The 57671-nt window shown below is 69.0% G+C and carries 50 protein-coding genes and 2 pseudogenes (1 of these 52 running past the window's edge); 33 read left to right on the forward strand and 19 right to left on the reverse strand.

The window, feature by feature from the left end; genetic code table 11:
* The 6 genes from EW117_RS27100 to EW117_RS27125 form a co-directional block, all read left to right on the forward strand.
* The coding region (locus tag EW117_RS27100) for a GNAT family N-acetyltransferase (protein WP_242504599.1) at positions 1-541 on the forward strand (541 nt) is incomplete at its 5' end.
* Positions 542-703: 162 nt separating this feature from the next.
* The gene (locus tag EW117_RS27105) at positions 704-3223 is read left to right on the forward strand and encodes a beta-glucosidase family protein (protein WP_129789845.1); all 2520 of its coding nucleotides are present in this window, start codon (positions 704-706) and stop codon (positions 3221-3223) included.
* 13 nt (positions 3224-3236) lie between these two features.
* Positions 3237-4706 carry a glycoside hydrolase family 43 protein gene (locus EW117_RS27110; RefSeq protein WP_129789846.1) on the forward strand — a complete coding sequence of 490 codons (1470 nt, stop codon included), beginning with the start codon at positions 3237-3239 and terminating at the stop codon, positions 4704-4706.
* A 62-nt stretch (positions 4707-4768) separates the two neighbouring features.
* On the forward strand, positions 4769-6805 hold the full coding sequence (locus EW117_RS27115; protein WP_207212093.1) for a beta-galactosidase: 2037 nt from the start codon (positions 4769-4771) through the stop codon (positions 6803-6805).
* 190 nt (positions 6806-6995) lie between these two features.
* A complete protein-coding gene (locus EW117_RS27120) occupies positions 6996-7178 on the forward strand; it encodes a hypothetical protein (RefSeq protein ID WP_129789847.1) in 183 nt (60 codons plus the stop codon).
* A 52-nt stretch (positions 7179-7230) separates the two neighbouring features.
* The gene (locus EW117_RS27125) at positions 7231-7878 is read left to right on the forward strand and encodes a DUF624 domain-containing protein (protein WP_129789848.1); all 648 of its coding nucleotides are present in this window, start codon (positions 7231-7233) and stop codon (positions 7876-7878) included.
* A 503-nt stretch (positions 7879-8381) separates the two neighbouring features.
* Here the strand turns inward: EW117_RS27125 and EW117_RS27130 are convergent.
* The 6 genes from EW117_RS27130 to EW117_RS27150 form a co-directional block, all read right to left on the reverse strand.
* Positions 8382-10730, reverse strand: a complete 2349-nt coding sequence (locus tag EW117_RS27130; RefSeq protein ID WP_129789849.1) for a xyloglucanase — start codon at positions 10728-10730, stop codon at positions 8382-8384.
* 303 nt (positions 10731-11033) lie between these two features.
* Positions 11034-11150, reverse strand: coding sequence for a hypothetical protein (locus EW117_RS30575; RefSeq protein ID WP_165362888.1), 117 nt, complete (start codon positions 11148-11150; stop codon positions 11034-11036).
* A 333-nt stretch (positions 11151-11483) separates the two neighbouring features.
* Positions 11484-13235 (reverse strand): type 2 periplasmic-binding domain-containing protein, encoded by a 1752-nt coding sequence (locus EW117_RS27135; protein WP_129789850.1) that lies wholly within the window; start codon positions 13233-13235, stop codon positions 11484-11486.
* An 81-nt stretch (positions 13236-13316) separates the two neighbouring features.
* Positions 13317-15068 carry a type 2 periplasmic-binding domain-containing protein gene (locus EW117_RS27140; RefSeq protein ID WP_129789851.1) on the reverse strand — a complete coding sequence of 584 codons (1752 nt, stop codon included), beginning with the start codon at positions 15066-15068 and terminating at the stop codon, positions 13317-13319.
* Positions 15069-15122: 54 nt separating this feature from the next.
* Positions 15123-16046, reverse strand: coding sequence for a carbohydrate ABC transporter permease (locus tag EW117_RS27145; protein WP_129789852.1), 924 nt, complete (start codon positions 16044-16046; stop codon positions 15123-15125).
* A gap of 15 nt (positions 16047-16061) precedes the next feature.
* Positions 16062-17078, reverse strand: coding sequence for an ABC transporter permease subunit (locus EW117_RS27150; RefSeq protein WP_242504600.1), 1017 nt, complete (start codon positions 17076-17078; stop codon positions 16062-16064).
* Between the two features lie 399 nt (positions 17079-17477).
* Here EW117_RS27150 and EW117_RS27155 point away from each other — a divergent pair, with 399 nt between their 5' ends.
* From EW117_RS27155 to EW117_RS27165, 3 genes are all read left to right on the forward strand, one after another.
* The gene (locus tag EW117_RS27155; protein WP_129789853.1) at positions 17478-19130 is read left to right on the forward strand and encodes a type 2 periplasmic-binding domain-containing protein; all 1653 of its coding nucleotides are present in this window, start codon (positions 17478-17480) and stop codon (positions 19128-19130) included.
* Between the two features lie 83 nt (positions 19131-19213).
* On the forward strand, positions 19214-20122 hold the full coding sequence (locus EW117_RS27160; RefSeq protein WP_422891559.1) for an ABC transporter permease: 909 nt from the start codon (positions 19214-19216) through the stop codon (positions 20120-20122).
* The gene (locus EW117_RS27165; RefSeq protein WP_242504602.1) at positions 20119-21102 is read left to right on the forward strand and encodes a carbohydrate ABC transporter permease; all 984 of its coding nucleotides are present in this window, start codon (positions 20119-20121) and stop codon (positions 21100-21102) included. The genes EW117_RS27160 and EW117_RS27165 overlap by 4 nt, the downstream gene beginning before the upstream one ends.
* A gap of 46 nt (positions 21103-21148) precedes the next feature.
* Here EW117_RS27165 and EW117_RS27170 read toward each other — a convergent pair whose 3' ends face one another.
* Complete coding sequence (locus EW117_RS27170; protein ID WP_129789855.1) at positions 21149-22165, reverse strand: LacI family DNA-binding transcriptional regulator; 1017 nt, start codon at positions 22163-22165, stop codon at positions 21149-21151.
* A gap of 300 nt (positions 22166-22465) precedes the next feature.
* Between EW117_RS27170 and EW117_RS27175 the strand changes: the two genes are divergently transcribed.
* The 12 genes from EW117_RS27175 to EW117_RS30390 all read left to right on the forward strand — a co-directional run bounded on the left by EW117_RS27175 (position 22466) and on the right by EW117_RS30390 (position 36865).
* On the forward strand, positions 22466-23770 hold the full coding sequence (locus EW117_RS27175; protein WP_129789856.1) for an ABC transporter substrate-binding protein: 1305 nt from the start codon (positions 22466-22468) through the stop codon (positions 23768-23770).
* A complete protein-coding gene (locus tag EW117_RS27180) occupies positions 23763-24740 on the forward strand; it encodes a carbohydrate ABC transporter permease (protein ID WP_242504603.1) in 978 nt (325 codons plus the stop codon). The genes EW117_RS27175 and EW117_RS27180 overlap by 8 nt, the downstream gene beginning before the upstream one ends.
* 1 nt (position 24741) lies before the next feature.
* Positions 24742-25638 carry a carbohydrate ABC transporter permease gene (locus EW117_RS27185; RefSeq protein WP_129789857.1) on the forward strand — a complete coding sequence of 299 codons (897 nt, stop codon included), beginning with the start codon at positions 24742-24744 and terminating at the stop codon, positions 25636-25638.
* 45 nt (positions 25639-25683) lie between these two features.
* Positions 25684-27960 carry an alpha-xylosidase gene (gene yicI / locus EW117_RS27190; RefSeq protein WP_129789858.1) on the forward strand — a complete coding sequence of 759 codons (2277 nt, stop codon included), beginning with the start codon at positions 25684-25686 and terminating at the stop codon, positions 27958-27960.
* On the forward strand, positions 27957-29393 hold the full coding sequence (locus EW117_RS27195) for a GH1 family beta-glucosidase (RefSeq protein ID WP_129789859.1): 1437 nt from the start codon (positions 27957-27959) through the stop codon (positions 29391-29393). The genes yicI and EW117_RS27195 overlap by 4 nt, the downstream gene beginning before the upstream one ends.
* 179 nt (positions 29394-29572) lie before the next feature.
* The gene (locus EW117_RS27200) at positions 29573-30988 is read left to right on the forward strand and encodes a serine hydrolase domain-containing protein (RefSeq protein WP_129789860.1); all 1416 of its coding nucleotides are present in this window, start codon (positions 29573-29575) and stop codon (positions 30986-30988) included.
* A 385-nt stretch (positions 30989-31373) separates the two neighbouring features.
* Positions 31374-31616, forward strand: a complete 243-nt coding sequence (gene nrdH, locus EW117_RS27205; RefSeq protein ID WP_020017613.1) for a glutaredoxin-like protein NrdH — start codon at positions 31374-31376, stop codon at positions 31614-31616.
* A gap of 35 nt (positions 31617-31651) precedes the next feature.
* Entirely contained in the window at positions 31652-32086 is a 435-nt protein-coding gene (gene nrdI / locus EW117_RS27210; RefSeq protein WP_129789861.1) for a class Ib ribonucleoside-diphosphate reductase assembly flavoprotein NrdI, read from the forward strand.
* A 38-nt stretch (positions 32087-32124) separates the two neighbouring features.
* Positions 32125-34230 (forward strand): class 1b ribonucleoside-diphosphate reductase subunit alpha, encoded by a 2106-nt coding sequence (nrdE, locus tag EW117_RS27215; RefSeq protein ID WP_207212096.1) that lies wholly within the window; start codon positions 32125-32127, stop codon positions 34228-34230.
* 90 nt (positions 34231-34320) lie between these two features.
* Positions 34321-35301, forward strand: coding sequence for a class 1b ribonucleoside-diphosphate reductase subunit beta (nrdF, locus tag EW117_RS27220; RefSeq protein WP_129789863.1), 981 nt, complete (start codon positions 34321-34323; stop codon positions 35299-35301).
* A gap of 365 nt (positions 35302-35666) precedes the next feature.
* The gene (locus EW117_RS27225; RefSeq protein ID WP_129789864.1) at positions 35667-36542 is read left to right on the forward strand and encodes a site-specific integrase; all 876 of its coding nucleotides are present in this window, start codon (positions 35667-35669) and stop codon (positions 36540-36542) included.
* On the forward strand, positions 36539-36865 hold the full coding sequence (locus tag EW117_RS30390) for a hypothetical protein (RefSeq protein WP_242504604.1): 327 nt from the start codon (positions 36539-36541) through the stop codon (positions 36863-36865). Before EW117_RS27225 ends, EW117_RS30390 begins: the two co-directional genes overlap by 4 nt.
* Before the next feature lie 9 nt (positions 36866-36874).
* Here the strand turns inward: EW117_RS30390 and EW117_RS27235 are convergent, their stop codons facing one another.
* Both EW117_RS27235 and EW117_RS27240 read right to left on the reverse strand, forming a co-directional pair.
* The gene (locus EW117_RS27235; RefSeq protein WP_129789866.1) at positions 36875-37903 is read right to left on the reverse strand and encodes an alpha/beta fold hydrolase; all 1029 of its coding nucleotides are present in this window, start codon (positions 37901-37903) and stop codon (positions 36875-36877) included.
* Positions 37903-38313 (reverse strand): MarR family winged helix-turn-helix transcriptional regulator, encoded by a 411-nt coding sequence (locus EW117_RS27240; RefSeq protein ID WP_129789867.1) that lies wholly within the window; start codon positions 38311-38313, stop codon positions 37903-37905. The genes EW117_RS27235 and EW117_RS27240 overlap by 1 nt, the downstream gene beginning before the upstream one ends.
* Before the next feature lie 157 nt (positions 38314-38470).
* Here EW117_RS27240 and EW117_RS27245 point away from each other — a divergent pair, with 157 nt between their 5' ends.
* Positions 38471-38686, forward strand: coding sequence for a hypothetical protein (locus EW117_RS27245; RefSeq protein WP_207212094.1), 216 nt, complete (start codon positions 38471-38473; stop codon positions 38684-38686).
* Positions 38687-38734: 48 nt separating this feature from the next.
* Here the strand turns inward: EW117_RS27245 and EW117_RS27250 are convergent, their stop codons facing one another.
* Together EW117_RS27250 and EW117_RS27255 are read right to left on the reverse strand one after the other, a co-directional pair.
* Complete coding sequence (locus EW117_RS27250; protein WP_129789868.1) at positions 38735-39664, reverse strand: zinc-binding dehydrogenase; 930 nt, start codon at positions 39662-39664, stop codon at positions 38735-38737.
* A 4-nt stretch (positions 39665-39668) separates the two neighbouring features.
* A complete protein-coding gene (locus tag EW117_RS27255; protein ID WP_129789869.1) occupies positions 39669-41120 on the reverse strand; it encodes an MFS transporter in 1452 nt (483 codons plus the stop codon).
* An 86-nt stretch (positions 41121-41206) separates the two neighbouring features.
* Here EW117_RS27255 and EW117_RS27260 point away from each other — a divergent pair, with 86 nt between their 5' ends.
* On the forward strand, positions 41207-41539 hold the full coding sequence (locus tag EW117_RS27260; protein WP_129789870.1) for an ArsR/SmtB family transcription factor: 333 nt from the start codon (positions 41207-41209) through the stop codon (positions 41537-41539).
* Here EW117_RS27260 and EW117_RS27265 read toward each other — a convergent pair whose 3' ends face one another.
* On the reverse strand, positions 41540-42202 hold the full coding sequence (locus EW117_RS27265; protein ID WP_129789871.1) for a TetR/AcrR family transcriptional regulator: 663 nt from the start codon (positions 42200-42202) through the stop codon (positions 41540-41542).
* A 59-nt stretch (positions 42203-42261) separates the two neighbouring features.
* On the opposite strand from EW117_RS27265, the gene EW117_RS27270 reads away from it, so the two are divergent.
* From EW117_RS27270 to EW117_RS27285, 4 genes are all read left to right on the forward strand, one after another.
* Entirely contained in the window at positions 42262-43668 is a 1407-nt protein-coding gene (locus EW117_RS27270) for a DHA2 family efflux MFS transporter permease subunit (RefSeq protein ID WP_129789872.1), read from the forward strand.
* Entirely contained in the window at positions 43665-44444 is a 780-nt protein-coding gene (locus EW117_RS27275) for an SDR family NAD(P)-dependent oxidoreductase (RefSeq protein WP_129789873.1), read from the forward strand. The genes EW117_RS27270 and EW117_RS27275 overlap by 4 nt, the downstream gene beginning before the upstream one ends.
* Positions 44441-45601: an SGNH/GDSL hydrolase family protein gene (locus EW117_RS27280; protein WP_129789874.1), complete on the forward strand. Its 1161-nt coding sequence runs from the start codon at positions 44441-44443 to the stop codon at positions 45599-45601. The genes EW117_RS27275 and EW117_RS27280 overlap by 4 nt, the downstream gene beginning before the upstream one ends.
* Positions 45602-46010: 409 nt before the next feature.
* Positions 46011-46601, forward strand: a complete 591-nt coding sequence (locus EW117_RS27285) for an orotate phosphoribosyltransferase (RefSeq protein ID WP_129789875.1) — start codon at positions 46011-46013, stop codon at positions 46599-46601.
* A 59-nt stretch (positions 46602-46660) separates the two neighbouring features.
* Here EW117_RS27285 and EW117_RS27290 read toward each other — a convergent pair.
* A pseudogene (locus EW117_RS27290) lies at positions 46661-47095 on the reverse strand (ATP-binding protein); the annotation flags it as partial.
* Positions 47096-47212: 117 nt separating this feature from the next.
* Here EW117_RS27290 and EW117_RS29565 point away from each other — a divergent pair.
* Positions 47213-47368: a hypothetical protein gene (locus EW117_RS29565; RefSeq protein WP_165362889.1), complete on the forward strand. Its 156-nt coding sequence runs from the start codon at positions 47213-47215 to the stop codon at positions 47366-47368.
* A 19-nt stretch (positions 47369-47387) separates the two neighbouring features.
* Here the strand turns inward: EW117_RS29565 and EW117_RS27295 are convergent, their stop codons facing one another.
* From EW117_RS27295 to EW117_RS27305, 3 genes are all read right to left on the reverse strand, one after another.
* Positions 47388-48104, reverse strand: a complete 717-nt coding sequence (locus tag EW117_RS27295; protein ID WP_129789876.1) for a DUF4386 domain-containing protein — start codon at positions 48102-48104, stop codon at positions 47388-47390.
* A 105-nt stretch (positions 48105-48209) separates the two neighbouring features.
* Positions 48210-48884, reverse strand: a complete 675-nt coding sequence (locus tag EW117_RS27300; RefSeq protein ID WP_129789877.1) for a response regulator — start codon at positions 48882-48884, stop codon at positions 48210-48212.
* Entirely contained in the window at positions 48881-50449 is a 1569-nt protein-coding gene (locus EW117_RS27305; RefSeq protein WP_165362890.1) for a sensor histidine kinase, read from the reverse strand. The genes EW117_RS27300 and EW117_RS27305 overlap by 4 nt, the downstream gene beginning before the upstream one ends.
* Before the next feature lie 142 nt (positions 50450-50591).
* Here EW117_RS27305 and EW117_RS27310 point away from each other — a divergent pair, with 142 nt between their 5' ends.
* Complete coding sequence (locus EW117_RS27310; RefSeq protein ID WP_129789879.1) at positions 50592-51305, forward strand: phosphatase PAP2 family protein; 714 nt, start codon at positions 50592-50594, stop codon at positions 51303-51305.
* Here EW117_RS27310 and EW117_RS27315 read toward each other — a convergent pair.
* The gene (locus EW117_RS27315; protein WP_129789880.1) at positions 51247-51771 is read right to left on the reverse strand and encodes a phosphoribosyltransferase; all 525 of its coding nucleotides are present in this window, start codon (positions 51769-51771) and stop codon (positions 51247-51249) included. The genes EW117_RS27310 and EW117_RS27315 overlap by 59 nt on opposite strands.
* A gap of 131 nt (positions 51772-51902) precedes the next feature.
* A complete protein-coding gene (locus EW117_RS27320) occupies positions 51903-52877 on the reverse strand; it encodes an FKBP-type peptidyl-prolyl cis-trans isomerase (RefSeq protein ID WP_129789881.1) in 975 nt (324 codons plus the stop codon).
* A 153-nt stretch (positions 52878-53030) separates the two neighbouring features.
* Here EW117_RS27320 and EW117_RS27325 point away from each other — a divergent pair, with 153 nt between their 5' ends.
* The 3 genes from EW117_RS27325 to EW117_RS27335 are packed head-to-tail and all read left to right on the forward strand — an operon-like array spanning position 53031 to position 54996.
* Positions 53031-53330: a hypothetical protein gene (locus tag EW117_RS27325; RefSeq protein WP_129789882.1), complete on the forward strand. Its 300-nt coding sequence runs from the start codon at positions 53031-53033 to the stop codon at positions 53328-53330.
* 35 nt (positions 53331-53365) lie between these two features.
* Positions 53366-54124 carry an alpha/beta hydrolase gene (locus EW117_RS27330; RefSeq protein ID WP_422891558.1) on the forward strand — a complete coding sequence of 253 codons (759 nt, stop codon included), beginning with the start codon at positions 53366-53368 and terminating at the stop codon, positions 54122-54124.
* 41 nt (positions 54125-54165) lie between these two features.
* Positions 54166-54996, forward strand: a complete 831-nt coding sequence (locus EW117_RS27335; protein WP_129789884.1) for an alpha/beta fold hydrolase — start codon at positions 54166-54168, stop codon at positions 54994-54996.
* A gap of 138 nt (positions 54997-55134) precedes the next feature.
* On the opposite strand, the gene EW117_RS27340 is transcribed toward EW117_RS27335, so the two are convergent.
* Positions 55135-56685, reverse strand: coding sequence for a DivIVA domain-containing protein (locus tag EW117_RS27340; protein WP_129789885.1), 1551 nt, complete (start codon positions 56683-56685; stop codon positions 55135-55137).
* Between the two features lie 345 nt (positions 56686-57030).
* Here EW117_RS27340 and EW117_RS27345 point away from each other — a divergent pair.
* Positions 57031-57671, forward strand: a pseudogene (locus tag EW117_RS27345) (hypothetical protein); its annotated part runs 554 nt beyond the window's last position; the annotation flags it as partial.

Consider the following 57671-nt stretch of genomic DNA (forward strand, 5'->3'; position numbering starts at 1 on the left):
CCGCGCCGACCTCGAGTGGCCACTGACCACCGACCGCCTCACGCTCCGCCCGGTCGCCCCGGACGACGCCGAGTCGTTCCTCGGCTGGCGCTCGCGCACCGACGTGGTGCGGTACATGTACCAGCCGCCGTGGGACCGGGCGACGGCGGAGGCGAAGCTCCGCACCTGGTCGAGCGCGCCGTTCGAGGACGTCGGCGACGTCCTCGTGCTGGCGGTCGAGCTGGACGGCGACGTCGTCGGTGAGGCCATGCTCAAGTGGGCCGCCGGCCCGCGGCAGGCCGAGATCGGCTACGCCCTGCACCCCGACGTCGCCGGGCGCGGCCTGGCTACCGAGGCCGCCCGCGCGACCCTCCGGCTCGCCTTCGGCACGTACGGCTTCCACCGCGTGTACGCACGCATCGACGAGGAGAACCTCGCCTCGGTCCGGGTGGCGGAGCGGCTCGGCATGCGCCGGGAGGCACGCCTCGTCGAGAGCGACCTGCGCGACGGAGTGTGGTCCACCGAGGTGGTCTACGCGCTCCTCGACCGGGAGCTCGCCTAACACCTCCGATCAGCGCGCGCGGACCGAGATGGGGGTAGCGCTCGCCACCCTTGGCCAGGTACCGTCCATCGAAGCGCTTCGACAGTCTTGTCGCAAGCGCACCGCCCTGCCGTACCTCAGAGCACCCCCGCCGCACCGCCGCGGCGCCCGAAGGAGGAACCCATGGACGTGCCACTCTTCCGCGATACCACGCAGCCCGTGCTCGCACGCGCCCGCGACCTGCTCAGTCGCCTGACCCCTCAGGAGCGGGTGGCGATGCTGCACCAGCACCAGCCGCCCGTGGACCGGCTCGGTCTGGCGCCCTTCCACACCGGGGGCGAGGCGCTGCACGGCGTCGCCTGGCTGGGCCTCGCCACGGTGTTCCCGCAGCCGGTCGGCCTGGCCGCGACCTGGGATCCCGAGCTGCTGCGCCGCATCGGCGACGTCGTCTCCACCGAGGTTCGTGCCAAGCGCGCGGTGGACCCCTCGGTGAGCCTGAACGTCTGGGCGCCGGTCGTGAACACGCTCCGCCACCCGGCCTGGGGCCGCAACGAGGAGGGCTACTCCGAGGACCCGCACGTCACCGCGCACCTCGCCACCGCCTACTGCCAAGGCCTGCGCGGGGACCACGAGCGGGTCTGGAAGACCACGCCCACCCTCAAGCACTTCCTCGCCTACAACAACGAGACCGACCGCTCGTCCACGAGCTCGAACCTCACCCCGGTCACGCTGCACGAGGAGGAGCTCGCCGCTTTCCGCGAGCCGATCGAGGCCGGCGTGGCCGCTGGCGTCATGCCAGCGTACAACCAGGTCAACGGCACGCCGGCGCACCTGCAGGCCGAGCTCTTCGCCGAGCTGCGGTCCTGGACCGAGGGGTCGGTAGCCCTCGTATCGGACGCCGCCGCCCCGATGTTCGTGATCACGGTGCAGCGCGCCGAGCCGGACCGCGCGTCCGGCAACGCGGCCCTCGTGCGTGCGGGCGTCGACTCGTTCACCGACGACAACGACGACTCCGCGCCCACCGTCCAGCGCCTCCAGGAGGCCCTAAACCGTGGCCTGCTCACCATGGACGACGTCGACCGCTCCGTGCTGCGCCTCCTCGAGCTGCGCCTGCGCAGCGGCGAGCTCGACGGCGACGCCGACCCGTACGCCGGCATCACTGCGGACCACCTCGACCGGCCCGAGCACCGCGAGCTCGCGCGGGAGGCGGCGGCCCGCTCCGTGGTTGTGCTGCGCAACGAGGCCGGACTGCTGCCGCTGCCGGCCGCCGGATCGGTCGCCGTCGTCGGACCCATGGCGGAGGCGGTGCTCACCGACTGGTACTCCGGCACCCCGCCGTACTCGGTCACCCCGGCGGACGGCCTGCGTGCCGCATTCGGCGCGGACCGGGTGGTGGTTACGGACGGCGCCGACGTCGTCGCCCTGCGCGCGTCGAACGGGCGGTACGTCTCGGTCGCGGCGGACGGCGCGGCGGTCGTCGCGGACGCCCCCGACGCCGGCAAGGCCACCCGCCTGGCCGTCACGGACTGGGGCGGAGGTGTGCTCACGCTGCGCTCGGGTGCGTCGGGACGGCTGCTCACCGGTGGCGCCTGGCCGCTGCGGGCCGACGCCGACCGGGTCGGCGGCTGGGAGGTCCAGGAGAGCTTCCGCAAGCACGTGCACGAGGACGGCTCGTGGTCCCTGCTGCACCTCGGGTCCGGGCGGTGGGTGCGCGTCCAGCGCGACACCGGCCTGGTGGGCGCCGACGGGCACACGCTCGCGGACGCCGAGCGGTTCGTGGCACGCGTTCTGGAGTCGGGCGCAGCTCGGGTGGCCCAGGCCGCGGCCGAGTGCGACGCCGTCGTCGTCGCCGTCGGGAACGACCCGCACCTGAACGGCCGCGAGACGCAGGACCGGCCCGACCTGTGGCTGCCCGAGTCCGCCGTCGAGACCTGGCGTGCGGCCGTGGAGGCCAACCCTCGTGCCGTCCTGACCATCGTGTCGAGCTACCCTTACGTGCTCGGTCCCGGCGTCGCCGACGCCCCGACCGTGGTGTGGTCCAGCCACGGTGGCCAGGAGCTCGGGCACGGCCTGGCCGACGTGCTGACCGGTGCCGTCGAGCCGTCCGGGCGGCTCGCCCAGACGTGGCCGGCACGTCCGGAGCAGGCAGGTGACCTCTTCGACTACGACACCCGGCGCCAGCAGGTGACCTACCGGCACCTGCCGGCGGGCGAGGTCGGCGCCCCCACCTTCGCCTTCGGGCACGGCTTGACGTACTCGGCCGTGTCGTACGAAGGGCTGTCGCTCTCGGTGGCTGAGGTACCGGCTCCCGCGCCGACACGTGACCATCCGCCACTGACGCCGCGCGATCCGGCCGGCCCGGGCGTCGTGACGGCTACGGTGGCGGTACACAACACCGGTGCACGGCCCGCCGAGGAGCTGGTGCAGGTGTACTCGCTCGGGGCCCCAGGGACAGACTCGCCCGTGCGGCTGCTGCTCGGCTACCGCCGGGTGCGGCTCGCGCCGGGCGAGACGGCGTCGGTGGAGGTCCCGTTCGACGTTGCGCGCCTGGCGCTGTGGCACGCGGCGCCGTCGGGCGACGGGGCGGGCCTGCTCGACGGCGACCTGCGGGTACCGGCGGCGACCTATGCCGTGGCCGCCGGGGCGTCGAGCGTGGACCTGCCGGTGCGCGGCCAGCTGACCGTGACCGGCGCGACCGGATGATGGCGGATCACCGATGAGAGCCCGAGGTCAGGCGTCCGCTGCCGAGCATCCGATCGTCTCCGGGTTCTATCCCGACCCGACGATCTGCCGGGTTGACGAGGACTACTACCTGGCCCATTCGAGCTTCGAATACTTCCCGGGCGCGCCGATCTTCCACAGCCGGGACCTGCTTTCCTGGAAGCAGATCGGGAACATCTTGGACCGGCGCGAGCAGCTCGCCCGCGGCGACGGGCGCCCCTCCGGCGGGGTCTACGGGTCGACACTGCGCCACCACGACGGCCGCTTCTACTTCGTGACCACCAACGTCGGCGACCACATGGATCAGATCATCGTCACCGCCGAGGATCCGACCGGGCCTTGGAGCGACCCGGTGTTCGTCCCGCGCGCGGTCGGCATCGACCCCGACCTCGCCTGGGACGAGGACGGTACCTGCTACCTGACCTGGAAGGGCCCGTTCTCCGGAGCTTGGGGCGTGTGGCAGGGCCGCCTGGACGTGACGACCGGCGAGTTCGACGGCGAGCCCTACCGAGTCTGGCAGGGGAGCGGGATGGCTCACCCCGAAGCGCCGCACCTGTACCGCATCGGCGACTACTGGTACCTGACCCTCGCCGAGGGCGGGACCGAACGCGGCCACAGTGTCACCGTCGCCCGCGCGGACCGGCCCGATGGCCCGTACGAGCCGTGCCCGCACAACCCGCTGCTCAGCCACCGCTCGACGGCGGACCCGGTACAGAACACCGGCCACGCCGACCTCGTGCGGACCGGCACCGGCGAATGGGCCGCGGTCTACCTCGCAGTACGCCCGCGCGGGTCGACCCCGTTCTTCCACGTCCTCGGCCGCGAGACCTTCCTCGCCGGCGTCGACTGGGTCGACGGCTGGCCCGTGCTCAATGAGCGACGCTACGAGTTCACTCCCGACACCACGGCCTTCGCGGACGACTTCACCGACCCGGAACTCGACCACCGATGGGTCGCGCCGTTCAGCGAACCCGCGAACATCGCTGCTGTCCGCTCGGGCGGCGGACTCGACCTGCGCGACCCGCGCGACGGCTCACCCGGACTACTGTGCACCCGGGTCAAGGACTTTCGCTGGGAAGCCGAAGCGGTCTTCGAAGGGTCCGGCCGATTCGAGATCCGCGTCGATGACCGGCACCGCTACGGCCTCGTGCTCGAGAACGGAACGGTGCGCGCCGAAGCACAGGTCGGCGATGTCCGGGCCGAGTTCGACTCGGTGGCAGTTCCCTCCGGCGCGGCGGTGGTGCTGCGCATCGCAGCGGTCGAGTTCGAGGCGAGGACCGGCACCGGCCTCGGCCCCGACGATCTCGTCCTCTCCGCGGGCGGCACGGTACTGGCGCGCCTCGACGGCCGCTACCTCTCGACCGAGGTCGCGACTGGATACACGGGCCGGGTCCTGGGTGTCGGTGCAGCGGGCCAATCCTCACGCGTGATCCGCTTCGCCTACACGCCCGAACCACGCCACTGACCGCATTCCCGATACCAGGCTCCAGCCTCGGCATACTCCATCCAGCACTCCAGGGATTACCCGTGAACGATCAACCGCGCGACGACATCGCATCGCCGGCACCAGGCACGCAGGCCACCGGGCTGCTCGTCGGCGCCAACTACCACCCCCACGACTCCGAGCCCGCGACCTGGCGCCGCGACGCGGCCATGATGCGCGAGGCCGGGATCACGGTCGTGCGCCTGGGACACCTCGCCTGGGACACCTTCGAACCGGCCGAGGGCGAGTTCACCTTCGAATGGTTCGACGAGTGCATGGACCTGATGCACGACAACGGCATCGGCGTCGTCCTCGACATCGCCGTGCGCCCCGCACCGCTGTGGCTGCACCGCAAGCACCCCTCGATCGACGTTGTCGACCCGACCGGCAACCGCCTGTACGCCAACCACCGGTACATGGACGACGTCGGCGACCCGCACTTCCGCGCCCACGCCAAGCGCTTCGCCGAGCACCTGGTGCGCCGCTACGCCGCCCACCCCGCGCTGGCCGCGTTCGGCATCGACAACGAGCCCGGTGACGGACCGATCTCCTACTCCGAGACCGTCAGGTCCCGCTTCGTCGCCTGGCTCGGAGCCAGGTACGCCACCACCGACGCCCTAAACGCCGCCTGGGCCGGGCAGCGGTGGTCCCGCCGCATCGGCGACTTCGCCGAAGTCGGCCTGCCGACCCCGGCTCACAAAGGCGCCGCGCCCGAGCGCGTGCTCGACTTCCGGCGGTTCGTCTCCGACGAGGTGAACGGCTACCTGACCGAGATCCTCGACGTGGTCGAGAGGCATGCGCCGGGCGTCTTGACGACCTCGAACATGTGGTACTACAGCCACGGCAGGCACTTCGACTACGCCCCGCTCGCGTACACCGGGCGGCTCGCTCGTGCGGGGAACGGCTTCTACCCGGGCGAGTCGATCATCGACACCGCGGGCCTGCGTGCCAGCCTGTTCGGGGTTGCCCGCATCCAGTACGAGAACACGACTCCGTTCTGGTGCACCGAGTTCACCACGATGACCGCGACACCCGGATCGATCCGCAAGTCCGCGTACGCATCCTTGATGCTCGGCAACCAGCTCGTGTGCGGGTGGACCTGGCAGACCATGCACGCCGGGGAAGAGCAGTTCCTTCAAGGCATGGTCGATTGGGACGGCCGCCCGAACCGCAAGCTCGACGAGTACCGGCAGATCGCCACCGAGTTCGCCAGGATCGGTCCACACTTCCCGTACCAGCCTGAGGCCGAGATCGCGATCGCGCTTGACTTCCCCAGCCAGATCGCCAGCGCGGCCATGCCCGAACGCCACGACGACCAGGCGCTGACCGCGTTCTCGGCCGTCCTCGACCGTAACCTCGACACCCGCGTGGTCGACCTCGCCCGCAGCGAACTCGACTACAAGCTGCTGCTCGTCCCCGGCGTGCTGGTTCTCGACGAGACCGCCGCCGCGAAGGTCCGCGACTTCGTCGAACGCGGCGGCACCGTGATCATGAGCTCGTACTCCGCCACGCTCGACGCGAACGGGCAGGTGTTCGCGACCACCCGGCCGGGCCGCCTCGCCGATGTGTTCGGCATCCGCGTCGGCTCCTACGAGGAGACCGACAAGCTCAACGAGCTCGCCCACGGCCGCACCGGAATCCAACGGCTCGACCTCGAGTTCGCCGGGCGCGACATCACCGTGTCCACGCCGCGGTTCGACGTCGTCGAGCCGGATGGAGCCGACGTCCTCGCCCGCGCCGGCGGCATCGGCTGCGACCACCCGCTCATCACCGTCAACCGGTACGGTGCCGGCCGCGCGGTCTACGTGGCACTCCCCGCTCGCGGCGAAGTCCTCGGCGCGGTGCTCGACGCCGAGATCGACCGGCTCGGCCTCCAAAGAGGCCCGGCCGTCCCCGCCGGCGTGATGGCGCGCCGGATCGACGATGACCATGTCCTGTACGTCAACCTCGACGCCGAACCGAAACCAATCGAGCTGCCCGGCAAGGCCACGAGTCTGCTCAACGACATCAGCTACGACGGCGGCTTCACCCTCGAGGCGTTCGACGCCGAGTTCATCGAAACTGCTCCCCGAACCGTCTGAACGCGGCCGACGGGCGGCTGGTTCGGGGCGTGCGCTCAACCGCTCAGGACATCAACGTGGTTTTGTTCGTTGACAACGTCGCGGCGAGGTCCTTCTGGTGGGCCGCGCCGCGATTCGCCTCGATCAGCTCTGACGATCCCTCGGGGCAAGCAGTCGGTCTCGGCGTCGCCGACCTGGCGAGACGGCGTCGGTGGCGGTGCCGTTCGACGTCGCGCGTCTGGCACTGTGGCACCTCGCGCCGTCGGACGGCGTACCAGGCCTGCTCGACGGCGACCTACGCGTGCCGGCCGCGACAGACGTCGTGGCCGCCGGGATGTCGAGCGTGGACCTGCCGGTGTGCGGCGAGCTGACCGTGACCGGCCCGACCGGGTGAGAACGACAGCATGAGGACCAAGGCATGAGGACCAAGGCATGAGGACCAAGGCATGAGGATCGACCCCTCCAGCCGGAGCGTGCAGGGGCTGACGACGTTCCTGCAGTTCGTCGTGCTCAACCTGCTGTACATCGTCGCCTGCCTGCCGGTGGTGACAGCCGGGGCCGCGACCGCCGCGCTCTACGAGGTGACGCTGCGGTACGCCGATGAGGAACGGGGTTACCTGATCACGGGGTTCTTCGTCGCCCTGCGGCGCAATCTGTGGCGGGGCACGGCCGTCGGGCTGCTGCTCGGCGTGCCGGCCGCGATGGCGGGCTTCGCCGCGGCCTTCTGGCTGGCGACGGGCGGCGCCGTCGGGACCGCCGTCGGCACGGTGGCGGTGCTGCTCGTCGCCTACCTGGCCGCCGCGCTGCTGTGCGGCCTGGCGCTGGTCGCGCGGTACGCCGACCCCATGGGTCGGATAGTGCGTAACGCCCTGCTGCTGCCGCTCGGCGAGCCGCTGCGCATGCTCGTCCTGCTGCTGCGGCCGGTCGCGACGGTGAGCCTGCTCTACGTGTACCCGCCGGCCGTGGTGCTCGTGGTGACGATCGGGTTCTCGGTGGGGGCCTACGTGGACGCGCTCGTGCTGCACAGCGTCTTCCGGCGGCGCGGTGGAGATCCCACAGCGCTCGACCCGGTCAGCCCGCACTCCGGCGAGTGAGTGAGCTCTCGACGAAGGTGCCCCCGATCTTGGACTGATACGACCTTTGGCAGGCCGTGTTGTCCTAGGTCAGGGGCACCTTTCGTGGTCACGAACCAGCCCGCGGACACCTCACCGAGAAAGCCCGAGGTCAGGTGAGCGTCCACTGCTGGTCTTGGGTGCCGCTGCAAGCCCAGAGGATGATCTGGGGCCGTTGGCGCTGGCGGCGCCCTTGGCGTCCAGGCAGAGCCGGTCAGGCCGAAGAAGCGCAGGGTCTCGGCGGCTGAGTGCGGCAGCCCGTGGTCGACGCCCTTCATGCTGATCGCCTCGACCAGGGCCCTGAGTAGCCGGGGTTGGCGCCTGGGACTGCGTCGCCCCACTGCTGCGGAGTGCGGTTGCTCATGCCGGTCGCGCAGTCGGAGTTCCACTCGGAGCCGTTGTTCGTGGTCGCAAAGCCATGAGAGCGGGCTCCGGGGTGCCTGGACGCGTCCAGGCACCCCGGATCGGCTTCTTGGCTAGCGGCCTCAGTCGGCGATGTCGCCGTAGACGATGCCGCGGGCTGAGAGGTACACGCGGCCGTAGACCTGCGGGTCGCCTGTGATCGCGGAACCGGCGAAGGCCCACTGGTGGTTGTCGTCGTTGATGCGGACCCAGCTCATGCCGGCGTCGGTCGAGCGGAAGATTCCGTCCTGGCCGCCGACCGTGGCCGAGATGAAGATCGTCGGGTAGCCGTTCTGTTTGGCAGACTTGCCGAAGCCGACACCGATGGCCAGGTCGACGGAGCCGATGCGGGTCCAGCTCACGCCGCCGTTCTTGGAGAACCACAGGCCGGTTGCGACCCCCGTCTTGTCGCTGCGTCCGGCGAGCCAGACGTGGCCCGTGTTGCCGGGGGCGACCCTGAAGTCGTCAACGCCTTCGGTGGGCAGGCCGGTCGCTCCGGTGTCGGCAAAGGTCCTGCCGCCGTCAGCGCTGCGGAAGAACTTGCCGCCCGTGAAGGCGTAGACGACGGACGCGTTGACGCGGTCGGAGCGCACCCTCGCGCCGGCCGAGAGGCCCTGGACCGGGCTCCAGGTCGCACCCCGGTCGGTGCTGCGGACCGGGGTCCTGTCGGTGTTGCTGGGCGACCACAGGATCGCGGCGGCGTCGGCGGTGATCGCGACGGTGCCGGAGCCGCCGCCGGGGACGCCGTCGAGCTTCGCCGCCTTCTTCCAGGTCTTCCCCCGGTCGGTCGAGACGATGACGTGACTGTCCGTGTCTGAGACCTCCCCGCTGCCGACGATGACGTCCGGGTTCTTCGCGGCGAAGTCGAGGCTGTTGCCGCCCCAGCCTGCCATGAGCATCGGCTGGGCCTGGTCGAGGTCGGTGTGGACGAAGCCGCTGACGTCGCCCATGGCCGAGACGAGCGTGCCGCCGAGGGCGGCGATGTCGCGGACCCACGTCTCCTCGACACCTTCGGCCCGCACGTGGACCGTGAACTGCTCGATCGGCAGCCCGATCCGCTCGCCGGCCGCGTTCTCGCCGATCAGCTCGCCCTGGGTGTCCCACTGCGTCAGGTTCTCGGTGCCCCAGATCATGGCGCCGGTGCCCCACATGATGCGGTCGGAGTTGTGCGGGTCGATCGCCAGGGCCTCGATCATCCACCCGTGCTTGACCGCGTACGAGGCCCCGTTGTCGGTGGCGTTCCAGTTCAGCCAGGGCGCGTTGGTGCTGTCCATGACGAAGCGGTCGTGCCGGTCCTCGCCCTGGGCGAAGTCCCAGCTGATCGACCAGGTCGCACCGGAGTCGGTGGAGCGGAACAGGATCTCGTCGGGCCCCCAGTTGTTGCACGTGGACGCCATCAGCGTGCCGGGGTTCTGGCGGTCCACGGTGATGCCGCCGAAGCCGGGGATCGGGCGACCGGGGTTGTACGGCGGGGTGACGTCGGTCCACTCACCGGTCTGGGTCGCCAGGCGGCTGATCTTGCCGCCCCGGCCGGACGCGGGCCCGCCGTTGTAGGGGCCGGGGTCGTGGCTGGTGATGACGTACAGGTACCCATTGACGTTGTCGACGGCGCACCGCTTGGGGATGGTGCGGTTCCCGTCGGCCTCGCCGAGCGCCGCGGCCGCACCGGGGACGGGCTGCCAGGTCGCACCGCCGTCGGAGGAGACGTACAGCGGGTCGGCCGGGTCGGCGACCCCGACGTAGATCTTGCCGCCGATCTGGTCGAAGTCGATCCAGAGCACGCCCTGATTGTCGGCGAGGTACTCGTTGTTCGGGTCGACGACGAAGTTGCCAGGGTTGGGGAACGACTCGACCTTGCCCCAGGTGCGGCCGTAGTCGCGCGAGCGCCACAGCCCGTTCCCGCTCGGCGCGCCGAGGTAGATCTCGGCGTTGTCGGCCGGGTTGACGACGAGGCGTTCGCCCATGCCGCGGCCGGGCATGTTGCCGCCCTGCTTGAACGGCAGCTCCGCGACGCCCCAGGTCTCGCCCTTGTCATCGGAGTAGAGGATCGCGCCGGGGTTGGGGTCCCAGCTCATCGTGTAGGCGCCGACGGCGGCGTAGACGCGGTTGGTCTCGACCGGGTCGGTGGCCATGGATACCACGTAGTAGTAGCCCCAGTTGTCGCGCCCGACCCAGTCGAGCAGCTGCTTCCAGGTCCCGGTGGACTCCTCCCACCGGTAGCAGCCGCCGACATCGGTGCGAGCGTAGATGAGGTTCGGCTCGGTCTCGTTGAAGATGATGCCGGGCACGAAGCCGCCGCCGTTGACGACGGCGTTCTTCCAGGTGTAGGCGTCCGCACCGTACGGGTGGGCCTTGGCCTGTGCCGGCGTGGACGGGAGGCCGATCGCGACCGCGGCCGCGCCGATCGACGCGAGGAAGGTGCGTCGTTCCATGATGCTCTCCTTGGGTCTGGTGACAAGGGACTGGTCTGGAGCAGGCGGCGGCGTACGGTACGCCGCGGCACGCGAGCGGAGAGACGCTCGAAGGGCGCCCCGGTCGGAGGGATGGGCCAATGCCAATGCCGATGCCCTTGCGACGGTGAAAGGTTGAGGAGCGGCTTCGATCGGGAGTGGTGAGGTGTCTCTTGGGAAGCAAAGTGCGACGCTTTGAAAAGCCGTCTTATCCCAGGTCGGGGCAACTCTCGCAGTCACGAACCAGCCCGCGCACACCTCACCGTCGAGAGCCCGAGGCTAGCGTCAGCCGGCGGTGCCGGTGATCGTGTTGCCGTTGCGGACGACGGCGTAGGTGACCGTGTCACCGCTCCAGAAGTGGAACGCGAGCGTCACGGGTCGCTGGTCGATCGGTCTTCTCATCGAGGGTGCCCTTCGTCGCGCACTATGATCGAAGCGCTTGCAAACTATGTTGAAGCGCTTCGATAATCCAAGCGGCGATAGGGGTCCGTGTCAAGGGTTAGACCGAGGCTAGATGGCCATTTGGCGAGGCGAAGCGTTTCGATTAGCGATAAGTTGTGGGATTGAATCGGTCAAATGAATGACGTGGCTGAGTGGAACACGAGATATGCACGTCTCGGCATTGACAGAGGCACGCGTAAGGCCCAGGCGATCGATCGCCTAAGCCTTACGCGGGCCGTTACCGCACCGGATCAGGCTCTGCTCAGATCGGCTGAGCCTGCTTCCGGTTCAGGCTCAGCCGAACTCCTTGGCGACCGCGGCGCGGGCCTCGTTCTGGGCCTTGGCGTTGGCGATGTCGACCTCGAGCACCTTCTCGTAGCCCAGGCCGTTCGCCGTCTCCTGCATCTCGGCGAGCAGCGAGTCGAACTCCGCCTCGTCCTTGGCGAAGGCCATCTTCCAGGAGTGCTCAACGATCGTGGCCTTGACCTGGTTGCGCAGGGTCTCGGTCTCGGAGTCGTCCGCCGGAGTGGTGAAGCTCGCGCCCGGCGCGACCAGCAGCATGTCGTTGGACTGCAGGTACTCCATGGTCGTCGTGGCGCCGCCCACGTGCTCGGACCAGTCCTCGGTGAGCGGGTTGCCCGATGTCTTCAGGTAGCTCGGCCAGAACTTGTAGTTGTACGGGTAGCCCGTTCGCGGGTCCTCGTCGTTCGGCAGGACGGCGCTGGCGTTCAGGGACGAGCCGCCGTCCGCGTACGCGCCGCCGCCCCACTCGGCCGGCACCTTCGCACTGCCGCCCTCCAGGATGGCCTCCCGGCCGAAGTCGGTGAGCACCGGCCCGTCCGGCCCGTCCTCCCAGGTCAGCCCGAGAGGACCGGCACCCGTGTTATCGCCGGAGTTGACCTCGATGCCTTCGGGCGAGTAGAGCCAGTCGATGAACGCCGCGATGCGAGCCGGGTCCTCGGCCTTCGAGCCGATCCCGTAGACCAGTGTGCCGCCGTAGACGTCGGCGCCGCGGGAGAGGACCGTCTGGTCCTGCATCGGGGCGATCTCGAAGCCCTTGCCCTTGGCCATGTTCGATTCGGTGTTGTACGCCTTCTGGCCCAGCCACGGCCACCAGGACAGCAGTACCTGTCCGGTCTGGTACTTGGCGAACATCGTGTCGTAGTTCTGCGTGGTCGACTCAGGGTCGACGAGGCCCATCTGGTTCGCCTCGTAGTAGAACTTCAGCGCGCGCACGTACTCGGATTCGGGGTCGAGGATGCCGTGGTAGTCGGACCCGTCGCCCTTGGCCTCGGCGAAGCCGACGTGCTCGTACCCGTAGAGGGCGGGCGGCTGCCCCGCCATGGTCATCAGGTTGCCGTCCCAGTCCTTGAACAGCGAGAGGGCGTAGGTCGGCTTGCCGTTGTCGGCCTTGGGGTGCGCGTCCTGCATCTCCTTGAGTACCGGCAGCAGGTCCTCGAGGGTACCGATCTCCGGGTAGCCGGCCTCGGCGTAGTAGTCCCAACGCAGGTACGGGCCGAACGTCGGGTCGACGCCCTCGGACGGCTCGGTCGGCTTGAGCGTGGAGACCAGGGTCGGGAAGGCATAGACGCCGTCCTTGCCCTCGTTGAGGTACTGGACCGCCGTGTCGTATGCCGACACGTTCTTCATGGACTCGTAGTACGGCGATGCGTCGAGCAGCAGCCCGCCTTCGACAAGCTCGTCGGCCTGCTGACCCTTGCCGATGATGACGAGGTCGCCGAGCTCGCCGGCCGCGACACGGGTGTTGTAGAGCGTGTCGCCGCCACCCGCGACGTTCGGGGCGAGGATGTTCAGCTCCATGTTGAACTTGTCCTTGACGAGCTTGCCGAACCAGCCGTCCTGGATGCCCTGGAAGTTGGCTACGCCGTCGAAGACGTCGATCGTGAGGGGCTCGGCCTTCGACCAGTCCTGGTCGATCGACGCCGCCTCGACGTCGTCCGGCGTCCCCGACCCCGTGCAGGCGGCGAGGGACAGCGCCCCCAGCAGTGGAACGACCAGCATCGCAATTGCCTTGCGTGATCTCATGACACTCCTTCGTGTTGCACGGAACTGTTCGCACGGATTTGTGCGGTACGGAAACCTGTTGTCGGGGAGCGCGTTCTGCGCTCAGCCGAGCTCGTCGGCGACGGCGACGCGGGCGTCGTTCTGCGCCTTGGCGTTGGTCATGTCGACCTCGAGGACCTGCTCGTAGCCCAGGCCGTTCACGGTCTCCTGCATCTGCGCGAGCAGGGCGTCGAACTCGGCGTCGTCCTTGGCGAAGGCCATCTTCCAGGAGTGCTCGACGATGCTGGCCTTGACCTGGTTGCGGGTCGCCTCGATCTCGGCGGGGTCAGTCGGGGCGGCGAAGCCGGACCCCGGCGCCACGATGAGCTGGTCGTTCTCCTCCAGGTACTCCATGGTGGTCGTCGCGCCGTCCATGTGCTCGGACCAGTCCTCGGTCAGCGGGTTGGCTGTGGTCTCCAGGTAGCTGGGCCAGGACTTGTAGTTGTACGGGTGGCCCGTGTTCGGGTCCACCTCGGCGGGCAGCACCGCCGACACGTTGAGCGCCGAGCCGCCGTCCTTGTACTTGCCGCCGCCCCAGTCGGCCGGCACGTCCGCGTCGCCCTCCAGGATGGCCTTCCGGCCGAAGTCCGTGAGCACCGGCCCGTCAGGCCCGTCCTCCCAGGTCAGGTCCTCAGGACCGGCGGCCCCCATGGTGTCGGAGGAGGTGACGCTGACGCCTTCCGGCGTATAGAGCCAGTCGATGAACGCCGCGATGCGAGCCGGGTCCTCGGCCTTCGAGCCGATGCCGTAGACCAGCCCGCCGCCGTAGGCCTCGGCGCCGTACGTGAAGATCTTCTGATCCTCCATCGGCACGATCTGGAAGCCCTTGCCCTCGGCCATGTTCTGCTCGGTGTTGTACGCCGACTGGCCCAGCCACGGCCACCAGGACAGCAGGACCTGGCCGCTCTGGTACTTGGCGAACATCGTGTCGTAGTTCTGCGTGGTCGACTCGGGGTCGACCAGGCCCATCTGGTTCGCCTCGTTGTAGAACTTCAGCGTGCGCACGTACTCCGAGTCGGAGTCGATGATGCTCTGGTAGTCCGAGCCGTCAGCCTTCGCGAGCACGAAGCCGATCTCGTCGTACCCGTAGAGGGTGGTCGGCTGCTTCGCCATCACCATCATGTTGCCGTCCCAGTCCTTGAACAGGGAGATGGCGTACGTCGGCTTGCCGTTGTCGGCCTTCGGGTGCGCGTCCTGCATCTCCTTGAGCACCGGCAGCAGGTCCTCAAGGGTGCCGATCTCCGGGTAGCCGGCCTCGGCGTAGTAGTCCCACCGCAGGAACGGGCCGAACGTCGGGTCGATGTTCTGGCCAGGCTCGGTCGGCTTGAGCGTGGAGGCCGACGTCGGGAACCCGTAGATGCCGTCCTTGCCCTCGTTCAGCTTCTGGACCGCCGTGTCGTACTCGGACGCGTTCTTCATGGACTCGTAGTACGGGGAAGCGTCGAGCAGGAGACCGCCCTCGACCAGCTCGTCGGCCTGCTTGCCCTTGCCGACGATGACGAGGTCGCCGAGCTCGCCGGCCGCGACACGCGTGTTGTAGAGCGTGTCGCCACCGCCGGCCACGTTCGGAGCGATGATGTTCAGCTCCATGTTGAACTTGTCCTTGACGATCTTGCCGAACCAGCCGCTCTGGATGCCCTGGTAGTTCGCCGGCACGTCGAAGACGTCGATCGTGAGGGGCTCGGCCTTCGACCAGTCCTGATCGATCGACACCACCTCGACGTCGTCCGGCGTCCCCGATCCCGTGCACGCGGCGAGGGACAGTATTCCCAGCAGTGGAGCCACCACTACCGCTATTGCCTTGTGTGATCTCATGACACTCCCTTGTGCGATCACTTCTTGTGCAATCACTGTTGTCGCGGAACGCGATCAGCCCTTGACCGCGCCGAGCATGATCCCCTTGACGAAGTACCGCTGGAACAGCGGGTAGACGAAGATGATCGGCAGCACCACGATCACGGCGACCGTCATGCGGATCGACGTCGGTGTCTGCGACGTGGCGGCTGAGGCGATCGAGCCGAGGTCGCCCTGCGCGTTCTGTGCCGCCTGCGCCAGGCTGTTGGCCTGGTTGAGATAGGTGTAGAGCGTGTACTGCAGCGGGTAGAGCTTCTGGTCCGTGACGTACAGCAGCGTGTCCTGGAACGAGTTCCACTGGGCCACCGCGGAGAAGATCGCCACCGTCGCGAGGATCGGCGTCATGTTCGGGAGGATGATCCGGAAGAAGATCGTCACGATCCCGGCGCCGTCGATCTCGGCGGCCTCCTGCAGCGACTGCGGCAGCGACTCCACGTACGTCTTGACCAGGATGATGTTGAAGGGCTGCACGATCGCCGGGAGGATGTAGACCCAGAAGTTGTTGGTCAGTCCCAGCGTGTGGATCGTGATGTACACCGGGATGAGGCCGGCGTTGAAGTACATCGTGAAGATGATGAACCGGTACCAGAGGGAGCGGTTCTTCAGGCGTTCCTGCGTGAACATGAAGCCAAGGAACGCTGACGCGAGGACCGTGGTCCCGGTGCCGATCACGGTGCGCGCGATCGAGACCAGCATCGAGCCCGTCAGTCCCGGCAGTCCGAGGATCTGCTCGTAGTTCGACAGGTGGAGTCCGACCGGCCACAGGCGCACGTCGCCGAGCGCGCTGATGTCGTTGGCGCTGACCGAGTTGATGATCAGGTAGTAGAACGGGTAGCCGCACACCAGCGCGAAGAGCAGGAATCCGGCGTAGTTGATGAGGGCGAACGGGATGTCGCCGCGGGCGTGGCGCAGGCGGGGCCCGGTGTCCGTAGCGGTCACGACGTCGGTCCTTTCCTAGATGATCGACGACCCGCGGGCGCGCTTGGCGATCGCGTTGGCGGCGAGCAGAAGTGCGAGCGAGACGAGACTCTTGAGCATGCTGAGGACCGTCGCCAGCGACAGGCTGTTCCCCGTCAGGCCGACGTTGTAGACGTACAGGTCGAGCACCTGGATGTGCTCCCTGTTGAACGCGTTTTGGAAGACGTAGTACTGCTCCATGCCGTTGTTCAGGATGTTGGCGATGGAGAGGACCAGCAGCACCACGTAGGTCGGCATGAGCATCGGGAACGTGATGTAGCGCATGAGCTGGAACCGGTTGGCGCCGTCGATCCGTGCCGACTCGTACAGCGACTGGTCGATTCCCGCGATGGCCGCGAGGTACATGATCGCGCCCCAGCCCAGGCCCTTCCACAGGCTCCAGGCGAGCATGGTCAGCCAGACGTGCTGGTCGGTGTCCAGGAACTTCATCGGGACCGTGATCAGGCCCCAGTCGTGCAGCGTGGTGTTGACCAGGCCCGACGTCGAGAACAGCGAGAACGCGATCATGTACACGAGCACCCACGAGATGAAGTTCGGGAGCGTCGTGAGCGTCTGCACGGCGTTCCGGAACCACTTGGCACGGACCTCGTTGAGCAGCATCGCGAAGAAGACCGGCAGCAGCGACGTCGCGATGCCGAGGAAGCTCATGGCGAGGGTGTTCGCCATGACCTGACCGATCTGCTTGAGCTGCGTCTCGGACGAGACCAGGATCTCGAACCACATCCACCCGACGAACTCGCTCCCGCCCAGCCCGAGGGCCGGCTTGTAGTCGTAGAACGCCGTCACCCAGCCGAGCAGTGGCAGGTAGGAGAATACGAAGACGAGCAAGAGGAACGGCAGGACGATGAAGAACATCGAGCGCGAGGTCCTGCCGTGGGACGGTGGCTGACGGCGTCGGCCGCGACCACTGTCGGTGCGGGATTCGGTCGGTCCGGTGCCGGGCGGCGCGCCCGTGCCGAGCACCTCCTGCGGCGCTCCCTGGGTAAGGCTCACCTGTCACTCCCTTGTGATCGGCAACACGTCGATGTGTCGGCGCACGACGCCCGGAGGAGCCAGCATGTCGAAGCGCTTCGACATTGATACCAGACGTCCACCTTGCCGTGCAATGACCAATAGTTCACGATTTGGCAACGGGTGTTCCGTGGCCGCTCCCTGGCGTGCTGGTGCGGCCGCGGCTGACGATGCATCAGTTGTCGAGCGCAGGCGCTGGGAAGCCACGGCTTCTCGGATCGAGTCGGGCCAAAAAGCTTGACGGGCATTGCCTCACCTCCGGGCCTTGCTCTAGTGTTCTTCTGTCGATGGAGATCGAAGCGCTTCGACGTCGTACGCGCTAGGTCCTCCGTTATGCCCGGCACGCGGATGTGCCGCGCTGTCCACGAAGGAGTGAAGGCCATGACAGCATCGCAGCTGACCGGCGGGATCAACCGGCGGTCGTTCCTCAGCTTCCTGGCGGTCGGTGCCGCCGTCGCCGGCGTACCGTCCCTGCTCACCGCGTGTACCGCCGGGAGCGGCGGTCCCGCGGCGGCGCCAGGAGCCGTGACGGCCGCCAACCTGCCCGCCTACGTCCCGGTGGAGTACGCGAAGCCCGACTTCCCCAGCGTCAACGGCTCCACCCCGGGCTACGTCACCATGCCCGAAAGGCTGGTCGCCGCGTTCGACACCCCGCCAGGCTCGGGCGGCACCTACACGGCGATGACGCCGCTGTGGACCACCATTCCGTCCACGGAGGGCAACGCGTACTTCGACGCCGTGAACGAGGCGATCGGGACCACCGTCAAGTTCCAGATCTCGGACGGGAACACATACGGCGACAAGCTCGCCGCCGTGCTCGCGTCGGCCAAGGACCTGCCCGACTGGGTGTGCGTGCCCAGCTGGAACGTCCCGCCGCGGTTCCCGCAGGCCGTCGAGGCTTTGTTCCAGGACCTCACGCCGTTCCTGGCCGGCGACAAGGTGAAGAAGTACAAGAACCTCGCCAACATCCCGACCGACGCGTGGCGGATCTGCACGTTCGACGACAAGCTCTACGGCCTGCCGTTCCCCGGCGAGGTCGTGGGCAACGCCATCTTCTACCGGGCGGACATCTTCGCCGAGCTGGGCATCGAGGCGGCGCCCACCACCGCCGACGATCTGCTCGACCTGGCCAAGGAGGTCACCGACCCGAGCAAGAAGCGCTGGGGCGCGAACGACCTGTGGCTTGCGGCGAACATGATGTTCGGGGTGACGCCGGCGGACCGCTGGAAGCAGGGCGACGCCGGCAAGCTGATCCACCGCATCGAGACCGAGGAGTACCGGGCCGCGCTGGAGTGGCAGACCAAGCTGTACGCGTCGGGCGCCGTGCACCCCGATGCCGTGGCCGACCGCCCGGAGGCGGGCAAGCCGAACTTCGAGGCCGGCAACTCCCTGATCGCCGCCGACGGCCTGGGCGCCTGGCCCGAGGCGCTGGACCGGATGAAGGGCGTGAACCCGGACTTCGACATGCGGCCGTTCCCCGTCTTCGCGGCCGGCGGCGGGGACCCGGTGCTGTGGAAGGGAAGCCCGGCCAACATCTTCTCGTTCCTCAAGAAGAACGACGACACGGCCAAGATCGAGGAGTTGCTCGCGGTGGCGGACTTCCTGGCCTCGCCGTTCGGCACCGCGGAGTTCAACCTGATCAACTTCGGCGTGGAGGGCACGCACTACGAGCTCGACGAGAACGGCCTGCCGGCGCCGACCGACCGGGCCGCCTCGGAGGTGGCTGGGACCTACGTCTTCCTGGTGGACCCGCCGGTGGTGAACGCGAAGGTGCAGTACCCCGACTACGTCGAGGCGTTCTGCACCTGGCAGGCCGACGCCGCGCAGTACCTGGCCGAGGACCTGTTCTACGGCATGCAGATCTCCGAGCCGGCCCAGTTCGCCGCACTCAAGGCGCCGTTCGAGGCTCTCGAGAAGGACATCGCACGCGGACGCAAGACCATGGCCGACCTCGACGAGGCGGTCGCCACGTGGAAGAGCTCCGGTGGTGACGAGCTGCGCGCGTTCTACCAGGAAATCCTGGACAACAAGTGAGCGCCGCGACCTCCCCGGTGAGCACCTCGTCGCGCGCGGCGGCCGGCCCGCCGTCGTCCGCGAGCAGCCCGCCGCGCCACAAGGTGCCGTGGACCACGCGGCTGAAGCGGGATCGCTCGCTGCTGATCATGGTGGCCCCCGCGGTGCTGCTCCTCGCGGTGTTCGCCTACGTGCCGATGCTCGGCAACGTGGTGGCCTGGCAGGACTACTCGCCGTACGTCGGGATCCTCCAGAGCCCGTTCGTGGGCTGGGCCAACTTCGAACGCATCTTCACCAATCCGCTGTTCCTCGACGCCGTGCTGAACACGCTGATCATCACCGCGTTCCAGCTCGTGTTCTTCTTCCCGGTGCCGATCGTGCTGGCGCTGCTCCTGAACAGCGTGCTGACGCCAGGTCTGCGCACCACCATCCAGTCGATCGTGTACCTGCCGCACTTCTTCTCCTGGGTGATCGTCGTGACGATCTTCCAGCAGATCTTCGGCGGGGCCGGGCTGGTGGCGAGCCGGCTGCGGGAGGCCGGGTACTCGGGCTTCGACCTGATGACCAATCCGGACACGTTCCTGCTGCTCATCACGGCGCAGTCGGTCTGGAAGGACGCCGGATGGGGGATCATCATCTTCCTCGCGGCGCTGGCCACCGTGGACCCGCAGCTCTACGAGGCCTCCGTGGTGGACGGCGCGGGCCGGTGGCGCCGCATGTGGCACGTCACCCTCCCGGCGCTGCGGCCGGTGATCATCCTGCTCCTGATCCTGCGGTTGGGCGACGCGCTCACAGTCGGGTTCGAGCAGCTCATCCTCCAGCGCGGCGCCGTCGGGACCGAGGTCGCGGAGGTGCTCGACACGTTCGTGTATTACCAGGGCGTCGTGAACGGTGACTGGGCTTTCGCGGCGGCCGCCGGGCTCGTCAAGGGCCTGGTCTCGCTCGCCCTGGTGCTCGGGGCCAACAAGCTCGCCCACCTGGTGGGCGAGGCGGGGGTGTATCAGAAGGCATGACAGCTCAAACCGAGAAGCACACGCCGACGCCGCCGACACCGCGGCCGTCCACGCGCTCCGCGCGGTACCGCGCCCTGCTGCGCGGCAAGAACCGCCCGGTCTGGGAGGAGGACCCCAGCCCGCTGGGGCTGCTCGTCAAGGGGGTGGCGCTGCTGCTCATCGTGGGCACCGTGCTGTACCCCCTGTACACGGTGGTGCTCACCAGTCTCTCCACGCAGGCCGACATCACCCGCTCCGGCGGCCTGGTCACGGTTCCCGGCAGCCTGTCGCTGTCGGCCTACACCCAGATCCTGTCGGGCGGGATCGTCACGCGGGCCACCATCGTGAGCATCGGGATCACCGTGGTCGGCACGGTGCTCTCCACGACGGTGTCCGTGCTGGCGGCGTACGGGCTGAGCCGGCCGGGCTCGTTCGCCCACCGACCCATTCTGTTCGTCTTTCTCATCACCATGTTCTTCGGTGCGGGGCTGATCCCGACCTACCTGCTGGTGAGCAACCTGGGGCTGATCAACAGCTACTGGTCGCTCATCCTGCCGGGGGCCGTGAGCGCGTTCAACGTGCTGATCCTGCGGGCGTTCTTCATGGGCATCGACCGGTCAATCATGGACGCGGCCCGGATCGACGGCGCGGGGGACTGGCGCATCCTGGGGCAGATCGTGCTGCCCATGTCGAAGGCCGTGGTGGCGGTGGTCGCGCTGTTCTACGGCGTCGGCTACTGGAACGCGTTCTTCAACGCGATGCTCTACATCAACGACAACGCGAAGTGGCCGCTGCAGCTCGTGCTGCGGTCGTACGTGCTGCAGGGCGTCACGCTCCCGGGCAGCGGGGTGGGCCAGGTCGACCTCGACGACGGCGCCGTGACCGGCCTGCCCGTGAAGATGGCGGTGATGGTGCTGGCGATCATCCCCATCCTCGTGGTGTACCCCATGGTGCAGCGGCACTTCACGAAGGGCGTGATCTTCGGGGCCATCAAGGGATGAGTTGCGGGGTGAGCAGGGCGTGACAGGCGCCGTGAGCCCGCCGTCGTCAGTCGACGACGGCGGCGGGCCCGTGCGCCGAGCTCTCCCGCTCGGTGAGTACGGGGGCGAGCAGCCTGGTCTCGGACGGGTGCTCGCCCTCGAGGCGGGTCATGACCATGTCGACGGCGACCTTGCCGATGTCCTCGGCGGGCAGGTCGATGCTGGTCATCGGGATGCGCTGGGACAGGGCCACGTCCGTGGGGCACACCGCCACCACGGACATGTCGGTGCCGACCACTCTGCCGCGCTCGGCCAGGCGGGACAGCACGTGGGGGAGCGCCCCCTCGTTGTGCACGATGATCCCGGTGATGTCCGGTGCGGTCGCCAGCAGCGTGTCCACGGCGGTCGCGGCGCCCGACGGCGAGGAGTCGCACGCCTCCACCTTGACCGTCACGCCGGAAGTCTTGGCCTGGTTCCGCAGTCCCCGCATCAGCCGTTCGGCGTAGGACGTGTGCCGCTGCAGCACCTCAGGCGGCGAGCCGATCAGCGCGACGTCGGTGTGGCCCGAGGTCGCGAGGTGGCGGACGGCGACCCGGCCGGCAGCCTCGAAGTCGAGGTCGACGCAGCTCAGCCCCTCCGGGTCCTGCGGCAGGCCGATGAGCACCGTCGGCTGCTTGGCGGCGGCCACCAGCGGCACGCGGGGATCGTCCGCCTCGATGTCCATCATGACCAGGGCGTCCACCATGGAGCCGCCGGTCACGCGGTCGAGGCCGCTCACGTCGTCCTGGGTCAGGAGCAGGACGTCGTGGTCGAAGTCCCGCGCGCGAGTGACCACGCCCGTGACGAACTGCATGATGACCGGCACGTTCACGCCCACGCGCAGCGGCGCCATCAGCGCGATGACATTGGTGCGGGACGAGGCCAGGGCTCGCGCCCCGGCGTGCGGTCGGTAGCCGAGCTTCTCGATGGCGCGCTCCACGCGTGCCCGGGTCGGCGCGGAGATGGGCCGCTTGCCCGACAGCACGTAGGACACGGTCGAGGTCGAGACCCCCGCTGCTTTGGCGACGTCGTCGATCGTAGCCACAGTGCTCCTCTCGGTCTGGTACCGCAGTGTGCCCTGTGCGGTGGCAGGTCGTGCGCCTATGCGCCGCACACCAGTGTGCCGCATGCTAGGGAAGCGCTTCGATGGAAGTCTAGCCCTATTGCCCAGACAGGCCACTGGACATGTACGGGAAACCGGGGTTAGCGTTGTTGAAACGCTTCGACGATTCCGACTTCGAGAGCCAAGACGCAGACGTCTGGGGCGGGCCGAGAGGGTAAGGGTGCCAAGCCGACGTCGAGCACTGAGCCACAAGCCGGGCTCTGGGAACCAAGGAGATATGCAATGAAGCACCAGCGGACCATGACAGCCGTGGCGGCAGCGATGGCCGGTGCCCTGGCCCTGGCGGGCTGCACCGGCCAGAGCGGCGGGGGCGGCGACACCGACGACAGCACGCTGACGATCTGGCACTACGAGAACGAGGACTCCGCGATGGGCCAGGCGTGGGCCGAGGCCATCAAGATCTTCGAGGAGGAGAACCCGGACGTCACGGTCGACGTCGAGAAGCAGACGTTCGAGCAGATCCAGAAGAACGCCAAGATCGTGCTTACGGGCGACGACGTGCCCGACGTCATGGAGTTCAACAAGGGCAACGCGACGGCGGGCCAGCTCGCGGCGCAGGGCCTGCTGACCCCGCTGACCGACGCCGCCACCGAGCGCGGCTGGGACGAGAAGCTCACCGGCTCGCTCGCGACCACCGCGACGTACGACGAGCAGGGGCTCATGGGCTCCGGCGAGTGGTACGGGGTGCCCAACTACGGCGAGTTCGTCGGGGTCTACTACAACAAGGACATGTTCGCCGAGCACGGGCTGGAGGTGCCGACGAGCCTCGACGAGTTCGAGGACGTGCTGGCCGCCTTCAAGAAGGAGGGCATCACGCCGCTGGCCGAGGCCGGCGCCGAGTACCCGCTGGGCCAGCTCTGGTACGAGCTCGTGCTCGCGTACGGTGACCGCGCCCTGGTGGACGACTACCAGCTCTTCGCCAACGACGTCGACTTCCACAACGAGGCGATGACCAAGGCCACACGGACGCTCGACGAGTGGATCGAGAAGGGCTACATCGCCTCGGACTCGGCGGCGCTCACCGCCGAGGACATGGGCGTCTCGTTCATCGACGGTACCTACCCGCTCATGGTCAGCGGGTCCTGGTGGTTCGGCCGGCTCGCGGCCGAGGTCGAGGCCGACTGGGGCCAGTTCAACTTCCCGGGCAACACGCTGCACACCGGCTCGTCGGGCAACCTCTGGGTGGTCCCGGCCAACGCCGACTCCCCGAGCCTCGCCGAGGAGTTCATCGACATCACGCTGCGCCCCGAGGTGCAGAACGTGCTGGCCCAGGAGGGCGGCCTGCCCGTGGCCGGCGACGCCTCGGTCATCGAGGACGAGCGCACGCGGGAGCTCACCGAGAACTTCCAGGCGATCCTCGACGAGGACGGTCTGGCGTACTACCCGGACTGGCCGGTGGCCGGCTACTACGACGTGCTCGTCAGCGAGCTGCAGTCCCTGGTCAACCGGTCCAAGACGCCGGACGAGGTGCTGGACGGGCTGCAGAGCTCTTACGACGAGGGCAAGGCCGACCTGCTCGATGGCTGACGGCACGCTGACCGAAGAGCGCTCGCGGGCGGCCGGCCGCCCGCGAGCCTCGCGCGGAACGCGCCGCCGTCGGGCAGCGTGGGTGCCGTACCTGCCCTACCTGCTGCCGGGCGCGGCCGCGTTCATCGTGGTGATCGGGTACCCGCTCGTGACGAACGTGTACTTCAGCCTGTTCAAGTGGCGCGGCGGCATGGCGCCGCTGCGCTGGAACGGGCTGGGCAACTACGTGGACCTGCTGGGCGACGAGAAGTTCTGGACGTCGTTCGGCAACTCGCTGGCGATGATCGTCGCGATGGTCCTGGTGCCGACGCTGCTGGGGCTGGTGCTCGCGGCGGTGCTGTTCGACTACCTCGGACGGCGGTTCGGCGAGCGCGTCTCCTCGGTGCTGCGCGCCACCTACTACCTGCCGCAGATCCTGCCCGTCGCCGTGGCGGGCGTGCTGTGGAACTGGATCCTGAACTCCCAGACCGGGGCGCTCAACGTGATCCTGCGCGGCATCGGCGTCGAGTCGCCGCCGAACTGGCTCGGCGACCCCACCACGGCGCTGCCGTCGGTGATGCTCGTGCTGATCTGGGTCCAGATGGGCTATCCCGTGGTCATCTTCATGGCCGCGCTGCAGCGGGTGGACCCGGAGCTCTACGAGGCGGCCGAGCTCGATGGCGCAGGGTGGTGGGACCGGTTCCGGGCCATCACGGTGCCCCAGATCCGGCCGGAGACCTTCGTGGTCACGCTCACCTGCACGGTGGCGGCGCTCAAGGTGTTCGGGCCCATCTACGTGCTCACGAGGGGCGGCCCCGAGAGCTCGACCCTCGTGCCGAGCTACTACTCGTACCTGAGCTTCTTCGACAAGTCGCAGGTCGGCTACGGGGCGGCGATCGCCACGGTGCTCACGCTCGTGATCGTCGTCGTGGCGCTGATCATCCTCGGCCTGCAGAACCGGGCCGAACGACGTGAGAGGGAGGGGATCTGACATGGCTGTCGCCACCGACGCGCGACCGGCTCCCCGATCGGCTCGGGCGCGGGCCGCCGCCATCGACTCGCGGTACCGCCGTGGCCCCGGCCGCTGGCTCGTCCTGGCCGCGGCCGTGCTCGTGGGCCTCGCCGTTCTGGCGCCGTTCGGGATCATGCTGCTCAACGCGTTCAAGTCGCCGCAGGAGTACGCGGCGAACGGCCCGCTGTCCCTGCCGTCGTCGCTGTACCTGGACGGCGTGGTCGCCTTCTGGGAGCGCACCGAGTTCCCGGTGAAGCTCTGGAACTCGGTCTTCATCTCGGCCGTCGTGGCCGTGCTGGGCGCGCTGCTGTCCCTGCTCAACGCGTACGCGATAGGCATCGGCCGGGTGAAGGGACGGCTGTGGATCGTCGCGCTGTTCCTGCTGGCGAACATGCTGCCGCAGGAGGCGCTGATCTACCCGCTGTTCACCATGGCGCAGTCGGTCGGGCTGTCGAACTCGCAGTGGTCGGTGATCATCATCTTCACCGTCATCCAGTCGGCCTTCGGCACCTATCTGCTGTCCTCCGTGCTGGGCACGTTCCCGCCCGCGCTCCTGGAGGCGGCGGCGCTGGACGGCGCCAGCCGGTGGCGCATCCTCTGGCAGGTCGTGTTCCCGATCGTGCGACCGACGCTCTCGGTCCTGATGATCTTCTTCTTCATCTGGACCTGGAACGAGTTCTTCATCCCGCTGGTGATGCTGACCAGCAACGACACCCAGACCATCCCCATCGCCCTGGCCTCCCTGCAGGGCGATCGCATGATGGACGCGCCGACCATCAACGCGGGCTCGCTCGTCTCCCTCGTGCCGGCCGTCGTGTTCTTCCTGATCTTCCAGCGCACCCTGACCCGGGGCGTGACCGCCGGGGCGGTCAAGTGAGTGCATTCAACACAACGACAACGACGCCGAGAGGTACCAGCCCCTATGAGATTCACTGACGGCTATTGGCAGCTGCGCCCCGGCGTCGAGATGCTGCGTCCCCGCGACATCGACTCGGTCGAGGCAGGCGACGAGACCCTCACCGTGTACGCGCCCACAGCGCCGATCACGCGGCGCGGCGACACCCTGAACCGCCCGGTCGTCACCGTCACGTTCGACGCCCCGGCCGACGACGTGATCGGCGTCCGCATCGAGCACCACCAGGGCCGCCGCGACCCGGGCCCGCACTTCGCTGTCAACCGCGAGCCCGGCGCGGTCAAGGTCGTCGTGCCCGCCGGCCTGGGCGAGGGGCCGGCCGAGCTGGTCTCCGGTGGCCTCACGGCCCGCGTCTCCACCGACGGCCCGTGGCACGTCGACTTCGTGGCCGACGGCGAGGTACTCACCTCGTCGTCGGACCGGAGCGTCGGGATCGCGAGCACGCCGGACGGCGACTTCGTGCACGAGCAGCTCGGGCTCGGCGTGGGCGAGCACGTCTACGGCCTGGGCGAGCGGTTCGGCGCGTTCGTGAAGAACGGCCAGAGCGTCGACGTCTGGAACGAGGACGGCGGCACCGCGAGCGAGCAGGCGTACAAGAACGTTCCGTTCTACCTGACTGACCGCGGCTACGGCGTGTTCGTGGCCCACCCCGAGCGGGTGTCGTTCGAGGTGGGCTCCGAGGTGGTCAGCCGCACCCAGTTCTCGGTGCCGGGGCAGTCGCTCCAGTACTACGTGATCCACGGCCCCACGCCGGCCGAGATCCTGCGCCGGTACACGGCCCTGACGGGGCGGCCCGCGGTCGTCCCGGCCTGGTCGTACGGGCTGTGGCTGTCGACGTCGTTCACCACGAACTACGACGAGGAGACCGTCAACAGCTTCATCGACGGCATGGCCGAGCGCGACATCCCGCTGTCGGTGTTCCACTTCGACTGCTTCTGGATGCGGCAGTTCCACTGGTGCGACTTCGTGTGGGACCCGGCCACGTTCCCCGACCCGGAGGGCATGCTGGCCCGGCTGCACGAGCGCGGCCTGAAGGTCTGCGTGTGGATCAACCCCTACATCGCCCAGCGCTCGCACCTGTTCCGGGAGGGCCAGGAGAAGGGCTACCTGGTCACGACGCCCGACGGCGACGTCTGGCAGTGGGACAAGTGGCAGGCCGGCATGGGCCTGGTCGACTTCACCAACCCCGACGCCGCCGCGTGGTACCAGGACAAGCTGCGCGTGCTCCTGGGCCAGGGCGTCGACTGCTTCAAGACGGACTTCGGGGAGCGCATCCCGACCGACGTCGTCTGGCACGACGGGTCCGACCCGCAGCGCATGCACAACTACTACACCTCCCTGTTCAACAAGACGGTCTTCGACCTGCTCGAGGAGGAGCGCGGGCGCGGCGAGGCCGTACTGTTCGCGCGGTCCGCGACCGCGGGCACGCAGGCCTACCCGGTGCACTGGGGCGGCGACTGCGAGTCCACGTTCGTCTCGATGGCGGAGTCCCTGCGCGGCGGCCTGTCGCTGTCGCTGTCCGGGTTCGGCTACTGGAGCCACGACATCGGCGGCTTCGAGGGCACGCCCGACCCGGCCGTGTTCAAGCGGTGGGCCGCGTTCGGCCTGCTGTCCTCGCACTCCCGCCTGCACGGGTCCAGCTCCTACCGTGTGCCGTGGGCGTTCGACGACGAGGCGGTCGACGTCACCCGGAAGTTCACGAAGCTGAAGCTGCGGCTCATGCCGTACCTGGGCAGGCTCGGCCACGTGGCCGCCGAGGAGGGCACGCCCGTGATGCGGCCCATGGTGCTCCAGTTCCCCGAGGACCGGACCGCGGCCTCCGTCGACACCCAGTACATGCTGGGGTCGTCGCTGCTGGTCGCGCCCGTCTTCCACGAGTCGCGCGTCGAGTACTACCTGCCCGAGGGGGAGTGGACGCGGCTGCCCGACGTCGGCGGGGCCGGGCTGGCCTCGACGATCACCGGCCCGCGCTGGGTCGCCGAGGAGCACGGTTTCGACAGCCTCCCGCTGTTCGTACGGCCCGGCACGGTGCTGCCCGTCGGCGCTCGCGACGACCGGCCCGACTACGCATGGGCCGAGGGCGTGACGCTACGCTGCACCCGTTTGCCCGACGGGTTCGACGAAGAGGTCCTGGTACCCGGCGGCACCGGCGCCCCGGCGACGTTCCGTGTGCGGTGCGCGTCCGGCGTCGTGCACGTGACCAGTGCGGACGCGCCTGGCGAGTGGAGCGTCGAGAATGACGGAAAGAACGTTCGGGCCACCGGCCCAGGAGAGGTGACACTGTGAGCGCACGGACATTCCCCACGGAGTTCCTCTGGGGGTCGGCGACGGCGTCGTACCAGATCGAGGGCGGCGCGACCGAGGGCGGCCGCGGACCTTCCATCTGGGACACGTTCTCGCACACCCCCGGCAAGACGCTGAACGGCGACACGGGCGACGTCGCGGACGACCACTATCACCGGTGGCAGGAGGACGTCGAGCACATCAAGAACCTGGGACTGGGCGCGTACCGGTTCTCCATCGCGTGGCCGCGCGTGCAGCCGGGCGGCTCGGGCGAGTTCAATGCCGAGGGCATCAGGTTCTACTCGGACCTCGTCGACGGGCTGCTCGCCGCGGGCGTGAAGCCCGTGGTGACGCTCTACCACTGGGACCTCCCGCAGGAGCTGGAGGACGCCGGCGGCTGGACCAACCGCGAGACGGCCTACGCCTTCGCGCGGTACGCCCGTCGGATGGCCGAGGAGCTCGGGGACCGCATCGACGTCTGGACCACGCTCAACGAGCCGTGGTGCACGGCGTACCTGGGGTACGGCTCGGGCGTCCACGCGCCGGGCCGGACGGAGCCCCTGGCCGCGCTGCAGGCTGTGCACCACCTCAACCTGGCGCACGGCCTCGCGGTGCAGCAGATCCGCGAGGTGCTCGGCGAGGCCGCGAAGACGTCGATCACGCTGAACCTGCACGTCTTCCGGCCGGACGACCCCTCGTCCGAGGCCGACCAGGGCTCCGTCCGGAAGGTCGACGCCCTGGCCAACCGGGCGTTCCTCGGGCCCGTTCTCGACGGCGCGTACCCTGCCGACCTGCAGGAGAACACGGCGTCGGTCACCGACTGGTCGTTCGTGCACGACGGCGACCTGGAGATCACGAAGCAGCCGCTGGACGTGCTGGGCGTCAACTACTACTCGACGGCGCGCGTGCGGCACTTCTCCGGGCAGGGTGAGCGGCAGCAGGCCGACGGCCACAAGGACTCCGCAGGCACGCCGTGGATCGCCGCGGACGACGTCGAGTTCCTGCCGCAGCCTGGCCCGTACACGGCCATGGGCTGGAACATCGAGCCCGCCGGCCTGACGGACCTGCTGATCTCGCTGCGCGACACCTACCCCGACCAGCCCCTGATGGTCACGGAGAACGGCGCCGCGTTCGCCGACGAGGTGACCGTCGAGGACGGTGTCAAGCGGGTCCACGACCCGCTGCGCGTGTCCTACCTGCACGACCACGTCGAGGCCCTGGGCCTCGCCAGAGACAAGGGCGTGGACGTTCGCGGGTACTTCGCGTGGTCGCTGCTCGACAACTTCGAGTGGGCCTACGGCTACGACCGCCGGTTCGGCATCATCCGCGTCGACTACGAGACGCTCGAGCGCACCTGGAAGGACTCGGCGCACTGGTACCGCCGCCTGGCGACGACGAATGTCCTCCCGGGCACGGACGAGGTCTCGCCGGCCTGAGCCCTGTCTGCTGACCGGCCGGCGTCTCGCCGACCGGCCGCGGGCGTCGAACGTAGGGGTAGTCGTGGCATGTGCCCGCATGCGGCGACTACTCCTACGTTCGGCCACCCTTGCGTGCGGCATGGCCGCGCACTGCAGCCGAGGGCGCCGTCGTGCTCAGGACGGGTTACCTTCTGCGCATGAACGAGCTAGGTGATGTCCTGGACGGCCTCCTCGCCCGGACGCGGGACGACGCGCGGGTGCCCGCCCTGTCCGCGGCAGCCGGCCGCGGGGGCGAGGTGGTCTGGGCGGACGTCGCCCACGCGCCCTGGGTGGGCGGCCCGACGCCGGAGCACGCCTTCCGTGTCGGGTCCCTCACCAAGCCCATGGTCGCCGTGGCAGTGCTCCGGCTCGTCGCCGAGGGAGAGGTGGCGCTCGCGGACCCGATCGGCAGGCACCTGCCGGACGCGCCCGCCCCGGACGCCACGGTCCGCCACCTGCTCACGCATACGAGCGGCCTGCAGTCCGAGTTCCCGGGCCTGTGGTGGGAGCGGCACGGCGGGCCCACGTGGGACGAGCTGGTCCGCTCCGGCGTCGAGCAGATCTGGGACCCGGGCGAGAGGTATCACTACAGCAACCCCGGGTTCGCGGTGCTGGGCCGGCTGGTCGAGGTGGTGCGGGGCAGTGCCTGGGCCCAGGTGCTCCGGGACGAGCTGTGGGGCCCGCTGGGCATGACCGCCACCGGCCGCGTGCCCGTGGGTCCGCACGTCACGGGGTACGCCGTGCACCCGCACGCGCAGCTGGTGCACCACGAGCCGGTGGCCGAGTTCCGCGCGGCGGGGCCCGCCGGGGAGGTGTGGTCCACACCGTCGGACCTGGTGCGGTTCGGCATGTGGCTGGTGGGCGGCGAGGCGGACCGCGACGCGGGCGAGGCGGTGCTCCCGCTCGCCCTGCGCCGCCAGATGGCCGTCCCGCGCGTAGTGGTCGACGACGCCGGTCCCGCTGGCGGGCCGTGGCCCACCGCCCACGGTCTGGGCGTGCGCGTGCGCCAGGACGGCACCGTCCGCACGATCGGTCACGGCGGTTCGGTGCCGGGGTTCACCGCGGACTTCCGGGCCGACGTCGCGACGGGCGAGGTGGTCGCCGTCTGCGGCTCGTCGACGCACGGGGCCGGTGGTGGCGCCGGCCTGCTCGCGGCGCTGCAGGGTGCCGTGGTGCCTACGCCACTGCCGTTGCCAATGCGCGCGCCGCGCGACGGCGTCGGGCGGGGAACGGAGCCGGTGCTGAGGCGGGAGCTCGAGCAGGGTGCGGTCACCGGCACCTGGTACTGGGGGCCGTTCCCGCACGTGGTGAGCATCGATGCGGCGGGGCGCGTCGATCTGCGGTCCCCGGACGGCGGCCGCGGCACCGTCTTCGACGACGTCGAGGGCGTGCTGCGCGGCGTCGAGGGCGGCTACTGGCTGGGGGAGCGGTTCGAGGTGCGCGACGCCGGGGACGGGGCCGTCGCGCTGGACGTGGGTACCTTCCACTTCACGCGTGCGCCGTACGATCCGGCCACGGCCGTGCCCGGCGGTGTCGACCCGCGAGGCTGGCACCGCCCGAGCTCCGCCGGGTGACGACCGGGTTCTCCGATCGGTGTCCGGCGGGACACGCCCAAGCGTCGCGACACGCCGCTGACTCAGATCACTTTTTGGGCCTCGCGGACGCCCTCCGGGGCGCGTGAGGTGCACTTTCTGGCGTCTCCCGCAGCCCGCCCGACCGCGTCCCGCGAACCGCGGCGCGCCGCCTCCCAGGCGGTGTCAGAGGCTCGTGGCAGCATGGTCCATGAGCGTCCCGGGCGGTTCCCGTGTAGTGCGCCGTTCGGCCTCAACCACAACATGTCGTAAGCAAGCGAGTGTCAGACACTAGGTGTAGTGTTTGGTTCAGCGGGAGACGCAGACCCGCAAACAAAGCACACCGGTGTAAGTTCACGGGTGTCCTTCGAGGTCAGAGGAGGCGGACATGAGCGTCACGGTCTACAGCAAGCCGGCATGCGTCCAGTGCGACGCGACGTACCGGGCACTGGATCGCAAGGGTGTCGAGTACACGGTCGTCGACATCACGCAGGACGCCGAGGCGCTCGAGATGGTTCGCGGTCTCGGGTACCTCCAGGCGCCGGTCGTCGTAGCCGGTGACACTCACTGGTCGGGCTTTCGCCCCGACCAGATCAGCGCGGTCGCCGCGCTGCAGGCCGCCTCGGCCTGACCTGCAGTACAGCAACGTCGGCAAGGAGGCGTGACGTGGGTTCTCTCGTCTACTTCTCCAGCGTGTCGGAGAACACTCACCGGTTCGTCCAGAAGCTCGCACTCGAAGAGCTGGGGATGCCGGTGCACAGGATCCCGCTGCGCCCGGCTGACGGCTTCCTGCGCGTGGACGAGCCCTACGTCCTCATGGCCCCCACCTACGGTGGCGGTAACGAGGGCGGGGCCGTCCCACGGCAGGTGAGGAAGTTCCTCAACGACGAACACAACCGGTCGCTCATCCGCGGCGTCATCGCTGCGGGGAACACCAACTTCGGGGCTGCGTACTGCATCACCGGGGACATCATTGCCGCGAAGTGCGATGTCCCCTACCTCTACGCCTTCGAACTACTGGGAACGGCGCAGGACGTCACGCGCGTCCGCAACGGATTGGGACGATTTTGGCAGCAACAACCACTGAGCCTCTCAGCTTGACCGAAGGCCTGAGCGAGATCCCCCTGGAGCGCATCCAGATGGACTATCACTCGCTCAACGCCATGCTGAACCTCTACGGGCCGGACGGGAAGATCCAGTTCGAGAAGGACCGTGAGGCGGCCCGCCAGTACTTCCTGCAGCACGTGAACCCGAACACGGTCGAGTTCGACACGCTCGAGGCAAAGCTCGAGCACCTGGTCGAGGCCAAGTACTACGACGCGACCGTGCTGGCCAAGTACTCCGGCGCGTTCGTCAAGGAGCTGTTCCAGCTCGCCTACTCGAAGAAGTTCCGGTTCGAGACGTTCCTGGGCGCCTTCAAGTACTACACCTCGTACACGCTCAAGACGTTCGACGGCAAGAAGTACCTGGAGCGCTTCGAGGACCGCGTCACCATGGTCGCGCTCGGCCTGGCCGACGGCGACGAGCAGACGGCACGCGACATCGTCGAGGAGGTCATCTCCGGACGGTTCCAGCCGGCGACGCCGACCTTCCTCAACGTCGGCAAGGCGCAGCGCGGCGAGCCCGTGTCCTGCTTCCTGCTGCGCATCGAGGACAACATGGAGTCGATCGCCCGCGGCATCAACTCCGCGCTGCAGCTCTCCAAGCGCGGCGGTGGCGTGGCGCTGCTCCTGAGCAACATCCGCGAGCACGGCGCGCCGATCAAGCACATCGAGAACCAGTCGTCCGGCGTCATCCCCGTGATGAAGCTCCTGGAAGACTCCTTCTCGTACGCGAACCAGCTCGGCGCGCGCCAGGGCGCCGGCGCGGTGTACCTGCACGCGCACCACCCCGACATCATGCGGTTCCTCGACACGAAGCGGGAGAACGCGGACGAGAAGATCCGCATCAAGACGCTCTCGCTCGGTGTGGTCATCCCGGACATCACGTTCGAGCTGGCCAAGAAGAACGCGGACATGCACCTGTTCAGCCCGTACGACGTCGAGCGCGTCTACGGCAAGCCGTTCGCCGACATCTCCATCTCGGAGAAGTACGACGAGCTCGTCGCCGACGACCGCATCCGCAAGACCACGATCAGCGCGCGCGACTTCTTCCAGACGCTCGCCGAGCTGCAGTTCGAGTCCGGGTACCCGTACATCATGTTCGAGGACACGGTGAACAAGGCGAACCCGATCAAGGGCCGCATCACCCACTCGAACCTGTGCTCCGAGATCCTGCAGGTGTCGACCCCGTCGACGTTCAACGAGGACCTCTCCTACAACGAGGTCGGCCGGGACATCTCCTGCAACCTCGGCTCGCTGAACATCGCCAAGGCGATGGACTCGCCGGACTTCGGCCGCACCATCGACACCGCGATCCGCGCGCTGACCGCGGTGAGCGACCAGACGTCGATCGAGTCGGTCCCGTCGATCAAGCTGGCCAACGACCAGGGGCACGCCATCGGTCTGGGCCAGATGAACCTGCACGGCTACCTCGCTCGTGAGCGCATCTACTACGGCTCGGACGAGGGCGTCGACTTCACGAACATCTACTTCTACACCGTGGCCTACCACGCGATCGCGGCGTCGAACCGCCTGTCGATCGAGCGGAAGAAGAAGTTCGGCGGGTTCGAGGACTCGAAGTACGCCACCGGCGAGTACTTCGACAAGTACGTCGAGCAGGAGTGGAAGCCCGCCACCGAGCGTGTCGCCCGCCTCTTCGCCGACGCCGGCGTGGCGATCCCGACGCAGGACGACTGGCGCGAGCTGCGGGCCTCGGTCATGGAGCACGGCATCTACAACCAGAACCTCCAGGCCGTCCCGCCCACGGGTTCGATCAGCTACATCAACAACTCGACGTCGTCGATCCACCCGGTCCCGGCCAAGGTCGAGATCCGCAAGGAAGGCAAGCTCGGTCGCGTCTACTACCCGGCGCCGTACATGACGAACGACAACCTGGACTACTACCAGGACGCGTACGAGATCGGGTACGAGAAGATCATCGACACGTACGCCGCGGCGACGCAGCACGTGGACCAGGGCCTGAGCCTCACGCTGTTCTTCAAGGACACCGTCACCACGCGCGACGTGAACAAGGCGCAGATCTACGCATGGCGGAAGGGCATCAAGACCCTCTATTACATCCGTCTGCGTCAGCTCGCTCTTGAGGGCACGTCCGTGGAGGACTGCGTCAGCTGCATGCTCTAGAGCACTGGGGATGCGCCTGTCTCGGCGTGCCCGCACCGACCATGATCAGCCCGGCCGCAGCCGCCGTCGTACATCGGAAGAAGAACGAAGATGTCGCCCACAGGGAAGCTCAAGCTCATCGATCGCGTGACAGCGATCAACTGGAACCGCCTCGAGGACGAGAAGGACGCCGAGGTCTGGGACCGCCTCGTCGGCAACTTCTGGCTGCCCGAGAAGGTTCCGGTCTCCAACGACATCCAGTCGTGGAACACCCTCTCGGCGCACGAGAAGACCATGACCTCGCGGGTGTTCACCGGGCTGACCCTGCTGGACACCATCCAGGGCACGGTCGGCGCGGTGTCGCTGATCCCGGACGCGCTCACTCCGCACGAGGAGGCGGTGTACACCAACATCGCCTTCATGGAGAGCGTGCACGCGAAGAGCTACTCCTCGATCTTCTCCACGCTGCTGTCGACGCCGGAGATCGACGACGCCTTCGAGTGGTCCGAGAACAACGCGAACCTGCAGAAGAAGGCGGAGATCGTCCTCGACTACTACCGGGGCGACGACCCGCTGAAGCGCAAGGTCGCCTCGACGATGCTCGAGTCGTTCCTGTTCTACTCGGGCTTCTACGCGCCGATGTACTGGTCCTCGCGGGCGAAGCTCACGAACACGGCCGACCTGATCCGCCTGATCATCCGTGACGAGGCGGTGCACGGGTACTACATCGGCTACAAGTACCAGAAGGGCCTCGCGCAGCTGACGCAGGCCGAGCAGGACGACCTCAAGGCGTACACGTTCGACCTGCTCTTCGAGCTGTACGAGAACGAGGTGGAGTACACCGACTCGCTGTACGGCGAGCTGGGACTGACCGAGGACGTCAAGAAGTTCCTGCGGTACAACGGCAACAAGGCCCTGATGAATCTGGGCTACGAGGCGTTGTTCCCCAAGGAGGACACCGACGTCAACCCGGCCATCCTCGCGGCCCTGTCGCCGAACGCGGACGAGAACCACGACTTCTTCTCGGGGTCCGGCTCGTCGTACGTGATCGGCAAGGCCGTGGAGACCGAGGACGACGACTGGGATTTCTGACACCACGTCGGGAGCCCGTCGCGCATAGCGGCTGATCAGAGGCCCGGAACCGCAGATTCCTGCGGTTCCGGGCCTCTTTGCGTGCCGACTCTCCATGGACACAGGAGGTCGGAGATGGACGGAAGCACCCATTCAGTGCGGCACGGGGGTGGCACGCGCACACCTGTCATGTGCCGATCAGAGGTGCCAGCACGCGGAATCTGTGGGTGGCATGCCTGGTCGGTCGTGCCAGAGCGTGCCACGAACGAGCCGATGAGAGTGCGGAGAACGCTGGAATCTAGCGGATCTGGGCGCTCTCGGCGGGCGGGTGGCACGAGATGGCACGGCAGTCCACCAGCGTCCATCCGAGAGCAGGTGAGGGCACGATGAGCACGACGAGACGAGAGGGATGGGGGAGTCTGCGTAAGCTCCCTTCCGGCCGATGGCAGGCGCGGTACCCAGCGCCGGGCGGAAAGACCTACCCCGCCAGGACTGAGGATGACAAGCCGCTCACCTTCGCGACGAAGACGGACGCCCGCGAGTGGCTGTCCGAGATGCACACCACGATTGCGCGTGGTCAGTGGGAGCCACCGGCAGCGATAGCCAAGCGTCGGCGGGCGGAGGCTGCTGCGGCACAGGCGAAGTCGCTTGAGTTCAGTGCATACGCAGCGCACTGGCTCGAGAAGATCAGAACGGAGCCCACTCGGAGCGGTCGGAAGCGGGCGGCGTCGACTATCCGTTCCTATAAGGGAAAGGTCGACGGCTACCTCGTACCCGAGTTCGGAGACCAGCTGGTTCGTGCGATCGACGAGGAGGCTGTCCGCAAGTTGACCGTCAGGCTGGACTCCATCCCGTCGGTTTTGCATACGAAGGCGGAGTACAACGGTGTGACGCGGCCAGTGCTCGTCGTGCTCATGATGATCCTGCGGCAGGCCGTGCGGGACGGCGTGATCACGGAGATGCCAGACATCAAGATCCCCGGGCAGAAGCCGGTGCGGCACGACGCTGACCACGACCCGGGTGATGACGTCGCTGAGCCCGAGCAGGTCGAGGCGCTCTACGAAGCGACCCCAGACCTCTGGCGGATCATGGTGCTGCTCGCTGCCTGGTGCCAACTGCGCCGTGGGGAGGCGCTGGGATTGCAGCGCCGTGACATCGAGTGGCACGACGACGGAACCGCGACCCTGCACGTCCGCCGGCAGATGAATGCCAACACTGGCGACTACTCCGACCCCAAGAGCGATGCCGGCAAAGGTCGATGAGCGTTCCGAAGATTGCTGCTGTGGTCCTGCATTTCGTATTCGATGCCACATGGCTATGGGCGGTCGGACCTGTCGCTGTGATCGCTACGGGCCGCCTCACCACGCCCAGCAACGTCTTTCCCTGGAAGAAGACCACTCTGCGCCCACAAGCCCTGCGCGAGGACCGCATCCTGGCCGAGGCACACGCCAACGGCGGCGACCTACGGGCCTTGTGCGACCTGTTCGGCCTCAGCATCGAGGCCGCCGGGCGCTACACCCTGACCGTCGGTGACCGCACGGGCACTCCCAGCCCGGCACCTGCTCGCCCCCGTAGCCGCCCCTGACCGGGTGCTTCATGCCTCCCACTGGGAGAGAACGTGTTCGCGCAGTATCTGCGCGAACCGTTCCGGGTCGGCAAACTCGACGAGGTGGCCGGCGTGCTCGACCGTGACGAGCTCTACTCGCGGAGCGTCCAGGAGGGGCAGGAGGTTCGCCACCGCACTGACGGGGTTGACGAGGTCGCGTTCCCCGTGGACGAGCAGTAGCGGGACCTCGTACCGTCCGGAGAGGTCCGGGTCGCGCAGATCCGGATACAAAACGTCGCGCGCCAGGCCCATGCTCTTGTCGATGGCGCGGATGTCGGCCATCGAGTAGTCCGGGGTGTACATGAGCGCCGGCAGCATCAAGTCGTAGACCATGTCCGGTACGCCCACGCTCGCAGAGATGGCGTGCTTGCTGACCTCTTCGGCTTGCGCCGCAGTCCACGCACGCGGGTCGGGGCCCAGCGCGTCGAGGGCGGCAACACTGCCGCGCTTGCCGCCCCGGTCAAGCGCGGCTCGCGTCTGGCGCCATGAGTCGGCCCGGCTCCCTACTCCGACCTGGTTCGCGGCGACGTACTGCGCGAACAGCTGCGGCTCGGCGCGCACCATTCGAGACGCGATGACGCTCCCGACCGAGCTGCCCATCAGGATGATCCGGTGATGACCGAGCTCGCGGGTGATCCAGCGGGCCAGCTGTATCCCGTCGTCGACCAGGCGGTCCACCGTCAGCGCGGGATCTGGGCCGTTGCGGACGAAGGTCCTGCCTGCGCCGCGCTGGTCCCACTGCACGACGGTGACGACCTGCTCCCACGACGACAGCAACGGGTTGAACGGGATGTATGGTGACGCCGGACCGCCATGGACGACGAGCAGCATTGGGTTGCGCCGGTCGTGGCCGCGTACGGTGATCCACTGCTCGATCCCGCCCAGGCGGACCCACTGCTGCCGGTTGACGCCCGCCTCCGGTACCGCAGCCAACGTGCGCGCGTTCCGACGGCGCTGCCACGGGCGGCGCAGCATCGTGACGAACGGTGCGAGGGCCCGCCAGGGCGCCCTGCTCATCAGGCCACCCCCAAACCGGTCGCCAACCGGTGCAGCTGTGCGCCGAGCTCATCGTCGTCCACCCCGGTTCGGCGGATGACGTCGTCGAACATCGGGCCCAGCAGCAAGCGGCTCGCGACGACGAGCCGACGCCCCTCGTCCGTGACCAGAACCTGCCGCTCGCGACCGCTCGCGGACTCGAACCTGACAAGGCCGCGGTCGGCAAGCTCCCGCATCATCGCGCTGATCGCAGGTTCGGTGTGGCCAAGGCGCGAGGCGAGTTCCCGTTGGTTCAACGGTCCTTCGCTCTCGACCACCAGGAGGACGATCGCGCGCCGGTGCGAGATATCGAGCTCCTCGCGGAGCACCCGGTCCGCGGCGCGATCCATCTGGTGGACGATCCGGTGTAACAAGAGGGGTATGTCGTACACAGTTAAGATCTTAAGTTCGCGGTGGGCCCGTGTCAACGTGGGTTCGGCAACGAGCACGCGGCAGCGGTTCAATCGAGGAATCGGGTGCTCTCGCAGGAGTTGACCCCTTCCGGCCGGTGCCCAGGCACCGGCCGGAAGGAACTCGGCCAACGAGGTCGTGTTCTACGGCAAGGATGGCAAGCTCACCGGCTCTGGTCGGGAGCATGTCGAGGTGTGCATGCTCGCACGGGTTCTGGCCGATCCGAAGTGGGCGAAGAGGCTGACCGAGGAGGACCGCCGCGGGTTGAACGCGCTGTTCTGGAGCAATGTGAACCCCTACGGCCGGTTTCATCTGGACATGGACATCCGCCTGGACCTCGACCTCGCCCCGTAGACATGCTCCTCACGGTCGGCGGCGGGTCCGCGACATCGCGCGCTGCGGCTACGGGAGCATCAGGACGGCCTTGCCGCGGAAGGAGCGTGCCGCGAGACCCGCGAACGCCTCGGCGGTGTGTTCCCACGGGGCGCGCAGCCCGATGTGCGGGACCAGGCGGCCGTCCGCGATCAGGCCGACGAGAATCGCCAGGTCCTCCCCCTTGGCCGCGTCGGGGATCGGGCTCACCAGGCCCATCAGCTTGCTGTTCGGTGCGTATCCGGCGAAGTCGAGGATGCGGACCTCGGCGGGCCCGCCGATGTTGCCGTACAGCACGGTCGTCGCACCGGGCGCCATGCGGTGCATCACCTGGGGCAGGAGCGGTCCGCCGATGCCGTCGAGCGCGAGGTGGAACGGGCCGGGCGTCGGCGTCTCCGGGGCGAGGGAGGTCACGACGTGGTGAACGCCCAGCGACAGCATCTCCTCCGCCCGCTCCGGCCGCGTGACGTGGGCGGTCACCCGAGCGCCCGAGGCGACCGCGAGCTGCACCGCGAACTGGCCGACGCCGCCGCTCGCCCCCGTGACCAACACGTCGCGGCCGAGGAGCGCGCCGCCCACGCGCAGCGCCCGCAGCGCGGTGAGCCCCGCCACCGGTAGCGTCGCGGCCTGCTCGAAGGACACGGCGGCGGGCAACACGGCGGCGCGGTGGGGGGCGATCGGGATGCGCTCGCACCAGCCCTCCCAGTCCAGGTACGCCACGACGCGCTCGCCTTCGCGCGGACCGCTGCCGTCGGCCGCCGCCCGGACCACTACACCGGCGGTGTCCTGGCCAGGCCGCCAGCCGTTCGGCCTGCGCCGGATGAGGTTGGCCTCGTCGTGGTTGATGGCGAAGGCACGCACCTCGACCAGGGCTTCGTTGGGTGCCGGGGTGGGCTCGGGCAGGTCGTCGGTCAGCCGGAGCCCACCGGGCGCCATGGGGTCGGTGATGAAACCGCGCATGGGTTCACGCCTTCGTGGGGACCACGTAGCCGGAAGGCGTTTCGCGTTTCGCCTCGGACGCGGCCCGGATCAGCACCGTGACCAGGGCCGTCATCACCAGGATGATGCCGAGGGCTACCCAGGCGGCCAGTTCGGCGGCGGAGGCGTAGGTGGCACGGCCCGGGTGGTCGCCAAGCTTGGCGAAGAAGATGGCACCCAGGACGGCCACACCGGTCACGCTGGCGAACTGCTGTGTGGTGGAGAGCATGCCCGACGCGATACCGGCCTGGGCGGGCTTGACACCGGCCATCGGTGCGCCGATCAGGGACGGCAGGATGAGCCCGTTGCCGATGCCCATCAGGGCGGTGGAAACCAACAGCACGGCCTGGGAGATCCCACCGCCCTGGGCCTGTAGGCCGAGCGCCGCGATCAGGACGCTGACCGCGGTGACCAGCGAGCCGATGGTCAACACCCGCAGACCGTGCTTGGCGACCAGGCTCTTGCCTGACAGGGAGGTGACCATCGCGAGCACCGCGGTGGGCGCGAAGATCAGGCCCGCGTGCAGCGCGCTGAACTGGAGCCCGGACTGCAACAGCAGACTGAGGCAGAACAGGTAGCTGGTGAAGTAGGCCATGAACGCCGCGTTGATGGCAAGCCCGGCGTTGAAGACCTTGCTGCGGAACAGCGCCAGATCCAGCAGCGGCTGACCGCCCGTGCGTGCCACCCGCCGTTCCCACAGCAGTGCGGCGGTCATCACCGGGACCGAGGCCACGAGCAGGACCCACGCCCACGCCGGCCAGCCCGTCTGGCGGCCCAGGACCAGCGGCACCAGCGCCAGCGCCAGCGAACCGGAAATGCCGAGGACACCGATGCCGTCCAGACCCGGCCGCCGTCCCGACGTAGTACTGGGCAGCAGGCGCGACGCGAAGGCGAGGACGACGACGCAGACCGGGACATTGACGAAGAAGATCACCCGCCAACCCAGGCCGAACAGGTTGGACTCCAACAGCAGGCCGCCCAGGACCTGGCCGCAGATACCGCTCAGGCCGCCGGTCACGCCAAACCAGGCCAGCGCGCGCGGACGCTGTTCGGGCGCGAACGTAGCCATGATCAGGGCGAGCACCTGCGGCACCATGGCGGCCGCCGTCAGACCCTGCAACATCCGGAAGATCACCAGCTCCGTCGAGTTCTGCGCGAGGCCGCACAGCACGGAGGCGACGGTGAAGCTCGTCATGCCGAGCAGGAACATGCGCCGGTAGCCGAACAGATCGCCCATGCGCCCGCCGAGCACGAGTCCGGCCGCGTACGTGAAGACGTATCCGCCGACGACCAACTCCAGGGCCGCCTCACCGGCGCCGAGGTCCGCCTGCAGCGACGGGATCGTCACGTTCACGACGTTGCCGTCGAAGCCGTACATGAAAAAGGCGGCCAGGATCACCGGCAGCATCAGCCATCGTCGGTCGTTGACCAGGCTCATCCCGCTCCCCGTATGTCGATAACCATCGAACGTCGAAGACCATCGAACAGTATCACGAGGTTCGACGTTGGCCTATGATCGAAGGCGTGAGCGTCCTGATGGAGCAAGTTCACCCGCCCGTTACGGACCTGCGGTTGTCCAAGATCCTCGCCGCACTGGCCGACCCCGGGCGCCTGGCGACCGTCCGGACACTGGCACAGAAGGGCGAATCCCCGTGCACCCGGCTGCAACAGGACGCCGGACTCCAGATCAGCAGATCCACGTTCTCGCATCACCAGAAGGTGCTCCGGGAAGCCGGGATCCTCCTAGTGCGCGTCCGCGGGGCGGAGCGAATCCTGTCGCTGCGCCGGGACGACCTCGACTCGCGTTTCCCTGGACTGCTGGACCTCGTCCTCAATACCCCAGAGAAGCTGATCTGATCAGAACGGATCTGGCGCGGGTGATCGACTCGATCCCGTCGAACTGAACGCCTGCAGGAAGGTGTGGACGGCGGCCTGTGCCACGGCGCGTAGCTCGGTGGTGGGGACGCGGCGGCTGCCGAGGCGGGCTCGCTTGTCGATCGGGCCGGCCAGCAGGGCGATGAACTGCTCGGCCGCCAGCAGTGGGTCCGGTGTGTGCAGGCGGCCGGTGACGGTGATGCGGGCGAGCCGGTCGGCAAGGGCGTCGGTGACGCGGTCGGCCGTGCGGGTGTGGACGATGTCGAGCAGGTCGGGGAACTGGTTGATCTCCGCCGAGAGCAGTCGGCGCAGCGCCCATGACCGGTCGTCGCAGTAGCACTGGAGCAGGTGCAGGCCCACGCCTTCCAGGGTGGCGCGGAGGTCGTCGCCGCGGTCGGTGAGCGCCTCGACCGCGGCCAGGTTCGCGGCCAGCGCTTGGTCGGCCGAGGCGGCGATGGCCTCGCGGAGCAGGTTCTCCTTGTCGTGGAAGTGGCTGTACACGGTGGCCTTGGCCACGTCGGCCTCGGCCGCGATCACGTCCACGCCGGCCCGTGCGTACCCCTCTCGTGCGAACACGGTGAACGCGGCGTCCAGGATCGCCTGCCGTTTGTCGATTCGCCCACGCGCCGCGACAGCTCCACTCATGTCTTAAGCATACCCGCCTGACTGACAAACTAGACTCATCAGTCTGGTAGAACAGTCTCATGAGTCTTACAGAAGACGCTCGACTGGACCCGGCACTGCGCCGGTTGATCGGCGTGATCCTGCTCGGCGGCGCGCTGGGGATCCTGAACAGCACGATGGTCGCGGTCGGGATCGACCGGCTGGCCAGCGAGTTCGACGCCTCCCTCAGCACGATCGGCTGGGTCTCGACCGGATTCCTGCTCGCGGTCACCGTGACCATCCCGGTCACTGGCTGGGCTGGGGACCGTTTCGGCGGTAGGCGGATGTGGCTTGCCGGCCTCGGCGTGTTCCTGCTCGGTTCGCTCGGTTGCGGGTTGGCCTGGGACGCGGGGAGTCTGATCGTGTTCCGGGTGCTGCAGGGTGTCGGGGCGGGCATCCTCGACCCGCTCGTGCTGACGCTGCTGGCTCGCGCCGCCGGGCCACGGCACGCCGGGCGGGTGATGGGGCTGATGGCCGCGGTCCTCTCACTGGGCCCGGTGCTGGGCCCGGTCGTCGGCGGCGTCGTGTTGGCCGGCATGGGCTGGCGGTGGATGTTCCTGCTGAGCGTGCCGATCGGCGTGCTCGCTCTCGTGCTCGCCCGCCGGGTGATGCCCGAGGATCTCCCCACCGAGCGGGCACGGGCGCGTCTCGACGTCCTCGGCGTCGCCCTGCTCGGTCCTGGCTTCGCGAGCCTGTTGCTCGTGTTGTCGCAGGCGGCGGACCGCGCCGAGTTCCTCGCCTGGCCGGTGCTCGTGCCACTGGCGGTCAGCCTCGCCCTGCTGGCGGGCTACGCCGTCCACGCCCTGCGCCGCGACCGGCCGCTCGTCGACCTGCGGCTGTTCGCCCGTGGCGGCTTCGCCGCGAGTGTGACGGTCATGGCACTCACAGGTCTCGCGATGTTCGCCAGCCTGGTCGCGCTTCCCCTGTACTTCCAGCAGACACACGGACACGGCGCGCTCGCCGCCGGGCTGCTCGTCGCGCCACTCGGCGTCGGCGCCGCCGTCGCCGCACCGCTGGCCGGACGTGTCAGTGACAGGATCGGCTCCCGGAACCTCGCACTGGCCGGTGGTTTCCTCGCGGCGCTGTCCGCGTTCGCCTTCACCCGGATCGGGCCCGAGACCGGCGAGGTGTGGGTGGTTCTCGCCGGTCTGGCCATCGGCGTGGGACTGGGCTTCGTCGGCCCGCCCGCGATGGGCTCGCTCTATCGCACGTTGCCGGGACCGCTTGTGCCACAGGGAAGTTCGGTGCTCTACATGCTCAACCAGCTCGGCGGGTCGATCGGGATCGCCGTTGTCGCGTTCACCATGCAGACCGCGGCCGACACACTGGCGGGCTTCCACGGGGTGTACTGGTTCCTGACCAGCGCGATCCTCGTCCTGCTTGCCGCGAGCGCTCTGCTACCCGGCCGGCCGGCCAAGGTCCTCGTCGCACGAGGAGACGCCCGATGAAGACCATCGTGATCTCCGGCGGCACCGACGGAATGGGCAGGGCCGTCGCCCGCCACTACCAGGGGCGCGGTGACACCGTCGTCGTCCTCGGCCGCGACACCGGCAAGGGCGCGGTCTTCCGCGATTTCATCCCGACGGACCTCAGCCTGGTCGCGAACAACAGGAAAGTCGTCGAAGACATCACCGCGACGTTCCCGGTCGTGGACGCGCTCGTGTTGTGCGCACGGCACTTCCGCTCAACCCGGCGACAGACCGCCGAGGGCTTCGAGAGCACGTTCGCGTTGGAGTACCTCAGCCGCTTCCTGCTCAGCCACGGCCTCGCCGACTCACTGAAGCGCTCCCAGAAACCCGTCATCATCAACGTGTCCGGCCCCGGCGTGCCAAAACCCGAGATCCACTGGGACGACCTCGGGCTGGCACGACGCTACGACGGCGTCACCGCCCAACTGCAGGCAGGCCGGGCCAACGACCTGCTCGGCGCGGCATACGCCTCACGACACAGCGGGATCCCGTACGTGCTGGTCAACCCCGGTGCCGTTGCCACCAGCTTCTCCGGCGAGTACGACGCGGCCACCCTGGCCCACGTCCAGAGGCTCAAGAAGCTCGGGAAGCCCGTCGAAGAAGGCATCGCACCGATCCTCGCGCTCATCGACGAACCACCAGGCGTGCCGCTGTCCGCATTCGTGGAAGGCCGGCCGATCAGCCCGGACCTCGACCCCGCCCCGGCAGCACGTCTCGCCGACCTCACCCACCACCTGCTCAGAAGGCACCCATGATCACCATCCCCCTCATCGACGGGCCGGTCGCCATCCGCGGCGCCCTCGACATCGAGCACACCCCGAACGGGCTCCTGCCACACAGGCTGCCCGCCGCCGCCCGGGCCCAGTTCCCGGACAACCACACGGCACGGTTCGACGGCCAGCCGCTGACGATGGTCGAGGCGCAGCCGGCTGGCGTACGGCTGGCCTTCCGCACCACCGCCACGACCATCGAGCTGGAGGTGCTGCCCACCAAGACCGTCTACAAAGGAGCGTCCTCCATGCCCGACGGCGTGTACGACCTGCTGGTCAACGGCCGCCTCGCCGCACAGGCCAGCACTCCAGCCGGCAACACGCTGCTTCTCGACATGCCCGCCCGCCGCTTCCACACCACACCTGGCCAGCCAGGCACCGTCCGCTTCACCGGCCTACCTCCCGAACCGAAGAACATCGAGATCTGGCTGCCACAGGCCGAGATCACCGAACTGATCGCCCTGCGCACCGACGCACCCGTCGACGCTCCCACACAGTCGGGTCGACGATGGCTGCACCACGGCAGCTCGCTGAGTCACTGCGCCGAGGCCGCGAGCCCCACCGGGACCTGGCCCGCCGTCGCCGCCCGGCTCGCCGGCGTCGAGCTGACCAACCTGGGCCTGGGCACCAACGCGCTGCTCGACCAGTTCGTGGCCCGCGCCATCCGTGACGCCGACGTCGACCTGATCAGCCTCAAGATCGGCACCAACCTCGTCACCAGCGACCTGATGCGGCTGCGTGCGTTCACCCCGGCCGTGCACGGCTTCCTCGACACCATCCGCGACGGCCACTCCGACACACCAATCCTGGTCGTCTCACCCATCCTGAGCCCGATCATCGAGGACACCCCCGGCCCGACCGTGCCCGACTTCGACGCCACCACGTTGCGCTTCCGCACCCTCGGCGTCGCGGACGACCTGGCCTACGGCCGCCTCTGCCTCACGATCGTCCGCGACGAGTTGGCCCGCATCACGGCCCAACGCGCCGACCCCCACCTCCACTACCTCGACGGCCGCACCCTCTACGGCCAGCAGGACTACACCGAACTCCCACCGCCCGACGGGCTGCATCTCGACCCGGCCGGCTACCAACGCATGGGCGAACGCTTCGCTCAACTCGCCTTCAACGGCCCTTTCGCATGAACCTCGACAGCCACCGGACGGCCGCCACCCTACTTACCCACCACGCGGACATGCCGGCATCGAGTTGACCACGGCGAGGGTGTCGCCACGTGGTGCCGGCTTCCGTTAGGTGGCGCGAACGTTGAGCCCGCAGTGTCCACGTGGGATCGGGATTGAACAATCGTTCACCGTCGTTCCCGCCCAGTAGGAAGGCGAAGCGACGCCGTAGGCGCGGGCACCGACGAACCGGGCTAGCGACGCATCGAGAGCGTCGTGGTCGCTGGCCAACCAATCGTTGAGGAATTGAAGGAGTTCGGCGAGTTCGACGGCGTCGGTAGTGTCAAGATTGGTTTGAGGCACTGTTACATCCTGCCTTCTCGCTACAGACGCCCCATCTCCCTCGAGTTTGTGAGCAGAGACAATGGTCGTCATGACCACCGCCGTCGCCGCCCCGGACCCCGACCTCGCTAGCGACATCGATGCCGCGTGCCGCTTGACGGGCACGTTCACCCTCCGATCGGGGCAGGTCGCCGACACCTACTTCGACAAGTACCTGTTCGAGACCGACCCCGTATTGCTGGCCCGAGTCGCTCGGCAGATGGTCCCGCTCGTTCCAGACGACACGGACCTGCTTGGAGGCCTGGAGCTCGGTGGCATTCCCCTCGTGACCGCATTGTCCTCGCTCACGGGTGTGGGCGCGCTCTTCGTCCGCAAGGATGCCAAGCCCTACGGGACAGCGAAGCTCGCTGAAGGCCCGCCGGTTGCTGGACGACGCGTGACCCTCGTGGAGGACATCATCACCACCGGCGGAGCAGTGCGCGCTGCCGCACTCGCACTGCGAGATCTCGGTGCTGTGGTGGATACCGTGGTGTGCGCGATCGATCGCAGCCCAAGCGGCATCAGCCCTCTGACCGACGTCGATGTGACCGTCCGGACGGTGCTGACACGCGCCGACCTCGACGACGCATCCGATCTCGTAGATAAGCACCGTGATGTTCCCGGAACATCTGCCCCCAGGTAATCTGAAAAGCAGGTGGATCTTGAAGTTCCCGCGAAAACCTTCAAAATCAGCGTGAACTTCTAGGTTCTTCCGGCGGCCTTCGAGCCAGTTTCGAAGAGTTGGGCTTCGGCAGGGTGGAGCTGGGCCTGGACCAGGAAGGACCTCTTGCGGATGCGCCACAGGCCTTGCCCCAGGCCGAAAGTGGGCAGAAGTGTGGCCTCGGTGCGGGTCAGGTTCAGGGCTTTCGCGGTGGTGCCGAGCTGGTCGGTCTCCTGCCGGTAGATGACCCTGGTTTCTGCGTTGGCCAGCAGTGCAGCGGCCAGGGAGCGTTGTGCGCTGCCGGTGTCGCCGACGTTGTCCAGGTCGGACAGGCGGTGGATGACGAGCATGTTGGCGATGCCGTAGTGGCGGGCCAGGCGCCAGTGGGCGTCCATGCGGCGCAGCAGCGCCGGGTGCGACATCAGGCGCCAGGCCTCGTCGTAGACGACCCAGCGTTGGCCGCCGTCGGGATCGAGGTTCTCGGCTCGGAATGGGCCGGCAACCACCAGGCGGAGCTGACGGTCTTGGTCGACGCGGAGGAGGCGTGGATCAGCCGATGGACCGGCGTGCCCCGGCACGGTGATCCGATCGACGTGATCCATCTGCCCGAGGATCCCCAGGTTGTCCGGCAGGTCGGCGTCTTCCCGTGGGGGCATGGGGAGTTCATCTGGGCGTCGCTGGGCCTTGCCGGGTTCATCACGACGCCGCTTGTCGTGCCGGCGGCGATCGCCGGCCTGCTGCGTCAGTAGCCGGGCGGCGGCGGACGCGCTACGTCGTGGCGGCAGTGGCATCCGGGGCGGTGACTGCAGCGGCGCGGGGCCGGAACGAGTGCCACAACAGCCAGCCGATCATCCAGAACTCGCCCACGGTCGCCGGGACCACCAGCAGGTTCGCGACCGGACCGGCGGCCGGCGCCAGGTACATGACGAAGCCGTCGAGGATGTACCCCACGCCGCCCACCACGAGGATCCAGCCGAGCGCGCGCGGCATGCCTGACCGCAGCGCGAGCACTCCCATCGGGATCAGCCACAGCCCGAAGAACAGCGAAGCCACGTCCCAGAAGCTCCCGCCCAGGACGTACAGGAGCTGCGCGGCGCCGGCGGCGTCGGCCGGATCGGCGGACCAAGAGGTCAGAGCGACGCTCAGGGCGGCGGCGAGGCACGCCGCGCTGGCGAGGGCCGCTACCGCATTGACCAGGGCGAATGCCGCCAGCGAACCCGCGGCGAACGCACTGACGTGTCGGAACAGCCGGTAGAACGACAGGCCGACCAGCGCCTGGGCGGCCACCAGGGCGAGCTCCAAGCCGATGCCGAGCCGCGCGAGCGTCTCGTTCTCCACAAGGTTGTTGAGTGTCGCCGCCGCGCTGTCGGGTTCGAAGAGCATCGGGCGGATGACGAGGAATCCCGGAACGGCGACGACCGCGACCGCCAGGTAGAGCAGGCCGGTGGTACGCGCCGTGCGGGGATGCAGCGTATGCGAGTTCATGGCTTCCCTCTCTATGAGCCTTACCATGTAAGGCTACCTTACGGCGTAAGTGTGCAGTGGGGAAGGGCCACGCCGGATGAAGAAGGCTGGGGCCCAGAGCGGCGCTCAGCGGGGGGTTCGTGCGTGGGCGGCGATAAGCGCCGCCTCCACTCGGTTGCGGGCACCCGTCGTACGCAGGATCGAGGTGACGTGGACCTTGACCGTGCCCTCGGCCAGGTGGAGGCGTGCGGCGATCTCGCCGTTCGCCAGCCCGTCGCCCATCAGGGCGAGCACGTCCTGCTCGCGCTGGGTGAGGCGCTCGAACCGCTCTCTGGCGTCCTGCTGTGCGATGAACCGCGTACCAAGCCCGGTCTGCAGGAGGCGTCGCGATACGGCGGGGGAGAAGTAGGCGCCGCCCGACGCCGCCGCGTGCACGGCCAGCAGCAGCTCTCGGGGATCGCCGGACTTCAGGACGAACCCGTCCGCGCCGAGCCTGATTGCCTCGGCGACGTACTCGTCCTCCCCGAAGGTCGTGACCATGAGGCACGGTAGGGCCCCGGCGGTGCGCCGGATCTCGGCCAGGGCCTCCAGGCCGTTCATGGTTCCCATGCGCACGTCCAGGAGCACGACGTGGGGCCGGTGTGCCCGGACCGCGTCCAACGCCTCCTGGCCGGAGGACGCCTGCGCGACGACACGGACGGCGTCGTCGGTCTCGAGAATTCCGGCCAGTCCCGCACGGACGAGCGGCTCGTCGTCGGCGAGGACCACCTGCAGCGACACGGAGACTTCCGGCCGGCTCATCGTGCCCCACCCACTACGAGGTCCGTCGAGGCGACGCGATCGCCGGCCCAACAGATCCGGTAGGCATCCCCGGACGCGTCGTCGAGCGGGTCCGCCGTGACGGCGAAGTAGTCGCACGACGGGTCAGCGTCAGGGGGCGGGTCGAGGGCGTCTGCGGGCAGCAGCGGCTGAATCTTGGCCTGGGTGTCCCCGACGGCGATGCGGGCGAAGGCGTCCGGGCCGAGCCGCGCGCGGCGGGCTTCCAGGTTGTCGGCGAGCTGGATCGCCGCTGCCACCGCGACCAGCGCGGCAGCCGGTACGAGTACGGCGGTCAGCAGCAGCGCCCCGCCCCGCCGCCGGGCACGGACCAGGCCGTGGGTGACCGTCCGGGCATCCCGGTGCGCTCCGGCCCTGGGCGATGGCGAGGTGGCGGGGGCACCGAAGCCGATCGGCGGTGCGCTGGTTGCGGCGTCGGGGTCACCGGTGACGGGACCCGGATCGTCGGGCACGGGCAGCAGCTCCGCACGAAGAACGTAGTCGCCGTCGGACGGGCCGGCCTCGACCGATCCGCGCGCGGCCCGGACCTGCTCAGTGAGCGACCGGATACCTGTACCGCCGACACCGGGTGTGGTCTCGCCGGTCTGCGCCGAACCGTTCGAAGGCCCGGCGGGTGAGCGCTCGGGCAGGGGATTGCGCACCGTCACCACGAGGCGGTCGGCGCCGGCGTCCAGCGTGACCCGGACCGGCTGGCCCGGCGCGTGCTTGAGCGCATTCGTCAACCCCTCCTGGACCACCCGGACGACGGCCGGTCCGAAACCGGCCAGGCGGCCCGGACCTGGCCAACCCATGAGCTCGACGTCGGCGCCCGCTCGGCGCGTGTCCCGCACGAGCGCGTCGAGGCCCGTCCGGACGCTCTCCGGCGCTCCGCCGTCGGCCAGGCCGGTGCGCAGGGTCTGGACGGAAGCGCCGAGGCGGGCGACCGCGTCGGAGACCTGCCGGCGGGCCAGCCCCACCGACTCCAGCGTGGACGGCGCGGCGGCCGGCTGGTGCCCGGTCTCGGGGCTCCGTTCCAGCTCGAGCTCCAGCCTGCCCAGGTTGACCGCGACCAGGCTGAGGGTGTGCCCCAGGTCGTCGTGCAGGCTCTCCGCGAGGTGCAGACGCTGCCGGGCCAGGTCGGTCTCGGCACGCAGCCGCTCGGCGTCCTGCTCCCGTACGAGCGCCATCGCGGCGTCCGCCTCGGCGGACCGGCGGGCCCGCCACGCGATGGCGACGGACCACGGCAGCACGCCGGTGACCACGTCGCGGGCGACGGTGACGAGCGCGTCGCGGACGTCGGCCCAGCCGGCGAGCACCGCTACCGCCCCGGCCCCTGCGGCGGCGGCCATCGCGACAACGCCCAGCCTGGCGCCGCCGCGGGACAGGCCGAGCGGTGCGGCGACTGCCGCCAGCGGGATCATCCACCACGGGTCCACGCCGGCGAGCACCAGCAGCACGGTAAACGCGACGGCGACGAGCACACGAAGGGGCCGCAGGGCGGCGCTCTCGGCGGTGTGCGCGGTGTCGGCGATCTGGGACAGCTGGGTCACCGGACCATCGTCGCCGACGGGTGACCGTGCGCGCTTCCCGCCGGGGTCTGATCTTGGGGCCGGCTGAGTAGGACCAGGGTCATAGACAGCTCCTGACCTGCGCCAGATCCGCACGAGCCCGCCGATTTCTAGCGTTCTCGGCATGACCACAACACGCCATGCCACCGCGGCGAACCGCGCCGCCGGGCAAGTCCTGAGCCCCGTTCCTCGCGCCGTCCTGCCCGCCGTGCTCACTGCCTTTGTCGGCCTGAGCGCGGTCGCACTCCTGGCCTGGCCCGCGCGGGAGAGCATCTTCGAGGGCATCGCCGGAGGGACCGCCGACACGCCGTGGGCGGGACTCGCGGGACTGGTCGCCGACAAGGGCCTGCTGGCGCTCGTCGCGATCACCGCCTGCCTCGTGCTGTTCACGTGGCTCCGCGACCGCCCGAGGTTCTGGCTGCTCGCCGCTGCCGGAGCCGGGACGGTCGCCGCGTACGCGGTGAGCGAGGCGGTGAAGCTCGTGGTTACCGAGGAACGGCCGTGTCGAGTCGTCGACGTCGCCACCGTGCTGGCCTGCCCCGTGCCCGGAGACTGGTCCTGGCCGAGCAACCACTCGACCATCGCGGGCGCTCTGACGGTGGCGTGCCTGCTCGTCGCACCGCGGCTCTGGCCCGCGGTGGTACCGCTGGCGCTGGTGATCGCGGGCGCCCGCGTCGCCGCGGGCGTCCACTACATGCACGACGTCGCGTCAGGGCTCGCCCTCGGCGTCCTCATCGCGTGCCTGGTGGGCCTGGCCGTGCACGCGGTCGTTCAGCGGTTCACGCGTCGATCGACCTCGCGCCGGTCACCGGCGGCTCGGCGGACCACGGGAAGGTGATCCACAGATCGGTGTCCTTCCACGAGTAGTCGGGCTGGATGATCGTGCGCGGCTTGGTGAACAGCACGGCTGAGCGCGCCTCGGCGCCCTGCTTCTCCAGGAGGTCCATGACCAGGGCCAGGGTGCGGCCGGAGTCGGCGACGTCGTCCACCACCAGGACCTTGGCACCCGGGAGCTCGGACGTGTCCATGAGCGGCGGCAGCACGCGCGGGTCGTCGAGCGTCTTGCCGATGTCCGTGTAGAACTCGACGTTCAGTGTGCCGACGCCCTTGGTGCCGAGCGCGTACGCCATCGCGCCGCCCGGGACCAGGCCGCCGCGCGCGACGGCGATCACCACCTCGGGCACGAACCCGCTGTCCACCACCTTGTGGGCCAGGTCGCGCACCGCCCCGGGGAAGGTCTCCCAGGTGAGCACCTCGCGCTCCGGCATGGGAGCGTCAGTGGAGGGCAGTTCAGTCGATGTCATGGAGACGACCCTACGAGACGTGGCGGGCACCCGGCTCGGGTGCCCGCCACGTCTGTGCCGCGACCTGCGGCGATGCGCACGTCGAGTGCGCGAGATCTCAGGCCGGCCCGCGGACGGAGCGGCCGGAGGGGTCAGGCCGCCTTGGCCTCGAGGATGTCGACCACGAACACGAGCGTCGAGTTCGCGGGGATAGCGCCGTTCTCCTGGTCGCCGTAGCCCTGGTCCGCCGGGACGACGAGCAGCACCTGGCTGCCGACCTTCTGGCCGGCGATGCCGTTGGTCCAGCCCGGGATCACGCCGTTGAGCGGGAACGACGTCGGGGTGCCGCGGCTCCACGAGGAGTCGAACGACGTGCCGTCGAGCAGGCAGCCCGCGTACTGGACGGTGACCGTCTGGTCCTTGGTGACCTTGGCGCCGTCACCCTCGACGAGGGGCTGGACCACCAGGTCGGTGGGCTCCTCGTAGTTCTTCGGGATGGTGACGGTCGGCTGGCCGTCGTCGGCGAGCTCGACGGTGGGCAGGCCGTCCTTCGGCTCCACGGCGGTGCCCTCGGCACGCGTCGGGATCTCCTTGACCTCGGAGACCTCCACCATCGTGACCTGGATCGTCTGGTCCATGGCGGTGCTCGCCATGACGATGCGCGTACCGACCTTCTGGCCGATCAGGCGGTCGTTGAGCAGGTCGTACTGCGGGTCGCCGAGCGTGAACGACTCCGGCTTCTTGGTCTCCCAGGTGGAGCCGCTCGTGGAGCCGTCCTTGCCCGCGAGCACCACGTAGTTGATGGTGACCTGGGCGCCCTCGGCGAGCTCCTCGCCGGTGCCCTCGTCGACCACGCGGGACGTCGGGCTGGTGACCTTGAGCGGCGCCTTGAAGGTGACCTTGGGCTCCTTGCCGACCGGGCCCGCGACCTCGATCGCGTCGACGGCCTTGACGTCCGCCTCGGACGGGCTCGGCGCGGGCGACGGCTCAGCGGCCGGGGTCACCTCGCAGACGTTTCCGTCGGAGGCGGCAGCGCTGCCGTCCCCGCTGTCGCTGCTTGCGCAGCCGGTGAGCGCGATGGAGGCCAGCGCGACGGCTGCCAGGCCGGCAGTGGTGCGGTGCTTCACGAGTAGTCCTTCGGTCGGATTTGCGCCTTGCTGGGGACCGCCACACTCTAGCGGGCGGAAATGAGTGGGGCTCCCAGGCAGTGTGGTGCGCGTTGAACGCTGTTTTCGGGCAGGATCAAGCCGTCCGCTCTGCCCTGCGGAAGAATAGTTGCCATGCCGTCGAAGCGCCGCTCCAGCAAGCGTCCGTATGCCGCGGACCACGTCCCACTCGACGTGGACCGGGCAACGGGTGGCCGACGCAGCGAGTCCGCTGCCGACGGCGAGTGGGTGGTGCAGCGGATCCGCTCGTCCGACAAGACCTACGTCTGCCCGGCCTGCCGCCAGGAGGTCACGCCCGGAACGGCGCACGTCGTGGCCTGGCAGACGGACGTGCTCGGCGGGCCTGAGGCCGGGCTGGACGGCCGGCGGCACTGGCACACCAGCTGCTGGCAGCGACGCGCGAACCTGCGTTGACCGTCCGTACGCCCACAACGAGGACGGGGGAGAGAATGGGGTCGATGACCACTGAAGCCGAGCCCCACCAGATCCGCTCGCTCACCGTCCTGCCCGCACAGCGGGAGGACGTCGAGCTGCACACCGCCGACGGCCTCACCCTCGTGGGCGAGCTCGCGCTGCCCGAGGCCAGCGCGCCGGCGGCCACCCTCCTGACGTTCCACCCGCTGCCCACGCACGGCGGCTTCATGGACTCCCACGTGTACCGCAAGGCGGCCTGGCGTCTGCCCGCGCTGGCCGACCTCGCGGTCCTCCGGTTCAACACGCGCGGTACCTCCTCCCCGCGCGGTACGAGCGAGGGCACGTTCGACGGCGGCGACGCGGAGAGGTACGACGTCGCGGCCGCGCTCGAGCTCGCGGAGTTCCGCGGGCTGCCCCGGCCGTGGCTGGTCGGCTGGTCGTTCGGCACGGAGCTCGTCCTCAAGCACGGCGCCGACCCGAGCATCGAGGGCGCCATCCTCCTTTCCCCGCCGCTGCACCGGGCGACCGACGAGGACCTGGACCGCTGGGCCGAGTTCGGCAAGCCCCTCGTGGTCCTGGTGCCCGAGCTCGACGACTACCTGCGGCCCGACGAGGCCCGTCGCCGTTTCGCGCGCGTCCCGCAGGCCGAGGTGATCGGCGTCGACGGCGCGAAGCACCTGTGGGTCGGGGAACCGGCGGTCGCCCGCGTGCTGAACGAGATAGTCGGTCACGTGCTGCCGGACCACCCGCTTCCGCTGCCGACCCACTGGGACGGACCACCGGGCGTTTCTTGAGCCGCCTCAACCACCACGGCACCCACCACAGGAGGACGACGATGACCTCACAAGCCACCAGGAAGCTGGCCACCTTCACCCTGCACGAAGGCGGCGGGTTGCCGCTCGTGCTGCTGCACGGCTTCCCGCTCGACCATCGCATGTGGGCGGCGTGCGCGGAGCACCTGCCGCCGGGCACGCGGGCCATCGGCGTCGACCTGCCCGGGGCCGGGCACAGTGACCTGGACGGTTTCCCGCCGAGCATCGAGCATGCGGCCGACAGCGTCTACCGGACCATGATCGCGGAGGGCGAGGGCAACGCCGTAGTGGTCGGGCACTCGATGGGCGGGTACGTGGCCCTCGCGCTGGCCGAACGGCATCCAGGGTTCGTCGCGGGGCTGGGACTCGTGGACACCAAGTCGACGGCGGACTCCGAGGAGGCGCGTGCCAAGCGCCTGCGGATCGCCGCCGCGGTCGATGCGAACCAGACGGTCGACGCGGTGCTCAGCATGCCCGCCGCCCTGGTCGGCGCAACGAGCACCGAGCGCCGGCGGCACCTGTTTCCCGTGCTGGACTCGTGGATCCGGGCGCAGTCGCCGGCCGGCGTCGCGTGGGCGCAGCGGGCGATGGCGGCCCGCCCCGACCGGACGATTGTGCTCCACCGCTTCGACGCGCCGGTCGCCGTAGTGGTGGGTGCGGAGGACGCCATCACGCCGCTGGCCGACGCCGAGCACATGGTGCGGGCTGCGGCCGGGTCGCCGTCCGGGCTGTCGACGGGCGACGCCGCCCTCACGCTCGTACCCGGGGCCGGCCACATGAGCATGGTCGAGGAGCCGCAGGCCGTGGCCGCGGCCCTGGGCCTGCTGCACACCCAGGTGGTGGCCCACCACTGACTGTCCCCACTATGCCGAGGTAGGACCAGGGCGAGGTAGAACTCTGGCGAGGTAGAACCACAGCTGTGCTGCAGTTCTACCTCGCCAGAGTTCTACCTCGCCCTGGTCCTACCTCGCCCTGGTCCTACCTCGGCGGGGTCAGCTGGAGGCGCCGGCCTTTTCCGGGACCGACTCCTCGGAGTCCTCGGTCTCCGAGGGCGAGGACGCCGAGTCGGAGTTCTGGCCCGCCTTGGTGCTCGCCTTCGTGCCCTTGACCGACGGGATGACGACGGTGGCGGTGCCGACGGGCACCGGTGTGGGGTTGCTCGGCGGGATCGAGGCCGGCATCGAACCCGTGTCGGTCGACTCGGCGACGTCGGGCTCGGCCTCGGTGCCGTCACCGACGACGGCGAAGCGGGCCTGCTGCGCGGGGGTCGCCCCGGACAGACCCTTCGGCTTCGCGGGCAGGGCGGGCTTGGCGGGAGCGGCCTCGCTCGGCGTGCCCAGCATCCCCCGCAGCTCGTCCAGGTAGGAGTTGATCGAGTCGTGCTGACGCGTCAGGTCCTCGAGCTGGTGCTGCGCGGCCGACCGGCTCGACTCCGCCTCGGCGCGTGCGTCGTCGATGGTCTGCTCCGCGAACTCCCTGGCCTCGGCCACGATCCGGTCCGCGGACTTGCGGGCGTCTGCCACGAGGTCCTTCACGTACATGTCGGACTCGGAGCGGATCTTCTCCGCCTGCTCGAGGGCCACGGCGACGCGCTTCTCGGCCTCGGCCGCGTGCTCCTCGGCGGTGCTGACGAGCTTGGCGGTCTCGGACTTCGCCGTCTCGTGCCGCTCGGCGAGCTCCTTCTCGACGCTCTCCTTGCGGGTGACGATGTCGAGCTCGGCCTGGGCGAGCGCCGCGCGGGCCTGCTCGCGCAGGTCCTCCATCTCGCTGGTGACGGCGTTCGCGGCCTCGGCGGCCTGGCGGCGCGCCTCGGAGAGGATCTGCTCGGACTCGGCGCGGGCGCTGGCGAGCATCGCGGACGAGTCGCGCTCGGCGGTCTCGCGCTGCTCGGTCGTCTCGGCGTTGACCCTGGCGCGGAGCTGGGCGGCGTCCTGCTCGGTCTTGACGCGCAGCTCCGTGGTCTCGCGCTCGACGGTCGAGCGCAGGGTGCCGAGCTCGCGCTCCAGGCTGGCCCGGCGCTCGCTCTCCTCGGCGTTGATCGCGCTGGCGATCTGCGCGGACTCGCGCTCGGCGGAACCCACGAGCTCCTCCGCGCGGCGCTGCGCGGCGAGGAGGTGCCCCTCGGCCTCGGCGGCCATCGTGGTGCGGATCTCCTCGGCCTCGCGGCGGGCGCTGGCGAGCATCTCGGCGACCTCGGACTCGGCGCGCGAGCGCACCTGCCCGCCCGACAGCTTCGCGCGTGCCATGATGTCCGCGGCCTGCTGGTTGGCCTGGTTGATGATGTCGGTGGACTGGTCCTCGGCCGAGCGCAGCAGCAGCTCGATGCGGGAACCGAGGCCGGCGTACGACGGCTTCTCGGTCTCGCGCAGGTTGCGCTTGGCGTCGGTCAGGTCCTGTGTGAGCTGCATGGCGCGGCTGTCGGAGGCCTCGACCTGCCGGCGGGCCTCTTCGAGGGCGTGATTCAGCCGGTCCAGGTGCGCGTGCACCTGGTCGCGGTCGTATCCGCGCATGGCAGTCGGAAAGAGCGAGCGCTCGTCGGACACGGTGCTGACCTCCAGTGTCGGAACTTGGTGAGGCGCGGGTCAGGCTCCCCCCGGGGACGCCGGTTTTCGGCTCGTCCGGCGCCCAGGATACGTGTCTGGTGCGGATGTGGATACACCATGACGGGATGCAATCTACGCAAGACGTGCAATACTCCGGCTCGGCCCGGACCCGCGCCTCGGCGACGGTTCAGGCGCCCCGTGCAGGGCCCCGGTGAAGGAAGGGTGAGGATCCCGGCCGAACCGCACAAGCACACCCGTCATTGGACAGTGCTCAGCGTTCGGTCCCTATGCTGGAGCACCCACCTGATCGACGGGCACGCGCCCTAAATTCGAAGGGAATCGGTGGTGCAACGCTTTTTGGCGACTCTCCTGATACTTGCCGGACTCGGCGGCATCGGTTACGGAGTCGCGACGGCAACCGTCCTGCGCGAGTCCGACACTGTTGTCGCGACCGCGACCCCCAGCGGCGACGGAACCATGGTCGTGACCGAGCCCGGAGTTCTGGGCCTTGTCGACGACCAGGTGACCGTTCGAGCCACCGTCCCTGAGGGACAGAAGGTCACGCTCGCGCTCGGGTCCGACGTCGACGTGCTCGGCTGGGTCGGCGACGACCCCTACGACTCGGTGACCGGCCTGTCCTCCTGGGAGGCGCTGAGCGTCGTCGAGGGCACGGGCCTGGCCACCGGCGAGGAAGAGACCGACGGCGAGGAGACCGGCGATGCGCCGGCCGAGAAGCCGAGCACCGGTCCCGATCCCGCCGGGTCCGACATGTGGATCTCCGAGGTGAGCGGCGAGACGACAGTCCAGATGCGCTGGACCGAGGAGCCCGGTCGCGTGGTGCTGCTGGCCGCGGGCGTCGGCAAGAACGCCGAGGCCCCCACGCTCGAGCTCACCTGGCCGCGCCCGGTCAACACCCCGTACCTGTGGCCCGGCGTGCTGGGCGGCGGTTTCGCTCTGATCCTCGGCATCTTCATGGCGATCGGCGC

The sequence above is a fragment of the Promicromonospora panici genome, assembly GCF_900608595.1.
In the GTDB taxonomy this organism is placed as follows: Bacteria; Actinomycetota; Actinomycetes; order Actinomycetales; family Cellulomonadaceae; genus Promicromonospora; species Promicromonospora panici.

What these genes read in the sequence shown, in the direction of transcription:
- EW117_RS27105 (WP_129789845.1), top strand. Translation starts at nt 704, where the DNA reads ATGGACGTGCCACTCTTCCGCGATACCACGCAGCCCGTGCTCGCACGC.
- EW117_RS27110 (WP_129789846.1), top strand. Translation starts at nt 3,237, where the DNA reads ATGAGAGCCCGAGGTCAGGCGTCCGCTGCCGAGCATCCGATCGTCTCC.
- EW117_RS27125 (WP_129789848.1), top strand. Translation starts at nt 7,231, where the DNA reads ATGAGGATCGACCCCTCCAGCCGGAGCGTGCAGGGGCTGACGACGTTC.
- EW117_RS27130 (WP_129789849.1), bottom strand. Translation starts at nt 10,730, where the DNA reads ATGGAACGACGCACCTTCCTCGCGTCGATCGGCGCGGCCGCGGTCGCG.
- EW117_RS30575 (WP_165362888.1), bottom strand. Translation starts at nt 11,150, where the DNA reads ATGAGAAGACCGATCGACCAGCGACCCGTGACGCTCGCGTTCCACTTC.
- EW117_RS27135 (WP_129789850.1), bottom strand. Translation starts at nt 13,235, where the DNA reads ATGAGATCACGCAAGGCAATTGCGATGCTGGTCGTTCCACTGCTGGGG.
- EW117_RS27140 (WP_129789851.1), bottom strand. Translation starts at nt 15,068, where the DNA reads ATGAGATCACACAAGGCAATAGCGGTAGTGGTGGCTCCACTGCTGGGA.
- EW117_RS27155 (WP_129789853.1), top strand. Translation starts at nt 17,478, where the DNA reads ATGACAGCATCGCAGCTGACCGGCGGGATCAACCGGCGGTCGTTCCTC.
- EW117_RS27165 (WP_242504602.1), top strand. Translation starts at nt 20,119, where the DNA reads ATGACAGCTCAAACCGAGAAGCACACGCCGACGCCGCCGACACCGCGG.
- EW117_RS27175 (WP_129789856.1), top strand. Translation starts at nt 22,466, where the DNA reads ATGAAGCACCAGCGGACCATGACAGCCGTGGCGGCAGCGATGGCCGGT.
- EW117_RS27180 (WP_242504603.1), top strand. Translation starts at nt 23,763, where the DNA reads ATGGCTGACGGCACGCTGACCGAAGAGCGCTCGCGGGCGGCCGGCCGC.
- EW117_RS27185 (WP_129789857.1), top strand. Translation starts at nt 24,742, where the DNA reads ATGGCTGTCGCCACCGACGCGCGACCGGCTCCCCGATCGGCTCGGGCG.
- yicI (WP_129789858.1), top strand. Translation starts at nt 25,684, where the DNA reads ATGAGATTCACTGACGGCTATTGGCAGCTGCGCCCCGGCGTCGAGATG.
- EW117_RS27200 (WP_129789860.1), top strand. Translation starts at nt 29,573, where the DNA reads ATGAACGAGCTAGGTGATGTCCTGGACGGCCTCCTCGCCCGGACGCGG.
- nrdH (WP_020017613.1), top strand. Translation starts at nt 31,374, where the DNA reads ATGAGCGTCACGGTCTACAGCAAGCCGGCATGCGTCCAGTGCGACGCG.
- nrdE (WP_207212096.1), top strand. Translation starts at nt 32,125, where the DNA reads ATGGACTATCACTCGCTCAACGCCATGCTGAACCTCTACGGGCCGGAC.
- nrdF (WP_129789863.1), top strand. Translation starts at nt 34,321, where the DNA reads ATGTCGCCCACAGGGAAGCTCAAGCTCATCGATCGCGTGACAGCGATC.
- EW117_RS27225 (WP_129789864.1), top strand. Translation starts at nt 35,667, where the DNA reads ATGAGCACGACGAGACGAGAGGGATGGGGGAGTCTGCGTAAGCTCCCT.
- EW117_RS30390 (WP_242504604.1), top strand. Translation starts at nt 36,539, where the DNA reads ATGAGCGTTCCGAAGATTGCTGCTGTGGTCCTGCATTTCGTATTCGAT.
- EW117_RS27235 (WP_129789866.1), bottom strand. Translation starts at nt 37,903, where the DNA reads ATGAGCAGGGCGCCCTGGCGGGCCCTCGCACCGTTCGTCACGATGCTG.
- EW117_RS27250 (WP_129789868.1), bottom strand. Translation starts at nt 39,664, where the DNA reads ATGCGCGGTTTCATCACCGACCCCATGGCGCCCGGTGGGCTCCGGCTG.
- EW117_RS27255 (WP_129789869.1), bottom strand. Translation starts at nt 41,120, where the DNA reads ATGAGCCTGGTCAACGACCGACGATGGCTGATGCTGCCGGTGATCCTG.
- EW117_RS27265 (WP_129789871.1), bottom strand. Translation starts at nt 42,202, where the DNA reads ATGAGTGGAGCTGTCGCGGCGCGTGGGCGAATCGACAAACGGCAGGCG.
- EW117_RS27270 (WP_129789872.1), top strand. Translation starts at nt 42,262, where the DNA reads ATGAGTCTTACAGAAGACGCTCGACTGGACCCGGCACTGCGCCGGTTG.
- EW117_RS27275 (WP_129789873.1), top strand. Translation starts at nt 43,665, where the DNA reads ATGAAGACCATCGTGATCTCCGGCGGCACCGACGGAATGGGCAGGGCC.
- EW117_RS27280 (WP_129789874.1), top strand. Translation starts at nt 44,441, where the DNA reads ATGATCACCATCCCCCTCATCGACGGGCCGGTCGCCATCCGCGGCGCC.
- EW117_RS27285 (WP_129789875.1), top strand. Translation starts at nt 46,011, where the DNA reads ATGACCACCGCCGTCGCCGCCCCGGACCCCGACCTCGCTAGCGACATC.
- EW117_RS27295 (WP_129789876.1), bottom strand. Translation starts at nt 48,104, where the DNA reads ATGAACTCGCATACGCTGCATCCCCGCACGGCGCGTACCACCGGCCTG.
- EW117_RS27300 (WP_129789877.1), bottom strand. Translation starts at nt 48,884, where the DNA reads ATGAGCCGGCCGGAAGTCTCCGTGTCGCTGCAGGTGGTCCTCGCCGAC.
- EW117_RS27310 (WP_129789879.1), top strand. Translation starts at nt 50,592, where the DNA reads ATGACCACAACACGCCATGCCACCGCGGCGAACCGCGCCGCCGGGCAA.
- EW117_RS27315 (WP_129789880.1), bottom strand. Translation starts at nt 51,771, where the DNA reads ATGACATCGACTGAACTGCCCTCCACTGACGCTCCCATGCCGGAGCGC.
- EW117_RS27325 (WP_129789882.1), top strand. Translation starts at nt 53,031, where the DNA reads ATGCCGTCGAAGCGCCGCTCCAGCAAGCGTCCGTATGCCGCGGACCAC.
- EW117_RS27330 (WP_422891558.1), top strand. Translation starts at nt 53,366, where the DNA reads ATGGGGTCGATGACCACTGAAGCCGAGCCCCACCAGATCCGCTCGCTC.
- EW117_RS27335 (WP_129789884.1), top strand. Translation starts at nt 54,166, where the DNA reads ATGACCTCACAAGCCACCAGGAAGCTGGCCACCTTCACCCTGCACGAA.